The 57,671-nt window shown below is 68.4% G+C and carries 49 protein-coding genes (2 of these 49 only partly in view); 11 read left to right on the top strand and 38 right to left on the bottom strand.

The window, feature by feature from the left end; all coding sequences use genetic code 11:
• A protein-coding gene (locus tag ON22_RS09470; RefSeq protein WP_086007695.1) for a YbaB/EbfC family nucleoid-associated protein crosses the window boundary here: on the top strand, window position 1 shows a 1-nt sliver of it. The gene continues 509 nt to the left of window position 1, outside the view; a 1-nt sliver of its 510-nt coding sequence is all that appears in the window; its start codon lies off the left edge, out of view; the stop codon is cut by the window's left edge — 1 of its three bases falls inside, at window position 1.
• On the top strand, window positions 1–315 hold the 3' portion of the coding sequence (locus ON22_RS09465; protein WP_033245127.1) for a WXG100 family type VII secretion target. It extends 3 nt beyond the left edge of the window; only the last 315 of its 318 coding nucleotides appear in the window; its start codon lies beyond the left edge, outside the window; its stop codon occupies window positions 313–315. The genes ON22_RS09470 and ON22_RS09465 overlap by 4 nt, the downstream gene beginning before the upstream one ends.
• A gap of 172 nt (window positions 316–487) precedes the next feature.
• On the opposite strand, the gene dnaE is transcribed toward ON22_RS09465, so the two are convergent.
• Window positions 488–4,033, bottom strand: coding sequence for a DNA polymerase III subunit alpha (gene dnaE, locus ON22_RS09460; protein ID WP_033245126.1), 3,546 nt, complete (start codon window positions 4,031–4,033; stop codon window positions 488–490).
• Window positions 4,034–4,321: 288 nt separating this feature from the next.
• Here dnaE and ON22_RS09455 point away from each other — a divergent pair, with 288 nt between their 5' ends.
• Window positions 4,322–4,771: a hypothetical protein gene (locus tag ON22_RS09455; protein WP_033245125.1), complete on the top strand. Its 450-nt coding sequence runs from the start codon at window positions 4,322–4,324 to the stop codon at window positions 4,769–4,771.
• 246 nt (window positions 4,772–5,017) lie between these two features.
• On the top strand, window positions 5,018–6,196 hold the full coding sequence (locus ON22_RS09450; protein WP_033245124.1) for a sensor histidine kinase: 1,179 nt from the start codon (window positions 5,018–5,020) through the stop codon (window positions 6,194–6,196).
• A gap of 103 nt (window positions 6,197–6,299) precedes the next feature.
• On the opposite strand, the gene ON22_RS09445 is transcribed toward ON22_RS09450, so the two are convergent.
• The 7 genes from ON22_RS09445 to ON22_RS09415 all read right to left on the bottom strand — a co-directional run bounded on the left by ON22_RS09445 (window position 6,300) and on the right by ON22_RS09415 (window position 13,027).
• Complete coding sequence (locus tag ON22_RS09445) at window positions 6,300–7,931, bottom strand: monocarboxylic acid transporter (protein ID WP_033245123.1); 1,632 nt, start codon at window positions 7,929–7,931, stop codon at window positions 6,300–6,302.
• Window positions 7,928–8,281: a DUF485 domain-containing protein gene (locus ON22_RS09440; protein WP_033245122.1), complete on the bottom strand. Its 354-nt coding sequence runs from the start codon at window positions 8,279–8,281 to the stop codon at window positions 7,928–7,930. The genes ON22_RS09445 and ON22_RS09440 overlap by 4 nt, the downstream gene beginning before the upstream one ends.
• A gap of 247 nt (window positions 8,282–8,528) precedes the next feature.
• A complete protein-coding gene (locus ON22_RS09435; RefSeq protein ID WP_033245121.1) occupies window positions 8,529–10,280 on the bottom strand; it encodes a sodium/solute symporter in 1,752 nt (583 codons plus the stop codon).
• An 88-nt stretch (window positions 10,281–10,368) separates the two neighbouring features.
• Window positions 10,369–10,737 (bottom strand): hypothetical protein, encoded by a 369-nt coding sequence (locus ON22_RS09430; RefSeq protein WP_051157360.1) that lies wholly within the window; start codon window positions 10,735–10,737, stop codon window positions 10,369–10,371.
• Window positions 10,734–11,474 (bottom strand): LytR/AlgR family response regulator transcription factor, encoded by a 741-nt coding sequence (locus ON22_RS09425; protein WP_033245119.1) that lies wholly within the window; start codon window positions 11,472–11,474, stop codon window positions 10,734–10,736. The genes ON22_RS09430 and ON22_RS09425 overlap by 4 nt, the downstream gene beginning before the upstream one ends.
• 103 nt (window positions 11,475–11,577) lie before the next feature.
• Window positions 11,578–12,039: a VOC family protein gene (locus tag ON22_RS09420; protein WP_033245118.1), complete on the bottom strand. Its 462-nt coding sequence runs from the start codon at window positions 12,037–12,039 to the stop codon at window positions 11,578–11,580.
• Between the two features lie 94 nt (window positions 12,040–12,133).
• Window positions 12,134–13,027: a hypothetical protein gene (locus ON22_RS09415; protein WP_051157368.1), complete on the bottom strand. Its 894-nt coding sequence runs from the start codon at window positions 13,025–13,027 to the stop codon at window positions 12,134–12,136.
• A 187-nt stretch (window positions 13,028–13,214) separates the two neighbouring features.
• Here ON22_RS09415 and lspA point away from each other — a divergent pair, with 187 nt between their 5' ends.
• The 3 genes from lspA to ON22_RS09400 are packed head-to-tail and all read left to right on the top strand — an operon-like array spanning window position 13,215 to window position 15,463.
• Entirely contained in the window at window positions 13,215–13,823 is a 609-nt protein-coding gene (gene lspA, locus ON22_RS09410; RefSeq protein ID WP_051157367.1) for a signal peptidase II, read from the top strand.
• Complete coding sequence (locus ON22_RS09405) at window positions 13,820–14,746, top strand: RluA family pseudouridine synthase (protein ID WP_033245117.1); 927 nt, start codon at window positions 13,820–13,822, stop codon at window positions 14,744–14,746. Before lspA ends, ON22_RS09405 begins: the two co-directional genes overlap by 4 nt.
• A gap of 6 nt (window positions 14,747–14,752) precedes the next feature.
• Window positions 14,753–15,463, top strand: a complete 711-nt coding sequence (locus ON22_RS09400; RefSeq protein ID WP_231508641.1) for a hypothetical protein — start codon at window positions 14,753–14,755, stop codon at window positions 15,461–15,463.
• 1 nt (window position 15,464) lies between these two features.
• Here the strand turns inward: ON22_RS09400 and ON22_RS09395 are convergent, their stop codons facing one another.
• The 6 genes from ON22_RS09395 to ON22_RS34520 form a co-directional block, all read right to left on the bottom strand.
• Window positions 15,465–16,283, bottom strand: a complete 819-nt coding sequence (locus tag ON22_RS09395; RefSeq protein WP_033245116.1) for a PhzF family phenazine biosynthesis protein — start codon at window positions 16,281–16,283, stop codon at window positions 15,465–15,467.
• A gap of 302 nt (window positions 16,284–16,585) precedes the next feature.
• A complete protein-coding gene (locus ON22_RS09390) occupies window positions 16,586–17,206 on the bottom strand; it encodes a GNAT family N-acetyltransferase (RefSeq protein WP_033245115.1) in 621 nt (206 codons plus the stop codon).
• A 162-nt stretch (window positions 17,207–17,368) separates the two neighbouring features.
• Window positions 17,369–19,789 carry an HAD-IC family P-type ATPase gene (locus ON22_RS09385; protein ID WP_033245114.1) on the bottom strand — a complete coding sequence of 807 codons (2,421 nt, stop codon included), beginning with the start codon at window positions 19,787–19,789 and terminating at the stop codon, window positions 17,369–17,371.
• A 34-nt stretch (window positions 19,790–19,823) separates the two neighbouring features.
• Window positions 19,824–22,979 (bottom strand): arabinosyltransferase domain-containing protein, encoded by a 3,156-nt coding sequence (locus tag ON22_RS09380; protein ID WP_051157359.1) that lies wholly within the window; start codon window positions 22,977–22,979, stop codon window positions 19,824–19,826.
• Window positions 22,980–23,166: 187 nt separating this feature from the next.
• Window positions 23,167–23,673 (bottom strand): WKL family lipoprotein, encoded by a 507-nt coding sequence (locus ON22_RS09375; protein ID WP_033245112.1) that lies wholly within the window; start codon window positions 23,671–23,673, stop codon window positions 23,167–23,169.
• A 95-nt stretch (window positions 23,674–23,768) separates the two neighbouring features.
• On the bottom strand, window positions 23,769–25,361 hold the full coding sequence (locus ON22_RS34520) for a DNA polymerase IV (RefSeq protein WP_231508666.1): 1,593 nt from the start codon (window positions 25,359–25,361) through the stop codon (window positions 23,769–23,771).
• 792 nt (window positions 25,362–26,153) lie between these two features.
• On the opposite strand from ON22_RS34520, the gene ON22_RS09365 reads away from it, so the two are divergent.
• Window positions 26,154–27,029: a UTP--glucose-1-phosphate uridylyltransferase gene (locus ON22_RS09365; RefSeq protein ID WP_033245111.1), complete on the top strand. Its 876-nt coding sequence runs from the start codon at window positions 26,154–26,156 to the stop codon at window positions 27,027–27,029.
• A gap of 38 nt (window positions 27,030–27,067) precedes the next feature.
• Here the strand turns inward: ON22_RS09365 and ON22_RS37885 are convergent, their stop codons facing one another.
• The 7 genes from ON22_RS37885 to ON22_RS09330 all read right to left on the bottom strand — a co-directional run bounded on the left by ON22_RS37885 (window position 27,068) and on the right by ON22_RS09330 (window position 34,984).
• Window positions 27,068–27,583, bottom strand: coding sequence for a C40 family peptidase (locus tag ON22_RS37885; protein ID WP_051157358.1), 516 nt, complete (start codon window positions 27,581–27,583; stop codon window positions 27,068–27,070).
• 280 nt (window positions 27,584–27,863) lie between these two features.
• The gene (locus tag ON22_RS34515) at window positions 27,864–28,793 is read right to left on the bottom strand and encodes a lipase chaperone (protein WP_051157357.1); all 930 of its coding nucleotides are present in this window, start codon (window positions 28,791–28,793) and stop codon (window positions 27,864–27,866) included.
• Window positions 28,794–29,121: 328 nt separating this feature from the next.
• Complete coding sequence (gene ileS / locus ON22_RS09350; protein ID WP_033245110.1) at window positions 29,122–32,289, bottom strand: isoleucine--tRNA ligase; 3,168 nt, start codon at window positions 32,287–32,289, stop codon at window positions 29,122–29,124.
• A 360-nt stretch (window positions 32,290–32,649) separates the two neighbouring features.
• Complete coding sequence (locus ON22_RS09345; RefSeq protein ID WP_033245109.1) at window positions 32,650–32,847, bottom strand: hypothetical protein; 198 nt, start codon at window positions 32,845–32,847, stop codon at window positions 32,650–32,652.
• Between the two features lie 56 nt (window positions 32,848–32,903).
• Complete coding sequence (gene wag31, locus ON22_RS09340; RefSeq protein ID WP_033245108.1) at window positions 32,904–33,749, bottom strand: DivIVA-like cell division protein Wag31; 846 nt, start codon at window positions 33,747–33,749, stop codon at window positions 32,904–32,906.
• A gap of 63 nt (window positions 33,750–33,812) precedes the next feature.
• The gene (locus tag ON22_RS09335) at window positions 33,813–34,115 is read right to left on the bottom strand and encodes a YggT family protein (protein ID WP_033245431.1); all 303 of its coding nucleotides are present in this window, start codon (window positions 34,113–34,115) and stop codon (window positions 33,813–33,815) included.
• Between the two features lie 92 nt (window positions 34,116–34,207).
• Window positions 34,208–34,984 carry a cell division protein SepF gene (locus tag ON22_RS09330; protein WP_033245107.1) on the bottom strand — a complete coding sequence of 259 codons (777 nt, stop codon included), beginning with the start codon at window positions 34,982–34,984 and terminating at the stop codon, window positions 34,208–34,210.
• Between the two features lie 42 nt (window positions 34,985–35,026).
• Here ON22_RS09330 and ON22_RS36610 point away from each other — a divergent pair, with 42 nt between their 5' ends.
• Window positions 35,027–35,269: a hypothetical protein gene (locus ON22_RS36610; RefSeq protein ID WP_156052340.1), complete on the top strand. Its 243-nt coding sequence runs from the start codon at window positions 35,027–35,029 to the stop codon at window positions 35,267–35,269.
• 64 nt (window positions 35,270–35,333) lie between these two features.
• On the opposite strand, the gene ON22_RS09320 is transcribed toward ON22_RS36610, so the two are convergent.
• The 17 genes from ON22_RS09320 to ON22_RS09235 all read right to left on the bottom strand — a co-directional run bounded on the left by ON22_RS09320 (window position 35,334) and on the right by ON22_RS09235 (window position 56,207).
• Window positions 35,334–36,212, bottom strand: coding sequence for a YggS family pyridoxal phosphate-dependent enzyme (locus ON22_RS09320; RefSeq protein WP_081595444.1), 879 nt, complete (start codon window positions 36,210–36,212; stop codon window positions 35,334–35,336).
• Window positions 36,213–36,337: 125 nt separating this feature from the next.
• Entirely contained in the window at window positions 36,338–37,066 is a 729-nt protein-coding gene (gene pgeF / locus ON22_RS09315; RefSeq protein WP_033245105.1) for a peptidoglycan editing factor PgeF, read from the bottom strand.
• Between the two features lie 96 nt (window positions 37,067–37,162).
• On the bottom strand, window positions 37,163–38,455 hold the full coding sequence (ftsZ, locus tag ON22_RS09310) for a cell division protein FtsZ (RefSeq protein WP_033245104.1): 1,293 nt from the start codon (window positions 38,453–38,455) through the stop codon (window positions 37,163–37,165).
• 385 nt (window positions 38,456–38,840) lie between these two features.
• Complete coding sequence (locus ON22_RS09300; RefSeq protein WP_051157356.1) at window positions 38,841–39,506, bottom strand: cell division protein FtsQ/DivIB; 666 nt, start codon at window positions 39,504–39,506, stop codon at window positions 38,841–38,843.
• Between the two features lie 33 nt (window positions 39,507–39,539).
• Window positions 39,540–40,979, bottom strand: coding sequence for a UDP-N-acetylmuramate--L-alanine ligase (gene murC / locus ON22_RS09295; RefSeq protein WP_051157364.1), 1,440 nt, complete (start codon window positions 40,977–40,979; stop codon window positions 39,540–39,542).
• 68 nt (window positions 40,980–41,047) lie between these two features.
• Entirely contained in the window at window positions 41,048–42,142 is a 1,095-nt protein-coding gene (murG, locus tag ON22_RS09290) for an undecaprenyldiphospho-muramoylpentapeptide beta-N-acetylglucosaminyltransferase (RefSeq protein ID WP_033245427.1), read from the bottom strand.
• A gap of 77 nt (window positions 42,143–42,219) precedes the next feature.
• The gene (ftsW, locus tag ON22_RS09285) at window positions 42,220–43,653 is read right to left on the bottom strand and encodes a putative lipid II flippase FtsW (RefSeq protein ID WP_051157355.1); all 1,434 of its coding nucleotides are present in this window, start codon (window positions 43,651–43,653) and stop codon (window positions 42,220–42,222) included.
• The gene (murD, locus tag ON22_RS09280) at window positions 43,650–45,116 is read right to left on the bottom strand and encodes a UDP-N-acetylmuramoyl-L-alanine--D-glutamate ligase (RefSeq protein WP_033245425.1); all 1,467 of its coding nucleotides are present in this window, start codon (window positions 45,114–45,116) and stop codon (window positions 43,650–43,652) included. Before murD ends, ftsW begins: the two co-directional genes overlap by 4 nt.
• A 49-nt stretch (window positions 45,117–45,165) precedes the next feature.
• Window positions 45,166–46,242 (bottom strand): phospho-N-acetylmuramoyl-pentapeptide-transferase, encoded by a 1,077-nt coding sequence (gene mraY / locus ON22_RS09275; protein ID WP_033245102.1) that lies wholly within the window; start codon window positions 46,240–46,242, stop codon window positions 45,166–45,168.
• Window positions 46,239–47,813, bottom strand: a complete 1,575-nt coding sequence (locus ON22_RS09270; RefSeq protein WP_051157363.1) for a UDP-N-acetylmuramoyl-tripeptide--D-alanyl-D-alanine ligase — start codon at window positions 47,811–47,813, stop codon at window positions 46,239–46,241. Before ON22_RS09270 ends, mraY begins: the two co-directional genes overlap by 4 nt.
• Window positions 47,814–47,934: 121 nt before the next feature.
• Entirely contained in the window at window positions 47,935–49,530 is a 1,596-nt protein-coding gene (locus ON22_RS09265; protein WP_081595441.1) for a UDP-N-acetylmuramoyl-L-alanyl-D-glutamate--2,6-diaminopimelate ligase, read from the bottom strand.
• Between the two features lie 91 nt (window positions 49,531–49,621).
• The gene (locus ON22_RS09260; protein ID WP_033245422.1) at window positions 49,622–51,382 is read right to left on the bottom strand and encodes a peptidoglycan D,D-transpeptidase FtsI family protein; all 1,761 of its coding nucleotides are present in this window, start codon (window positions 51,380–51,382) and stop codon (window positions 49,622–49,624) included.
• A gap of 164 nt (window positions 51,383–51,546) precedes the next feature.
• The gene (ftsL, locus tag ON22_RS37390) at window positions 51,547–52,563 is read right to left on the bottom strand and encodes a cell division protein FtsL (RefSeq protein ID WP_063820561.1); all 1,017 of its coding nucleotides are present in this window, start codon (window positions 52,561–52,563) and stop codon (window positions 51,547–51,549) included.
• A 235-nt stretch (window positions 52,564–52,798) separates the two neighbouring features.
• Window positions 52,799–53,776: a 16S rRNA (cytosine(1402)-N(4))-methyltransferase RsmH gene (gene rsmH / locus ON22_RS09250; RefSeq protein WP_033245101.1), complete on the bottom strand. Its 978-nt coding sequence runs from the start codon at window positions 53,774–53,776 to the stop codon at window positions 52,799–52,801.
• Between the two features lie 264 nt (window positions 53,777–54,040).
• The gene (gene mraZ, locus ON22_RS09245; RefSeq protein ID WP_033245100.1) at window positions 54,041–54,472 is read right to left on the bottom strand and encodes a division/cell wall cluster transcriptional repressor MraZ; all 432 of its coding nucleotides are present in this window, start codon (window positions 54,470–54,472) and stop codon (window positions 54,041–54,043) included.
• Between the two features lie 474 nt (window positions 54,473–54,946).
• Window positions 54,947–55,381 (bottom strand): SCO2097 family morphological protein, encoded by a 435-nt coding sequence (locus ON22_RS09240; protein ID WP_033245099.1) that lies wholly within the window; start codon window positions 55,379–55,381, stop codon window positions 54,947–54,949.
• A gap of 391 nt (window positions 55,382–55,772) precedes the next feature.
• Window positions 55,773–56,207 (bottom strand): SAV_6107 family HEPN domain-containing protein, encoded by a 435-nt coding sequence (locus ON22_RS09235; RefSeq protein WP_231508640.1) that lies wholly within the window; start codon window positions 56,205–56,207, stop codon window positions 55,773–55,775.
• 197 nt (window positions 56,208–56,404) lie between these two features.
• Here ON22_RS09235 and ON22_RS09230 point away from each other — a divergent pair, with 197 nt between their 5' ends.
• Entirely contained in the window at window positions 56,405–57,025 is a 621-nt protein-coding gene (locus ON22_RS09230) for a GNAT family N-acetyltransferase (protein ID WP_033245097.1), read from the top strand.
• A partial coding sequence (locus ON22_RS09225; protein ID WP_043739959.1) for a phytoene desaturase family protein occupies window positions 57,022–57,671 on the top strand: 650 nt, incomplete at its 3' end. The genes ON22_RS09230 and ON22_RS09225, both read left to right, overlap by 4 nt.

The following is a 57,671-nucleotide window of genomic DNA, read 5'->3' as shown; positions in this document are numbered from 1 at the left end:
AGCGAGATCAAGGTCGACGAAGAAGCTCTGCAGGCGGCGCGGCCCGCCATCTCCAGGGTGGCCGACCAGGTGGCCGATGCGGTGAACGCGGCGCTCGGGGTGATCAACGGCGAGGGCGAATGCTGGGGCGGCGACGAAATCGGCCAGAAGTTCGCCGAAACGTACAAGCCCGGCGCCGAGGAAGGACTCACCGGGCTGAACCTGCTCAACCAGGCGGTGAACGGGGTCGGTGACGGCGTCGGGGCCGTCGCGACGAATTTCGGCAACCAGGACGAAACCAACGCCGCCGCACTCAACGCCACCGCCCCGCAGTAATCCCTTCCGGAATCACGTTCGGATCAGCGCTACCGGTCAGGGGCGCAGCCCCACATTGCCTGCGAGGGCTCTGCCACTGCAGAGCCTCGAGACAGTGCGCTCCCGGTTCAGGTGCTGGGGCCGGGGTACCGTTGGACACGCCCGCTGTGTCCAGCACGAAACCCCGGCGCGGTCAGGTCAGGCAGCCGGGACCCAGTAGAGCTTTCAGGTCGCCCATGAGGGCCGACGACGGTTCGACCCGGAGGCTGTCGTCGAGTTTGAGCAGCGTGGTCTTTTCCCGGGCGCCCACATGCCGCACGTGCACATCGGAGGTGCCGGGGTGCCGGGAGAGCACCCGCTTCAACTCGCTGATCTTGTCCCGGGTGCACATCCGGGTGGAGATGGTCACTGCCAGCGGTTTCGCCACCCCGATCGCGGACAGGTCCGGGACGGCGAGATCGTTGGCGATGAGCGAGATTCGGTCGTCGCGCATGGAGACCCGGGCCTTCACCAGCACCACCGCGTCCTCCACCACGTCCATTCCGTAGACGGAGTAGGCCTGCGGGAAGAACAGCACCTCGATACCACCGGTGAGATCCTCGAGCTGCGCCGAGGCCCAGGCCAGGCCGTTCTTGTTGATCCGGCGGTTCACCGAGGCCAAGATGCCGCCGACGGTCACCTGGGTGCCGTCCTTGATATCGCCCTCGAGAATTGCCGGGATCTGGGTATCGGCCGCGGCGGCGAGCACATGGTCGATTCCGTTGAGCGGATGACCGGACACGTAGAGGCCGAGCATCTCCCGTTCCAGTGCGAGGCGGTGTTTGCTGTCCCATTCCTCGTCGGGCACCTTCACATCGAAGACCGAGGACATGGATTCCTCGCCCTCTTCGCCCATCCCACCGAAAAGGTCGAACTGGCCGATGGCCTCGGCCTTCTTGGTGGACATCACCGCGTCGATCGCATCGGAATGCACGAGCATGAGCCCCTTGCGGGGATGCCCCAGATCGTCGAAGGCACCGGCCTTGATCAGTGATTCGGTGACCTTCTTGGTGCAGGCCACGGCATCGATCTTGTTCAGGTAGTCGGAGAAATCGGTGAATTTCGATTTCTCCGCACGCGCCGAGATGATCGACGACACCACGTTGGTACCGACATTGCGGACCGCCCCCATACCGAAGCGGATGTCCTTGCCGACCGAGGTGAAGTTGTGCTCGGATTCGTTGACATCCGGCGGCAGCACCGTGATCCCGAGGCGCCGGCAATCCGCCAGGTAGACCGCGGCCTTGTCCTTGTCGTCACCGACGCTGGTGAGCAGCGCGGCCATGTACTCCGCGGGATAATTGGCCTTGAAGTAGGCCGTCCAGTACGACACCAGGCCGTAGGCGGCGGCATGCGATTTGTTGAACGCGTATCCGGCGAACGGGAGGATGGTGTCCCACAGCGCCTTGATGGCGGCCTTGGAGAAACCGTTCTCCTGCATACCTTTCTCGAACCCCTCGAATTCCTGCGCGAGGACCTCGGCCTTCTTCTTACCCATCGCGCGGCGCAGGATATCGGCTCGTCCGAGCGAGTACCCGGCCACTTTCTGGGCGACGTGCATGATCTGCTCTTGGTAGACGATCAGACCGTAGGTTTCGCCGAGGATCTCACTCAGCGGTTCCTCGAGCTCCGGGTGGATCGGTTTGACCTCTTGGCGCTTGTTCTTGCGGTCGGCGTAGTCGTTGTGCGCGTTCATGCCCATCGGGCCGGGGCGGTACAGCGCGCCGACGGCCACGATGTCCTCGAAGGCGTTGGGTTGCATCCGGCGCAGCAGATCGCGCATCGGCCCGCCGTCGAGCTGGAACACGCCCAGGGTGTCACCGCGGGCGAGCAGTTCGAAGGTTTTCGGATCGTCCAGCGGCAGCGAGTCCAGGTCGACATCGACACCGCGGTTGGATTTGGCGTTGTGGATCGCGTCGCCGAGCACCGTGAGGTTGCGCAGGCCCAGGAAGTCCATCTTCAGCAGGCCGATGGCCTCACAGGACGGATAGTCCCAGCCGGTGATGATGGCGCCGTCCTGAGCTCGCTTCCACACCGGGATGGCGTCGGTCAGCGGCTCCGACGACATGATCACCGCACAGGCGTGCACGCCCGCGTTGCGGATCAGGCCCTCCAGGCCCTTCGCGGTGTCGTAGATCTTGGCGATATCCGGATTGGACTCGATGAGCGTGCGGACCTCGGCGGCCTCTTTGTAGCGCTCGTGTTCGGGATCGGTGATCCCGGCAACCGAGATATCCTTGGCCATGATCGGCGGCGGTAGCGCCTTGGTGATCTGGTCGGCGATCGCGAAACCCGGCTGCCCGAACAGTACCCGGGCGGAATCCTTGATGGCCGCCTTGGTCTTGATGGTGCCGAAGGTGATCACCTGGGCGACCCGGTCGCTCCCCCACTTCTCGGTGGCGTAGCGCACCATCTCGCCGCGGCGGCGATCGTCGAAGTCGATATCGATATCGGGCATCGATACGCGCTCGGGGTTGAGGAACCGCTCGAACAGCAGACCGTGCGGCAGCGGGTCGATATTGGTGATCTTGAGCGCGTAGGCGACCAGCGAACCGGCCGCCGAACCACGGCCGGGACCGACCCGGATACCGACCTCGCGGGCATGGTTGATCAGATCGCCGACGACCAGGAAGTAGGCCGGGAAGCCCATCTCCAGGATGACGCCGATCTCGTATTCGGCCTGGTCGAGGTACTTCTGCGGGACACCGTCCGGGAAACGGTATTCCAGCCCGCGCGCGACCTCCTTGCGCAGCCACGATGCCTCGGTCTCGCCCTCGGGGACCGGGAATTTGGGCATCCGGTCGCGGTGGGTCCAGATCTCCTCGTAGGACTCGACGCGTTCGCCGATCAGCACCGTGTTGTCGCAGGCCCCGGGCACTTCGGCATCCCAGAGTTTCCGCATCTCCGCGGCCGACTTCAGGAAGTAGCCGCTACCGCCGAATTTGAACCGATTGGGATCCGACAGCGTCTTACCGGTCTGGATGCACAGCAGCGCTTCGTGATTGGTCGAATCGGATTCGTGCACGTAATGGCAGTCGTTGGTGGCCAGCGGCGGGATACCCAGCTTCTTGCCGATTTCGATCAGGCCGGAGCGAACCCGCGTCTCGATGGACAGGCCGTGGTCCATCAGCTCGAGGAAGAAGTTGTCCTTGCCGAAGATCTCCTGCCACTTCGCGGCAGCCTCGAGCGCCTCCCGCTCGTGCCCGAGCCGCAACCGGGTCTGTACCTCGCCGGACGGGCAGCCGGTGGTGGCGATGATGCCCTCGGCATACGTGGCGATGAGCTCCTCGTCCATCCGCGCCCATTTACCGAGCTGGCCCTCGATACTGGCCAGCGACGACAGCTTGAACAGGTTGCGCAGGCCGGTCGCGTTCTCGGCGACCATGGTCATATGGGTGTAGGCACCCGAGCCCGAGACATCATCGCTCTTCTGGCTCGGATCGCCCCACTGGATACGTTTGGTGTCGAACCGGGAACCGGGCGCGATATAGGCCTCGATCCCGATGATGGGTTTGATCCCGGCCTTCGTCGCCGAGTTGTAGAACTCCGCGGCACCGTACATATTGCCGTGGTCGGTCATCCCGACCGCGGTCATACCGAGGCGATCGGCCTCGGAGAACAGCGGCGAGATCTTGGCGGCACCGTCGAGCATCGAGTACTCGGTGTGGTTGTGCAGATGAACGAATCCGGACGAGGCCAAGATCTGTCCTTCCTCCCAGTGGCTCGGCGGGGGTTGGTGTAGCGAGTTTATGCGTACGCACCGACAGCCTCGCCCCCGGATCGGCGTGCCAGGCGGGAACCGGCGTGTCGCTTCCCCGGCGACCTTGCGGCGCCGCCGAATCGGCCACCGGCCGCGCCGGACGCTGGTAGGGTCGGGCCGCGTCACGATCGGATCAACCGGAGGTTCGGAGGTCCACCTGCACCACCACGGCCCGGACCCCCGCGGATCGACCCCGCAAAGCCCACGAACGACCCAGCGAGGTGAACGATGACAGCACGTATGACGGCGTTCGCCCTCCCGGCGGCCGCGACGGCGCTGACGGTGGGGGCGCTCACGGCCACCGCGGCACCCGCGGCGGCGGACGGCGGCTCGTTCCAGCCCGTCTATTCGCTCGCCCAGGGCGCCTGCGTCGCCCAGCTCGACGCTTCCGTCACCGGCGACGCCTATCCCGAGCACGCGGCTTTCACCGTCTCGACCATCATGTTCGGCGTCGGCTCGTGCACCCTGCCGGTAACCCTGAACTGGCGCAATCTCGATACCGGTGCCACCGGATCGGTCACGCAGACGGCGAACGGGCCCGGGCACTGGATGAACGACGGGCGCTCCGCGCTGTTCCACCCCGGCGTGGGCCGGTTCACCGCGACCATCACAGTCGGCGCGGCGCACGTACCCGAACCCGGTTCGGTGGACTTCACCGTCACCGAGTACCGGGGGTGAGCGGCGGCCCCCGATAGCGCGAAGCGCGCTGGTCACGACCGGCCCGGTACAGCCCGGGGTATCTCCCGGCCGGCCCCGCTCTCCCACGCACCGATCCCCCCGTCTGCCGACTCGCCGGCCCGGGCCGGTTATCGCCTCCGGAGAAGGTTTCCCGCAGCAATGGCGGTTGCTGCGGGAAGCGTGAGACGATGACCGGCCCCGGCCGGCGAGCCGGCGGATGGTCCGGAGGAGAGAAGGGGTCGCCGAATGGCCGCGACCGTCGTCGCGATCTGTGCTTCCGCGGCGCTGCTCGCGGTGGCGCTGCTGGTCTGGGCCCGGCCGAGACGGATGGTCACCACGCCCGCGGAACGCGCGGTGCACGCGGCACTGCACACTGCTTCGCTGGCGGCCCGGTCATTGCGTCGCGGTCTCACTGCCACCTCGGCGCTCGATGCCGTCCCGCATCTGCGGGCGCTCGTCGGCGCCGAAGGGCTCGGAGTGGCCGATCCCGACGGGGAACTCCTGGCATGGGACGGCGCGCAGCACGTCTCAGCGGATGAGTTCACCGCGGCCGTCCGCGAGGCCATCGCGGGGCAGCGGCCGGTACTCGTTCATCTGCCCGATCCCGAGCATCCGGGCCGCACCCTGGTGGCCCAGCCGCTGCTCACCGACAGCGACGCCGTGGCGGGAGCGCTGGGTATGGTCACCTCGGCCCGGCCCGGACCCGGTACCCTCGGCGCGCTGGCCGAGGTCGCCCGCTATGCATGCGGTCAGCTGGAACTGGCCGAACTCGACGCCTCCCGGGCCCGGCTGGATCGTGCGGAGGTGCGGGCGCTGCGAGCGCAGATCAGTCCGCATTTCATCTACAACGCACTCAACACCATCGCCTCGTTCGTGCGCACCGATCCCGGGCGGGCTCGCGAGCTCATCCTGGATTTCGCCGATTTCACCCGCTATTCGTTCCGGGTCGCCGGTGAATACACCGTGCTGGCCGATGAACTCAGCAATATCGAACGGTATCTGGAATTGGAACGCGCCCGGTTCGGGCCGGCGCTGCAGGTGCGGTTGCGGATCGCGCCGGAAGTGCTCGGTGTGACGCTGCCGTTTCTCGCGTTGCAACCGCTGGTGGAGAACGCAGTCCGGCACGGGCTGGCCGGCCGGCCCGGGGGTGGCACGGTGACCATCGAAGCGCTCGACGCCGGTACCGACTGCCTGATCAGCGTGGAGGACGACGGTGCCGGAATGGACCCGGAGGTTTTACGGTCCGGGACGCTGGATGCCGCCGGCGACGTACGCGAGGCACCGCATATCGGGCTGGCCAATGTGGACGATCGGTTACGCGCGGCGTTCGGCAACGACTACGGGCTGGTGGTGGATACGGCGCCGGGGGCGGGCACGAAGGTGAGTATGCGGGTGCCGAAATTCCGGGCCGGAATCCGGCCCTGAGCACAGGAGGAGGCCGGGCCCCGTTCACCCTCACAGAACGGGGTCCGGCCCTCGCTGCCGGGAATCGCCCGGATGCCGCCGACACGGCATCCGGGTCCCGGTATCAGTGCGCGACGGCCTTTTCTGCGCCGACGCCGGTCAGTGCCCTGACCTCCATTTCCGCGGCCTTGGCCGGATCCTCGTCGTTACCGCCCAGATAGGTGCCCACCACGCCGAGCACGAAGGCCAGCGGGATGGAGACGATGCCCGGGTTCGACAGCGGGAACCAGTCGAAATCCATACTCGGGAGCATGGCGCTCGCCGAGCCGGAGACGGCCGGGGAGAACACGATGAGCACGATGGTGGAGATCAGCCCGCCGTACATGCTGAACAGTGCGCCCCGGGTGTTGAAACGGCGCCAGAACAGCGAGTACAGGATGGTCGGCAGATTGGCCGAGGCCGCGACCGCGAACGCCAGCGCCACCAGGAACGCGATGTTCTGCCCGTTGGCCAGGATGCCCAGCCCGATGGCGAGTACGCCGATCACCACGGCGGTGATCCGGGAGACCCGCACCTGGGCGTTGTCGTCCACCTTTCCGCGGCGGATCACATTGGCGTAGATATCGTGCGCGAACGAGGCCGAGGCGGTGATGGTGAGTCCGGCGACCACCGCGAGGATGGTCGCGAAGGCCACCGCCGAGATCACGCCGAGCAGGATCACCCCACCCAGTTCGAAGGCCAGCAGCGGAGCCGCCGCATTCTGCCCACCGGCCGCTGACAGAATGCGGTCGGGGCCGACCAGGGCCGCCGCACCGTAGCCCAGAACGAGGGTGAACAGGTAGAAGGCGCCGATCAGGCCGATCGCCCAGACCACCGAGCGGCGTGCCTCTTTCGCGGTCGGCACCGTGTAGAAACGCATCAGCACATGCGGCAGGCCCGCGGTACCGAGTACCAGAGCCAGACCCAGCGACAAGAAGTTCAGTTTCGACATTTCGCTGCCGCCGTATTGCGCGCCGGGCGCCAGGACATCACGCGCGGCGACCTTCGAGTCGGTGGATCCGGTGATCGCACTCTGGGCCCCGCTCAGGATGTCGGACGGGTTGAATCCGAATTTCGCCAGCACCATCACGGTCATCACGGCCGCGCCCGCGATCAGCAGGACCGCCTTGATGATCTGCACCCAGGTGGTGCCCTTCATCCCGCCGACCAGTACGTAGACGATCATCAGCACACCGACCACGGCGATCACCAAGGCCTGCCCGGCCTCGCTCGATACGTTCAGCAACAGCGCCACCAGACCGCCCGCACCGGCCATCTGCGCGAGCAGATAGAACAGCGATACCGCCAGCGTCGTGATCGCGGCCGCGGTGCGCACCGGGCGCTGCTGCAGCCGGAAGCTCAGCACATCGGCCATCGTGAATTTGCCGGTGTTGCGCAGCATTTCGGCCACCAGCAGCAGGGCCACCAGCCAGGCCACCAAGAAGCCGATCGAGTACAGGAATCCGTCGTACCCGTAGACGGCTATGGCGCCGGCAATCCCCAGGAAGCTTGCGGCGGACAGATAGTCGCCGGCGATGGCGACCCCGTTCTGCGGGCCGGTGAATCCGCGGCCGCCGGTGAAATAGTCGGTGGCGCCGGAGGTGTTGCGGCCGGCCCAGAACACCACGATCATCGTGACAACGACGAACAGGGCGAAGATGCCGATATTGGCCGCGGGGTTGCCGACCGCGCCGTCGGCGGCGTAGAGCGTGGTCACGACCCGCTTCCTTCCAGTTCGGCGCGCAGCGCAGCGGCGCGCGGGTCCAGTTCCCGATTGGCGAACCGGACGTAGAGACCGGTGATGAGGAAGGTCGAGACGAACTGTCCCAGGCCGAGCAGCAGCCCGATATTGACCTCACCGAAAACCTCGGTGCCCATGAAATCGTGCGCGTAGGCGCCGAGCAGCACATAGCCGAGGTACCAGAGCAGGAACAAGGCGGTCATGGGGAAAATGAAGCGGCGCAGCCGATTACGGAGTTCGGTGAACTCCGGGCTGGCTTGTACTGCGACGAAATCGGGGGGCGCCGTGGGCTGCCCGCCGCTGTCGTCGAGATCCGTATCGGTCATGCTGCATCTCTCTCTGCATGCCCGAGGGGCCCTACGTGGTTACGCAGGCTGCCGCCTCCGGGCCCTGACTCGGTCATGCATGGTCCTCGCAATGTGATGTGTGTTACCTGAACTGAAGCTAGCGAGCTCGGTCCGGCCGCAACAGATGTGATCGCGGTCACTCGGCGAAGGTAGGCGACTGTGCGGTGAATGGTCGCTGTGACGCGATGAGCGGTCGGGTCCGAAACCCGGATCGACCCGCGGCGGTTCAGCGATCCGAGCGCGTTCCCGGCTCACGGTCGGCGCCCATACCGAGCCGTTCCGGCGCGTGCATCCGGACGAAAACCCGGCCCAGCTCCGCGGGTTTCGCGGTGAACCGGCTGACCAGCACCATCGTCCCGAACGACAGCGGTACCGCGACCGCCGCGGGATACCCGAATATCGCGGCGGGCCAGCCGCCGGCCAGTTCCGGGGAAACACCGCCGAATACCGAGACCACCGTCGCACCGCCCGCCACGACACCTCCGACCACCAGCCCCGCCACCGCACCCGCCGCGGTGAGCCCACGCCACCAGATCCCCAGCACCAGCAGCGGGCACAGGGTGGAGGCCGCGAGCGAGAAGGCCAGCCCCACGGTGCGCGACAGGTCGAGTGAAACAACCGACAGCGATAACGCCAGCGGAACCGCCCCCGCAGCCAGCGCCGCCAGCCGGAAATCCCGGATCCGCCCGCGCAGCACATCCGTGCTCAGCACCCCCGCGATGCTCACCACCAGCCCCGAGGAGGTCGACAGGAACGCGGCCATCGCCCCCGCCGCGACCAGAGCGGCCAGCAACTGCCCCGGCAATCCGGCCAGCGCCGAGGACGGCAGCAGCAGAACCGCGGCGTCGGAGGTCCCGGTGATCAGCAACTGCGGTACGTAGAGGCGCGCGAACACCCCGAGCAGCACCGGAAACAGGTAGAACACCCCGACCATCGCGATCACCGTCAGCGCGGTGGCACGCGCGGCCCGGCCGTCACGATTGGTGTAGAAGCGGACCAGGACGTGCGGAAGACCCATGGTGCCCAGGAAGGTCGCGATCATCAGCGAGTACACCTGGTACTGCGGATGGGGTCCGGCGAAACCCCCACCCGGCCGCAACCAGTGCGCCCCATCGGCCGGCGCACCCGCCACCACCGGCACCGCCGATCCCGGTTCGAGGACGAGCCGGGTATCGCGCGCCAGCTCATGGGTGCCCGCGGTGAGCAGCACCGGCCCGTCCACCGGACGGGCATCGAGTTCCCCGTGTACCGAAACCCACTGCGGCGCCGGTAACTGCACCAGTACCGGGGTCGTCACCTCCACGGTGGTGCGTTCGGTCACCGTCGGCGGGGCCGCCGCGCCGATCTCGCGTTCCTCCGCACCGCTACCGAAGAAATGCCCCAGCAGAACGAGAGCGGGTAACGCGACCGCGGTCAGCTTCAGCCAGTACTGGAACGCCTGGACGAGGGTGATCGAACGCATTCCGCCGCCGACCACATTCGCCACCACGATCCCGGCGACCGCCACCGCCCCGACCCACCCCGGTACCCCGAGCAGAATGCGCAGGGTCAAACCGGCGCCCTGGAATTGCGGGATCACATAGACCGCGCACACCAGCACCACCACCAGGGCGGCGAACCGGCGGGCCCGGGGCGACCCCAGCCGGAACTCGGCGAAATCCGGGACGGTGTAGGCGCCGGACCGGCGCAGCGGCGCGGCCACGAACAGCAGTAATGCCAGATAGCCCGCCGTGAACCCCACCGGATACCACAGGGCATCGGCACCGAACTTGGCGATCAACCCCGCCACACCGAGAAAGGACGCGGCCGAAAGGTACTCGCCCGAGACCGCGGCGGCATTCCACCGGGGCCCGACACTGCGCGAGGCCACCAGGAAATCGGAGGTGGTGCGGGCCCAGCGGACCCCGTACACGCCGAGGGTCACCGTCGCGACCGCCGCCGCCAGCAACGCGGCCACAGTGAGCCCGGACGAGTTCACCGCTGCTCCCCCACGCGCAGGGTGCCGGGATATCCGGCGTGCCGGTGGATATCCCGGGCGCCACCAGCAGTCGTCGTTGCAGGCACCGTCAATCCCGGGTGAGTTCGAGGAAATCGTGCTCGTTGCGTTCGGCGAGCCGCACATAGATCCGGCCGGTCAGCCACAGCAGCGGATACGCCGCCCCGCCCAGCAGCAGCCACGGCAACCGGATCCCGAGTACCACCGTCTCGGCGATCGCGGTCACCCGGAACAGCAGTGGCAGTGCCGCAAGAAGCAGCGCCATCACCAGCGCACAACTCGAGGCCAGCCCGAGTTGCGCGCGGATCAGGCCGCCGATCAGCGCCGCCCCGATCTCGGTCTGCTCGGCGACCTCCACCCGCGTGCGCACCCGCCGCGCACCGCGGCGTTCGGCGAGTACCACCCGCTCGCGCGGGCCTCTGGGCGGCGGGCCGATCATCGCCGGTCCGGGTGCGGGCCCTGTACCAGCCGCTGTTTGAGTTCGCGGACCTGCCGCCGGCTCACCGGGAGCTCCACCTGCGCGGCGCCGCGCAGGCAGACCCGGGTCGCGGCGCCGACCGTGCGCAGGCCGGTGACCCGGTCCAGTGCCACCAGATACGAACGGTGCACACGCAGGAAGCCGTCCCGCCAGCGGTCCTGCAATGCCGATAGCGGGATCCGCACCAGATGCGAACCGGTATCGGTATGCAGCCGTGCGTAGTCGCCCTCGGCCTCCACCCAGCTCACCTGCGACCGGTGTACCAGTGTGGTCACGCCACCGAGTTCCACCGGGATCACCTCGTTGTTACCGGCCGGCGCGGGCTCCGGACCGGTACGGGCGCGCCGGTCGGCGACCCGCCGCAATGCCGCGCCGAGTCGAACCTGTCGCACCGGTTTGAGCAGGTAGTCCACCGCGCCGAGGTCGAAGGCCGCCACCGCGTGGTCTTCATGGGCGGTGACGAAGACAACGGCCGGCGGATCGGCGAATTCGGCGAGCACCCCCGCCAGTTCCATACCGTCCAGGCCCGGCATATTGATATCGAGGAACACCACATCGGCACCGTGCGCGCGCAGTATCCGCAACGCGCCGGTCGCATCGGCGGCGCCGTGGAGTTCGGTCACCGCGGGTTCGGCGCGGAGGAGATACAGCAGCTCGTCCAGCGCCGGCGGCTCGTCGTCCACGGCCAGAACCCGCATCCGCCCGACCTTTCCTGCGACATCGACCCGATCATGGTAATCATCGGTGCCGAGCGGCGGTGGCCGGTCCGGTTATCCCGGCGAGAACGGGGTGCAGCCGGGGTCAGGAACCGAGCTGGTCCATACGCCGCTGCATTTCTTCCGGCTCGATATCTTCCACATGAGTGGCGACCGTCCACTGATGTCCCCACGGGTCGACGAACGAACCGGTGCGGTCGCCGTAGAACTGGGTCTCCGGGGCGCTGATCTCGGTGGCCCCACCCGCCAGCGCGACAGCGTAGGCGGCATCCATATCCGCGACGTACACGTACAGGTTGACCGGCGTACCGCCGATCGAATGCGGATCGCGGAAGGCCATATCGGGCGCCGGATCGCCGAGCATCAGCACGGAGTTGCCGATGAGCAGCTCGCAGTGCATCACCGTGCCGTCCGGCCCGGGGATGCGCATCCGCTCGGTGGCGCCGAAGACACGTTTGTAGAATTCGACCGCATCGGCGGCGCCGGCGATCGCCAGCCCGGGCGAAATGGTCGGATAACCTTCGGGGATCGGGGAGACATCAGACATCACAAGACCTCCGGTCTCGGATCGAATTGTCGGATACTGCGAGCTTAGGCCCCCGCCGCACCGATCGCCGGTGTCCGACACAACCCGGCCAGGATCAGTCGCCCCAGCTCACGTTCGTCTCGATGACCTGCCGCAGTTCGGTCGCGTTCTGCGGGTTGCGGTAGAACTGGTGCCCGCCGATGGTGATCGATCCGGCGACCGGAAGCGGCAGCCCCAGATCGACGGTGATCTCGCCGCTGCCCTGCATCGTGTAGTCCTCGATATCGAGGGTGCCGGCCGCGTTCGGCAGATCCCAGGTACTCGATTGTGGTGTCTGGGTGACGTCGAGCCGGATGGACAGCCGGCCCCCGTCCCGGTCCACGAGCGTGGCCGTGGTGACCTGATCCAGATCGACCCCGCCGCCGACCGTCTGCCGTACCTGCCATACCGCGCCCACCCCGACCGGTTCGTCGGGGAATGTGATGGACCGGTACACCGCTTGGTAGAAGGCCTGTTCCAATGCGACCCGCGCCGAGTTCGACGTTTCCGGCGAGGGCGCCAGCCGCAGCGCGGTGATACCGCCGAGTTCGCTCATCTCCAGCCCGGCATGCGAGCCGTCGGCCGCGGTCAGCGCCTCCGACAGCGCCGGATCGGGGGTGGTGACCTCGCCGAGGGTCAGAGCCACCCCGTCGGAGTCCGCGGTGGCTGTCATCGGGATGGTGAGCGCGGGACTGGAGAAGTCGCGGACCTGCTGGGCGTCGATCTGCTGCTGGATATGGTGGTCGGTGCGCAGGGTGACCGCTTGGATCGTGCCGTCGTAATAGGAGGGGCGCAGTAGCGTCCGGGGCTCGCTACCGGGATCCACCATGTTCACCTGCGCCGCGGCGATCGGCACCGTGACCTCGTTACCGATACCGAGGGGTTCGGTACCGTCCGCCTCGGCTGCCGATTCTCTCGTATCGCTGCAACCGGCGCCGAAGGTGGTCAGTCCCAGCGCAAGAACCAGCATCAGCACTCTGGACCGCGTCTGGCGGACCGAAGGAAGCGAACACAACACCGTCACGCCCGACAGCCTACGAGGCGTTCCTGAGGAAGGGCTGGGACGTTCACAGCCACTGTTCCGGGAAACACCGGTGGATGGACCGTATGCACACGTCCGGGTGCCCACGTGCCGGGCCGTGCTGCCTCGAGAGATGATGGGCGGTGTGACTGAGGACCCGACGCGCGAGCAGGACCCCGACCGCCCGAGCGGGGACGGACAACAGCCCCGCCAGCGGCTGCCGCTCCTGCTGACCATAGCGGTGACCCTGTTCACGCTGGATCTCATCACGAAAGTCGTGGTCGTCGCGCAGATCCAGCCCGGCGAACGGATCCCGTTGATCGGGGATTTCGTCCAGCTCGTCCTGGTACGCAATCCGGGCGCCGCGTTCTCGATGGCCACCGGGATGACCTGGCTGCTGACGCTCATCGCGGCGGCAGTCGTGATCGGTGTCCTGCGGATCGGCCGCACCCTGCGTTCGCCGCTGTGGGCGATCGGCCTCGGCGGAGTACTGGGCGGCGCGTTCGGCAACCTGATGGACCGGTTGTTCCGGGCGCCGGGCCCGATGCAGGGGCATGTGGTCGACTTCTTCTCGGTCGGCTCCTTCCCGGTGTTCAATGTGGCCGATTCCTCGATCGTCTGCGGTGCCATCCTGCTGGTGGTGCTGACGGTGTTCGGTTTCGAACCCGACGGCACCCGCTACCACCGCAACGCCTCCGCCGCCGGCACCCCGGCCGCCCGCACCGGCGAGGACAATGCCGCATGAGGGAGACCAGGACCATGCCCGTCCCCGACGGGCTCGACGGAATGCGGGTGGACGCCGGACTGGCGCGTTTGCTGGGCCTGTCCCGGACGGCGGTGGCCGCCCTCGCCGAGGAAGGGTCGGTACAGCTCGACGGTGTGGCCGCCGGAAAATCCGATCGGCTCATCGCCGGCGCCTGGCTGGAAGTCGTGTTTCCCGAACCCCGCCGCGAGCTGACCATCGAGGCCGAGCCGGTGGAGGGCATGAAAATCCTCTACGCCGACGACGATATCGTCGCCGTCGACAAACCGGTCGGCGTGGCCGCCCACGCCGGCGTCGGCTGGACCGGGCCCACTGTGGTGGGTGGCCTGGCCGCGGCCGGGTACCGGATCTCCACCTCCGGCGCCCACGAACGGCAGGGCATCGTGCACCGGCTCGATGTCGGCACCTCGGGGGTGATGGTGGTCGCGCAGTCCGAGCACGCCTACACCGTGCTCAAACGCGCCTTCAAACAGCGCACCGTGGACAAGCGCTATCACGCACTGGTGCAGGGCCATCCCGATCCCAGCAGCGGCACCATCGACGCACCCATCGGCCGCGCCCGCGGCGGCGAATGGAAATTCGCGGTGACCTCCGACGGCCGGCCCAGCGTCACCCACTACGACACCGTGGAGGCGTTCCAGGCCGCCAGCCTGCTCGATATCCATCTGGAAACGGGCCGCACCCACCAGATCAGGGTGCATTTCTCGGCGATCCGGCATCCCTGCTGCGGCGATCTCACCTATGGCGCGGACCCCCGGCTGGCCGAACGGCTCGGGCTGCAACGGCAATGGCTGCATGCCCGGGCACTGGGCTTCCAGCATCCGGCCGACGGCCGCTACCTGGAGATCACCAGCGACTACCCCGACGACCTCGCCGGGGCATTGCGGACCCTGCGCGAGGCCTGACCCGCCGTGCCCGCCGACCTGGACCCCGCGGCACCGCAGCCCGCACGCGACCGCAGCCGGCTGCGGGCCCTGGGTTTCGGTGCGGCGGCCGCGGTATGCGCGGCGGTCGTCGTGGCGCTCGGTATCACGAACCCGCCCGCGCCGGACGGCATCTCCACCGACCGGCTCGGCCCCGATACCGGGGAAACGATCGCGGAATATCTCGACCGGGCCCGCGATTCGCTGTCCGGCACCGACGACGGTGACCGCTGGGCGCTGGTGTCGTTCGCCGACTACGGGCCCGCCGCCGCGCTCCCCGGCCTGTCGAGCGGTGTGCGGATGAGCCAGGCGCTGTATCAGGTGCCGCTCCCCCGGGTGGCGACCCCGCTGGTGGCGGTACAGGTTCCCGCGAACGCGACAGCGCTGACACGGTCCGGTACGGACGCGGCCTGGCAGCTGACCGACCGCCGCCCTTATACCGCCGACGGCACCCGCGGCGCCCAGGTCCTGGATGTATCCATCGCCCGGCTGCGTGCCGGCTGTGCCTGCTCACCCGGACTGGTTGTCCGGGCGCCGCTGTCCCGGTTACGCGAACTGGCGGGCCGGCCCGGGATCCGCGCGGTCCAGGCGCTCCCGGTGGATGCCGTCGCCGAACGGTTCGCGGTGGCACCCCTGCTCCCGGACAGCGCGGACCCGGTCGCCCCGCGGCCCGACGACGGACCCGTCCCGGCGGGCTGATTCAGAAATCCAGGCTCACCACACCGTCGAGATACCGGCGGCACCGGCCGCTCAGCAGTACCCGGTCACCGGCCAGTTCGACCCCTAGCGTGCCGCCCCGCCGGGACAGCTGCCGCGCGACCATCCGCCGCCGCCCGAATTCGGCGCTCCACAGCGGCGCGAGCTGCGCATGCGCAGAACCGGTCACCGGATCTTCCGGTACCCCTGCCCCAGGTGCGAAGAACCGCGATACGAAGTCCACCTCGTCACCGGGCGCTGTCACGGTCACACCGCGGGGCAGCGACGGGAAGGCGCTCAGCGCCGGCGCCAGATCCCGGACCTGCCGCTCGGACTCCACCACCAGCACCACATCCGTTCCCGTGAACGCGCGCACCGGTTCCACGCCGAGCGCGGCCACCAGCGCCGGATCGGGATCGGCCGGTGCGGACCCGACGACGGGCAGGTCCAGGATGTAGACATCATCGTCCGTGCGGTCGACTCGCAGCCAGCCGCTGTGGGTGAAAAAGCTGACCTGGTCCTCTCCCGGCGCGATATCGGTGAGGATCTGCGCGGCACTTGCCAGGGTCGCGTGCCCGCACATCGCCACTTCCACTGCCGGGGTGAACCAGCGCAGATGGTAGGCGGGTCCGTCGCCGGGCGGCGGTCCCGCCTCCGGAGGCAAGCGCGAGGTGTAGAAGGCGGTCTCGGCGAGGTTGTTCTCCTCGGCCAGCTGTTGCAGCACGCTATCGGGTAACCAATCCGGTAACGGCATGACCGCGGCCGGATTCCCGGAGAACGGTGCGTCGGCGAACGCGTCGATCTGGTGCAGCAGAACCTCCATGCCATGAAGGTACTCCAGCCGTGAATAAGCGCCCTGCACAAGCCATCTGGGCCACTATGGACGCGACTCCCGCCCCGGTCGGGCCACGGATCGCCCGGTCGGGCCGGGGTGTCGCGAGCAACCTCCGTGTCCCGCCACCACGGGTTCGGCGGCGACCCGCCCCCGGCGCGAAATACGGCGCGGACAGCGCCCGGCCCTCTCCCTGGCGGAACCATCGGAGTTCGCTGCCCGGACCTGAACATCGGCGAAGCTCCGGGCAGCGGGTTTCGGCGTAGGCCCACCGGCCGACGAGGTCCGGTTGCTCAGGCTCCGGTTCGCGGCGCGCGCCACATCGGCCACAGGTCCGGCCCGTCGGGGATGCTGATCGTGCCGGTCACCTCGAAGCCGAACCGTTCGTAGTAGCCGATATTCGCCTCTTTACTCGATTCGAGATAGGCCGGTACGCCCTCGCGGTCGCAATGTTCGAGCCGCCTGTTCATCAGGGCCCGCCCGTACCCGCCGCCGCGTTGCGCCGGGTCTGTGCCGATGGTCGCGAGATACCAGTGCGGTTCCTCCGGGTGCGCGGCGGTCATGAGGTCCACCAACTGCTTCCCGGCCCGCATCCGGCTGCCGAACGCCCGCACCATCTGCGGAAGCATCCGCACCTCGGTGAACGGCGGTGTTTTCCACCGGCCGGGTGGATCCCACAGCGCGGCACCGGCGACCTCGCCCGCCGAGTCCGCGGCGATATCCACACCGCCGGACGCGAAATGCTGATGTCTGGTCTGGGCGTCGAACAGCCGCTCCAGGCCCTTCTCCCGCCGCCGCGGATCCGGCAACATCCACTCCATCACCGGGTCGTCCCGGAAGGCAGCGGCCAGCGTCCGCGCCAACGCCGCGATTTCGTCGCGGCGCGCCGGACGTACCTCGAACTCGGTCGGCATTGCGGTGTCCTATCTCTCGTCGAAACTTCCCGGCCCGTCCCGGCTCGGCCCAGGGCGATATCGGCCGCAGCCGCGGAGATGCCGTGACAGTAACCCGGCCCGGTGACAAGTGCCGGAACGCAGCACACTCGCGCAAGCGGCGCGGTACCCACCGGCGGCGATTCAGGATTCGCCCGGCGCCGCGGGGACCAGTTTGTGCGATTCGCCGCGTAACGTCGCACTCACCCACCAGGCAACTTCCACCAGGACGATACCGACGGCGCCGCAGACGAAGGCGGCGGCGGTGAGGGCGATATTCGACGGGTCGAGTGCGAAGAACTCCCGGGTGAACGGCACCGTGAACAGCACCAGGTACGCGACCACCGAGACGACCAGCAGCACGATCTTCCACCAGTTGTACGGCCGGGCAACGATCGCCAGTACCCAGACCGCGATCATGATCAACGTGATGAGCGCGGTGGTACCCGCCTGCACCTTCTGCTCGTCGCCGGCTTCGGGTCCGGCGTAGGCGATGAGATAGGCGAGGAAGGTCATCGTGCCGATCACCACACCCGACGGGATCGCCAATCGCATCACCCGGCCGACGAAACCGGGCCGGGCGCGTTCGTTGTTCGGTGCCAGCGACAGGATGAAGGCGGGGATACCGATGGTGAACCAGGCCGCGATCGTCACATGCCGGGGCAGGAACGGGTAGCCGATCGGGTCGTATCCGAAGATCTGCGAGCCCACCCCTGCCGCGCCCACCAGGAAGGCCAGCAGGACCGAGTACACGGTTTTGGTGAGGAACAGATTGGAGACCCGTTCGATATTGCCGATCACCCGCCGGCCCTCACCCACCACATACGGCAGGGTCGCGAATTTATTGTCCAGCAAGACGATCTGGGCGACCGCCCGGGTCGCCGGACTGCCCGCGCCCATGGCGACACCGATATCGGCATCCTTCAGCGCCAGCACATCGTTGACCCCGTCACCGGTCATCGCCACGGTGTGCCCACGCGATTGCAGCGCGCCCACCATGGCGCGTTTCTGATCGGGCCGCACCCGGCCGAAGGTGCTCCGCTGCGCCAGTACCCCGGCCAGTTCGTCCCGGTCCTCGGGCAGGGTGCGGGCGTCGACGGCGTGGTCACCACCGGGCAGGTCGAGCGAGGAGGCGACGGCGCCGACCGAGACGGCGTTGTCACCGGAGATGACCTTGATGGAAACGTCCTGACTCGCGAAATAGTCCAGGGTGTCGCGGGCATCGGGCCGGACCTTCTGCTCCAGCACCACCAGTGCCACGGGAGTGATCGTCCCGGGCGCATCTGCTGCGTCCACCGGCCGGTCCCCGCGGGCGAGCAGCAGCACCCGCAGGCCGGTCGCGCCCAGTTCCTCGGCGGCACGAGCGTCGGCCGTCGCCGCGTCCAGCAGTACATCGGGAGCTCCGAGCAGCCAGTCGCCGTGCTCGCCGTAGGAGAAACCGCTCCATTTCTTCGCCGACGAGAACGGCGCCACCGCGGTGTATTTCCAGCCCGGAGTATCCGGCAGCGCCTCCGCGATCGCCTGCACGCTGGCATTCGGCCGCGGATCGTCGGCGGCCATGGCCGCCAGCGCCTGCCGGGCGGCGGCTTCCGCGCCCTCCTCGAGCATGCGGAGTTCGGCCAGGCGCATCCCGTTCTCGGTCAATGTGCCGGTCTTGTCCGCGCACACCACATCCACCCGCGCCAGCCCCTCGATCGCGGGCAACTCCTGCACCAGGCAATTACGCTGCCCCAGCCGCACCACCCCGACCGCGAACGCGATCGAGGTCATCAGCACCAGCCCCTCCGGCACCATCGGCACCAGCGCCGCCACCATCCCGGTGACCGCCGGCCGCCAGGATTCCCCACTGGATACCAGCTGGTTGTAGATACTGAGCGCGCCGGCCGGGATGAGCAGGTAGGTGATGACCTTCAGGATCGTGTTGATCCCGTTGCGCAGCTCCGAATTCACCAGGGTGAACTTGCTGGCCTCCTCGGCCAGTTTCGCGGCGTAGGCGTCCTTACCGACCTTGGTGGCCCGGTAGGCGCCCGAACCGGACACTACGTAGCTGCCCGAGAGCACCTGGGCGCCCGCCTCTTTGGCGACATCGTCGGATTCACCGGTGAGCAGTGATTCGTCGATCTCGAGCAGTTCGGCTTCGGCGACCACACCGTCGACCACGATCTGATCACCGGGACCGAGTTCGATCAGATCGTCGAGCACCACATCCTTGGGCGCGATCTGCTCGGCGCGGCCGTCGCGGCGCACAGTGGGCCGGGCCTGGCCCACGATCGCCAGCCGGTCCAGTGTCCGTTTCGCCCGGACCTCCTGGATGATGCCGACCGCGCTGTTGGCCACGATCAGCAGCCCGAACATACCGTCGATCACCGAACCGGTGGCCATGACCAGGACGAACAGCACACCCAGGATCGCGTTGATCCGGGTGAACACATTCGCCCGGACGATATCGCGGACCGAGCGGCTCGCCCGGTCCGGTACATCGTTGGTGAGCCCGTCCCGGCGCCGCCGGTCCACCTCCGCGGCGGTGAGCCCGGACGACCCGACAGCCTCCACAGTTGTCGACATGACGGTCAGCGTAACCAGCGCGGCGGCCGCCGGCTCACCAGGCGACGTTGATCGGACCCGGTGTCCAGGTGCCCGGGTGATCCTCCTGCGTGACCTGCGGACGGGCGGGTACCGTATCCGGATCCCGCGGCAGGAACTGCTGGAGCTGGCCCCAATCGCGATCCCAGTCGTGGTTCAGGTAGGTCGGCAGGGTGCGGGCGTGCAACAGCAGTTCGGTCCAGCCGAGCGGGCCACCGCCGTCGTGGTTCTGCCACAGGCTGGTGTCGTGGGCGCCGACCCGGTCCGGCAGGATGCGGTACTTCGGCACCTCGGCGATACCGATGCGGTGGTCGAACGGCCGCTGGCACGGGAACTGCAGCCCGACGGCCCAGTCGAGCAGCACCGGATCGGTGGAACCGACCACCGTGTTCAGGTCCTGGGTCTGCGGCATCCGGGGTGGGGTGAACGCCAGCCACTGCCGCGGATCGCGGTCCCGGTCGTGGGCGACGATACGTACGGTATCGGCATCGGCGTACGGCTCCAGCGGAACCCGCAGGTTACGCCAGGACGGCGCGGGACCGATATCGATCGGGTTCACCCGCCGCAGCGCAACCGGTTCGGTGGCCGAGGCGCCGGGGGCGGTGGTGGACCCGAATTCGAGTTCGAACGACTGTCCGTGGGTGACAACCCCGTCGGCGTCGCGGGACCAGATCCGGCCGGCGGCGCTCACGGCGAGGATATCGGCGCGATCGGCGACGGGCGGCAGCCGGAACCAGCCGCTGGTCAGTTCCGCCGGACCGTCGGCCTGGAAACTACCCAGTACCGGAGTTGCGGGGTCGAGACCGAACGGCAGGGCGGGACCGGCGGTTTCGGTGGCGACCCCGGTGCCGCCGCCGTCCCCCATCGAATCGGCAATGGCGGCATCGGCGCCCTGTTCGGTATCGGCACTCAGGTCCGCCGCCACACCGGCCGGCGTGAAACCGGTACTGCCGTTACCGGCCAGAGTGGTGGCCGGGTCGCCGGCCAGCGGGGCGAGCATGCCGCGGTTCGGATCGGTTTCCACCAGGACATGCGGGGCCAGCCCGCACGCGTTGCCGGTGAGCGCGCCGAAGTTCGAACTGGCCAGGGAGAACGCCGGATACTGGCTGACCGCGCCCTTGGCGAACGAGGCGACCTCGAAGAGCACCATGAACGCGGCCGCCACCGTGAGCGGCGGAATCTTCGCGAAGCGCCATCCCCACCGAGAGATCCGGTGATGTCCGGTATCGGGTGCCCGCACATGCCACCATGCGGCCAGTGCGAGCAGCAGTACAGCGCCCAGCAGGAAAACCTTGTTGAGGGCGATACCGGCGATCGAGGGCTGTTTGTCCCACCACGGAATACCGAAGGAGGAGACGTACCACCAGCCGTTGGGCCCGGAGAACACCAGCGCCATCAGGAATGCCACCCCGGCGGCGAACAACGCCCGGTTACGCGGCCCGCGCATGACCCGCGGCCCGACCGCGACCGCGGTGAGCACCGCGACCGCACCCGCCAGCCCGGCGAAAACCCCGAGGTGGTGGGTCCATTTGGTCGGCGTCGTCATCATGAGCACCATGGCGCCGATGGTGACCCCGAGGATCCGGCGCGACGGCCCCACCGCGGCGGTCGGGATACGGCCGCCCTTGTGCAGCAGGGTCAGCAGGCAGACCGCCAGCCCGGCGACCATCACGAAGATCCCGAACCGGCGGGCCAGCGAACCGTCCACCGTGCCCATGAACAGGTACTGGTAGCGGAGGTACTCGTCGAACCACAGCACATTCGGCCCGGCCAGTTTGTGTACCCGGCTCATTTCCTGCATGGCACTGAACGTCTGGTCCGCGAAGGCGACGACGAGCACCAGCACGCCCGCGGCACCGAGTGGGAGCAACTGCGCGAGCCAGCCGACCCGCCGCGCCCGAGCCGAAACGATCTTGAACAGCGGACGCAACCCCGCCAGCAGCGCAGCAAGACAGATGAGCCCGTGCGGACCCGCCGTACAGCTGAACGCCGCGATCAGAATGGCGACCGCGAACGGCAGCAGCCGCCGGGTCGCGATCCCGCGCTCCACCGAACACCAGGTCAGCAGCACGCCGAGCGCGACCAGCGGCTCCGGCCGCAGGCCGTTGTTGTACGGCAACCACACGGCGAGGAAGACCAGCGCACCCGTCCACGGCACGAACCGGTTGCGGTGCAGCGCCGCCCCGAATCGGGGCACCACTTCCCGGCTGATCACCAGCCAGGCGACGATTCCCGCCAGCAAGGTCGGCAGGCGCACCCACGGACTGGCGGTACTCACATCCGCCATCAGCCCGATGAGGTCGTAGTACGGGGTACCGATCGGGTTCTCGGGGACGCCGAAGTACCGGAAGTAGTTCGCCATATACCCCGCGACCTGCGAGGTGCGGCCCATCCCGAACTGATAGCCGTCATCGGAAGTGGTGGCGCCGATGAAATGCCAGAGCACCAGCGTGCCGAGCACCACGAAATCCACCGGCCGGAAGGTCCACCAGCGGGCGGGCAGGAAGCGGCGGGCCCGACGACCGTCGAGGTTGTCCAGGCGGTGCAGGGCCACCAGCGAGATCACGGTCGCCAGCACGGCCGCCCAGATGACGATCTGTTTCACCAGGGTCGGGGTGGAGCTGAACCGGCTGTCCACCTCCGCGGTGACGCTGGTACCGGCCGGGTCGGCGAGATCGCTGAACACACCCACCATCTGCGGCCGGTAGTCCCCGCCCAGCACCACCGGTTCGTGCCCGGTGAGCGTGGCCACGGTTTCGGTCATCCCCGCGCCCACGGTGAGCTCACATCCGGGCGCCAGTTCGGCCACCGGCACGCTGAACAGCGACTGGTTACGCAGCGTCACGTCGAGTACAGGTCCGGATTCGGGCGTGGGCGGCCGGACCTGGGCCAGGAACCCGTACCGCTGCAGATCGGGGGCGCTGTAGGGCGCGGTGGCGGAGAGCACCCCGCCGGCGGGCAACTGCTGGATCGCCGCGCAGGGCACGGTGGCTTCGAAGCTCAGCGGCGCATAGGCGACCAGCGGCGCCTCGATCGATGCGGCGGAATCGTCCTGCGGCCAGGACACCGTCGCGGCGTCCACCCGTACCGGCAGGAACGGAACCGCTACCGCGAGCAACGCGCCGATCAGTGCCGACACCAGGGCCACCGGCCGTGCCCAGCCGCCCCGCATTCGGGGTCGCGGACTTTCGGAGATCTCTGCCGGCTCGGACGCCGCCACCACCATCGTGTCAGCCACGGAGCGCAATCCTAACGGGCGCGATCACGGCGGCCACATCCACAGCGCAAAGAGGTCCGCCCGACACAGAATCGGCCGGTCCGCACGAATGCGGACCGGCCGATTCTGCATGACGCCCGGCTCAGGCCGCGCAGGCAGGCGACTGGATCTGCGCGTTGGCGAGCATGGTGCAGGTCCACTGCTGCTGGACCTTCCACACCCCGTCCTCGGCAACGAACGGCACATCCGCCACGCTGGTCTGGCCGTTCAGTGTGAGATTGGCCTTGGCCTGGATCTCGGTACCGAAATCCTGTACCTCGGTGACCTCGATCGTGGCGCCCGACTGGGCGTAGAACTGGCTCAGCTTCGACGGCAGCTCCGGATCCGCCTCGGCGCCCTGCACCATCTCCAGCTTTTCCTCGTTCGGGACGTTCGGGTCGAGCGCGCGCTGGAGCTGCATGTTCAGATCGGCCGCGGTCGGGACGGGCGGCGTCTCGGCCTCCGCCTCCGTGGTTTCGGCCGCGGCCGTGGTGCTCGTCGCCGCTGCGGTGTCCGAGTCGGAATCATCGCTACCACACGCCGTCAGGGTCAGCGCGGCCGCCGCGGCCAGGCCGGCGATCGCGATACGTCCGGTTTTGCGAAGCTTCAACTGCTCGTCCTTTGCGTTCGGGGTTCGGTGTCGTGCGCTGCGGCAGCCCCACCGGAACCGGCGACGCTGCCCGGCACCAACCTACCCGGCGGGATTCAGGACAGGCTGCCGAGCGGGTCCGCAGGGCGCAACTCGGTGTTGTCGGCAGCGAAAGTACGCGCGATCCCCGGCCCTGTCGAGCGGGACTCGAACCGCACGGTCACCCGCCCGTGGCCCGCTCCCTGCACCCAGCCGAAACCGAATTCCGGATGGCGAACATCCGATCCGGCCCGCCAGTCCACGACTCCACCAGCGGTTACTCCCGGATCCGCCGCCGCGCCGACGGTTTCGGCGGTAGCTGCGCGCGACTCCCCGTCCGCCCCGGCGGAGGCGCCGGAAGGGGGCTCGGCCACGGTAGATCTCACCGAATCCACAGAGCTCTCTTGCTCTGGTGCCACAAACTCGGATGCAGCCACCCGCTGACTCTCACCGGCCGGTCGCGGGTCGCTGTCCACCGGACCCGCAACCGCGGATGCCGCAGGGAACTCCTGCCCTGCCGGTCGACTCGTTTCGTCGTCCGGTGACCCGCTCGCGAGATCGCGCCCCGGCGCAACCGTTCCGCCGGGGCCGGCCGTATCCGCACCGGGATCCGTGGAATCCGCGCCCGACCGGTCCAATTCGGGAAACAACGATTCCTGCCGGATCGTCGACAAACCCGCGTACCCGACCCCCACCAGCCGCACCGGCCCCAGGTCCCGCGGGTCCAGCGCCGCCCGCTGGGCCGCGGAGGTGAGCGTAGCCAGATCCTCGGTCGCATAGGGCAGGGTGCTGGACCGCGTGGTGATGCTCATATCAGCACGTTTGAGTTTCAGCACCACGGTGCGCGCGGCCCGCCCGTCGCGCACCAGCCGCCGGTGCGCGGCCGCGGCCATCTCGGTGATCGCCGGGCGCAGCCCTTCCAGCGTGACGATATCGGTCTCGTAGGTGGTTTCGGCACTGATCTGTTTCGCCTCGGCACGCTCGGCGACGGGCCGATCATCGATACCGCGGGCCAGCCGGTGCAACGCGGCGCCGATACTTCCGCCCAGGATCGATACAGCCTCCACCTCGGGTAACGCCGCGAACGCCCCGACCGTTTCGATCCCCAGGGTCCGCAACCGGCTCTCCGCCACCGGCCCGATCCCCCAGAGTTTGCGCACCGGCAACCCCGCCAGCAACTCCTGCTGCTCACCGGGCGCGATCACTTTGATCCCGTCCGGTTTGGCCATCCCCGATGCGATCTTGGCGAGCTGCTTGCCCGTCCCCGCACCCACCGACGCCACCAGTCCGGTGCTGTCCCGAACCGCCGCCCGTAACTCCGCGCAGAAATCCAGCACTGCGGACACACTCGCGCCCGCCAGTTCCGCGGGTTCACCGAACGCCTCGTCGAACGACAGCGTTTCGAGTACCGGAATCCGCGCCCGCAAGGTATCGAACACTCGCCCGCTCAGCACGCCGTACAGCGCACCGCGCGGCGGCACCACCACGGCGGTCACCCCGACCAGCCGCCGCGCCTGATGCATCGGCATGGCCGACCGCGCCCCGAACACCCGCGCTTCGTAGCTGGCCCCCGCCACCACCCCGCGCGCCCCGGTCCCCCCGACGAGCACCGGCCGGCCCCGCAACGTCGGCCGGGTGAGCTGCTCACAGGAGGCGAAGAACGCATCCATATCGATGTGCAATACCCAGCGCCGCGCCGTTTCCCGCGCGAACGCGTGCCGAGGTGCTCCGGAACCCTGTTCGAAGCGGTCGCCGTTCACCACCGGACCTGGTTCCACATCACCCGCACCGCTGGTCACACCCCTGTTGGTACATACCGCGCAATCTACGCGCGAGCACCGACAGCCGGCCGGCGACCGCTGTGCGTCGCGCCGCGCCGACGCAGGATCGGATCGGCGCCGGGATCGCACCGGCCGGGCACCGGGCAACGGTTCGCCGTCGGCTCCGGACGCGACATGGCGGTCAGGCCCATTTCGCTTCGAGGGCACGGGGAGGGGCCGAAAACCGCGGGGATACCGTCGACGCCGACACCGCCGGATACCTTCCGAACCGGCGGGCCGTCGCAGGCTTTCGTCCGACTCCTTGCCGGTGGGCGCGGTCGGTCCGATATCGGCCCGCATGCCGGATACCCTGCACGCTCGATGGCACGCCGACACCGGAGCACTCGGAAATCGAGCCTGCGCCGTGCACCGCAGTTCCTTGCTCACGACCGACCGGGCCTGGGGCCGGGAGCTACCGAGCCCACCCGTACCGGGCACGGGCATAGTGGTGCTTCGCCGAATTCGGGCCGTGGAGGGCCATCGCGGGCCGTACCACTCTGTCCGCTCTGCCGTGCCGGCAAGTCTGCCCCGGCATCACCGCCGGCCGCGTTCGGCAAGGTCACGCGGGCGGTTCCCCAGCGGAAACGCGCAACCTTGGGGCCGCAACCCACGCGCGCCACGGGAGAGCCATAAACTCGGCCCATGATGATCCGCAAGGCTGTCATTCCCGCTGCCGGTATCGGCTCCCGGCTGCTGCCGCTGACGAAGGCGATCCCCAAGGAGATGCTGCCGGTCGGCGACAAGCCGGTGATCGAGCATACGGTGCGCGAGTTGGTGGCTTCCGGTATCACCGATATCACCATCGTGGTCAGTGGTGGAAAATCGCTGATCCAGGATCATTTCCGGCCCAATCCGGCGCTGGTCGCCCAGCTGCGTGCCGACGGTAAGACCGCCTACGCCGACGCGGTGGAAGAGGTCGGCGAACTGTCGCGGCTCGGGCATATCACCTACCTGGATCAGCACGGCCCGTACGGTAACGGCACCCCGGTGCTGAATGCGGCCCGCGCTGCCGGCGACGAGCCGATGCTGGTGCTGTGGCCCGACGATGTGTTCGTGGCCGAGGTCCCGCGCGCGCAGCAGCTCATTCGCGCCTACGAGGCCACGGGATGCCCGGTACTGGCGTTGATGCCGATGAACCCGAACGAATCCCAGCGCTACGGCGTCCCGGTGGTGCGTGAGGACCTGGACGACGGATTGTTGCGGATCTCCGGCCTGGTGGAGAAGCCGAAACCGGCCGACGCGCCGTCGGCCTATGCGGCAATCGGCGGCTATGTCGTCACGCCCGGCATCATCGACGAACTGCGTACGCAGACCGAGAACTGGTACACCCATCGCACCGGTGAGGTGTACCTGACCGATTCGATCAACGCCTACGCCGCCGACCACGCCGTGTACGGGCAGGTCATCCAGGGTCGCTGGTACGACACCGGCAACCCGGGCGACTACCTCGTCGCGCAGTTCGCCTCAGCGCTGGCCCATCCCGATTACGGCCCGCTGCTACGGCGCCAGGTGGAGTGAGCGGGTCCGGCCCGTGACCGCCGGACCACTCGGACGGCTCAGAAGCGCCGGATGCTGTGCACGTAGAAGTGTTCGAGTGGCGTGAGCCCGACCGGGACACCGGCACCGTAGGCATTGAGCACCTGGCCGGATCCGGCGTAGATACCGACATGGGAGGCATCGCGGTTGATGATCACCACGTCACCGGGGGCCAGCGCATAGGGCGGCACCGACGCGCCGACCTCCGCCTGCTCCCAGGTGGTGCGCGGTAGTGCCACCCCGACCTGGCGGAATGCCCACTGCACCAGTGCCGAACAGTCCCAGGTGTCCGGTCCCTCGGAGCCCCATTCGTACATCTTCCCGGTCTGCGTACCGGCGGCGGCGAGGGCGCCGAGGCCGGCGAGGGTCGATACCGGGAGCCCGGCCGATCCGCTGGCGCTGAGTGAACTGGAGCCGGAGGCCGATCCGCTCGCGCTGCCGGAGGGTTGTGCCCAACCCGGTGCGGCCGCGCCCGCGGTGACGGCCGTGGTGAGAAGTAAGCCGGCGATACCTCGCCGCAGTGCGATCCCGATCACGTGCCCACCCTTCTGCCGGTCGATGCACGAGACACCGTGGGGCGCCCCGGTTTACTCGCGGCATCCGCCGAGTAGCCGGCCACCGCGGACCACTGGAGCTATGCCGGAGCGAATTCACTCCGACACAACTCCACTCAGGTAGAACCGAGCGAAATGATCACCGTTCCCGCTGCTCCCGAGGGAACGGTCGCAGCGGTATCGCGATGATTGTGCCCGGCAGAAGGGCGTTCACCAAGCACCCTGGCAAACTTCTAGCATGTGATCTAAATCACAAAAATGTTTATTGCGTTTGCGTCAGGATGTCGTTCAGGGTCTTGAGCACCGCGTCCTTGGTGGCCGACGGCGACTCCACGAAGACCCCCACCTGCCAGACCGGTTCACCGCCGGGCTCGGCGGCGACATACCGGCTCAGATCGATCGTGTACTCGCCCTTGTCGTTGGTGGGCGTCTCCACATACGAGGTGTTCGGATCGAACTGCTCCGCCGCGCCTTCCTTGTCGAACCAGGCCGCGTCGAACTCGGCCCGGGTGGCCGCATCACAGGTGGACGGGCATTTACGCAATATCAGGTTCACTCGCTGACCGGCCGAGGAGTCCTGTTCGTCGACGCATCCCCATGCCTGCGCATCCGGGATGGTATCGATCGAACCCTTCATACAGCCCCAGGATCCCGGCGTCCGGAACGCGAACGGCCAATCCTTGAAGGCCATGGTGTAGGTGTCCTCACCGTCCTCGAAGGTCGGTCCGAACAGCACGACCGGCGACAGCCCCTCCTTCAGGACCGGTGCCCCCTCCACCGGCGGGGCCGCGCTCGTTGTGGTCGCGGAGGCCGTAGTCGTTGTCGCACCGGTCGTTTCCGTGGTGGTGCTCGCCGCCGCGGCAGTGTTCTCCTCCGATCCCCCCGACCGTAGGATCACCAGCCCGGCCACACCGGCCAGCACCAGAACCACCACCACGGCCAGCACCGCGATCAGGGTGGCATTGTTGTCCCGCGGCGGGCCTCCCTGCCCACCGGAGCCGAGCGGCGGCACTTCCCATGCGCCCGACTGCGGAACAGGTTGCGGGACCTGCCCCGCGGTCTGTCCCCATTGCACCCCCGGCTGACCGCCCTGGGATTGATAACCCTGTTGCCACTGCCCCGACGGGGCATCCTTCTTCTGTTGACCCTCGGGCGCATGTTGCCACCACTCGTCGGGATTGTCCGAAGCCATAGGTGCCTACCCTAGTGGGACACGCCGTCTCGGTCATGGCCATAACCTCTCGGGCACCTACCCCTCCGGATGACGTTCGCGCACAGGGCCGGAACACTGCCGACATCCGTACGACGAGGCCCGGCAACAGCCGATGCGGTGGTCGCCGAGGATCCGGCGACCACCGCAAGGTGCGTAGGACTTCGCGGCGACGGTGTTCGCGAAACACCGGCTCCATGCGTAAAGGCCGGTCACCGGCTCGCTTGGACCGGAGAAGCCAGGTGGATCGGTGGTATGCCCTCGCACACCACCGATCAATGGGGTAGGCCCGAACCCGGCGAGGGCCTCCCTACCGGCCGACCTTCGCGATCCGCGCCCGTGACCCGCCCGTCAGCTCGGCGCCCTCCGAGCCGACCGCGCCGAATTCCAGCTCCACAGCGAGGACCTCACCGGCGATGAGTTCCCGGTGGGTCCGCGCCCACTCCTGCCGGTCCGCCGGTACCTCGAGTGTCGCGGTGATCCGGTCGGAAACCTCCAGTCCCAGCGATTTCCGGGTCTCCTGCAGGTCCCGGATGATATCGCGGGCCCAGCCCTCGGCCTCGAGTTCCTCGGTGACCACCGAATCGAGCACCACCAGACCGGCGTTACCGGGCAGCGCCGCGGTGGATTCCGGTTCGGCGGCCACGAGCCGCTGCGTGTATTCCTCGGGCAGCAACTCGATTCCGGCCGCGGTGACCACACCGTCGGCGCTTTCCGTCCACTCGCCGGCCTTCACCGCCTTGATCACCTGCTGGACCTCGCGACCCAGCCGCGGCCCTGCCGCGCGGGCGTTGACGGCCAGTTCGAACCGGCCGTGCGCGGCGACGTCGGTGGTCAGATCGACCTTCTTGACGTTCACCTCGTCGGCGATGATATCGGCGTAGGGCGCCAGCCTTTCGGCGTCGGAGGCGGCGATTGTCACCTCCGCCAGCGGCAAGCGGACCCGCAACTGCTGTGCCTTGCGCAGGCTCAGCACGGTCGAGCACACCGTGCGCGCCTCGTCCATCGCCGCGACCAGTTCCGGGTCGGCGGGCAGCGTATCGGCAGCGGGCCAATCGGCCAGATGCACCGACCGTTCCCCGGTGAGACCGCGCCAGATCACCTCGGTCACCAGCGGCAGCAGCGGTGCCGCCAGCCGGGTCGCGACCTCCAGCACGGTGTGCAGGGTATCGACCGCGTCCCGGTCCTCGGCCCAGAAGCGCGAACGCGACCGGCGCACATACCAGTTGGTGAGTGCGTCGGCGAAGGTCCGCAGTTCCTCACAGGCTCCGGCGATATCGAACTCCGTCAGCGCCGCGGTCATCACGTCCCGGGTCTGCGCCAGCTTCGCCAGGATGTAGCGGTCCAGCACATTCGCCGAATCCGTGCGCCAGGTGCCGGTTTCGGGGGCGTACAGCTGCAGGAAGGTCCACGCGTTCCACAGCGGTCGCAGGGCATGGCTCGCCCCCTCCCGGATACCGCGTTCGGTGACGATGAGGTTCCCGCCGCGCAGGACCGGCGAGCTCATCAGGAACCAGCGCATGGCGTCGGAGCCGTCGCGCTCGAACACCTCGTTGACGTCCGGGTAGTTACCCTTGGACTTACTCATCTTCAGGCCGTCGTCGCCCAGCACGATGCCGTGCGCGACCACGTTCTCGAACGCGGGGCTGTCGAACAGCGCGGTCGCCAGCACATGCAGGGTGTAGAACCAGCCGCGGGTCTGCCCGTTGTACTCGACGATGAAATCGCCCGGGAAGTGGGAGTCGAACCAGTCCTTGTTCTCGAACGGGTAGTGCACCTGAGCGAAGGGCATGGATCCCGATTCGAACCAGCAGTCCAGTACTTCCGGTACCCGGCGCATGGTCGAGCGCCCCGTCGGATCGTCGGGGTTGGGCCGGGTCAGCTCGTCGATCATCGGCCGGTGCAGATCCGTGGGCCGCACCCCGAAATCGCGTTCCAGTTCGTCGAGCGAACCGTAGACATCGATCCGGGGATAGGTGGGATCGTCGGAGGTCCACACCGGGATCGGACTGCCCCAGTAGCGGTTACGGCTGATGTTCCAGTCCCGGGCGCCTTCGAGCCATTTGCCGAACTGGCCGTCCCGGATATGTTCGGGCACCCAGTTGACCCGCTTGTTCAACTCCACCATCCGGTCGCGGAACTCGGTCACCCCGACGAACCAGGACGGCACCGCCATATAGATCAGCGGCTGCCCCGACCGCCAGCTGTGCGGATAGGAGTGCTCGATGGTCTCGTGCCGCAACAGTTTCCCGGCGGCCTTGAGGTCCTTGATGATCACCGGGTTGGCATCGAAGACCATCAGCCCCTCGTACGGGGGCACCATCGAGGTGAACTTGCCGCCCGGATCGAGCGGCTGCACCAGTTCGATCCCGTTGGCGCTGCACACGTCCATATCCTCTTCACCGAACGCGGGCGCGAGATGCACCAGGCCGGTACCGGAGTCGGTGGCGACATAGTCGGCCGACAGCACCCGGTGTGCCCGGGGATGGCCGGCGAAGAAATCGAACGGCGGCCGGTACTCGAGGCCCACCAGCGCGGCGCCGTCGTACTCGCCGAGTACCGCCGGTTCCTCCCCGAGTTCGCGGGCGTAGTGGCCGAGCCGTTCGGCGGCCAGCAGGTATCGCTTACCGTCGACACCACGGACCTGCACGTAGCGCACATCCGGGTGCACCGCGATCGCCAGGTTCGAGGGCAGGGTCCAGGGGGTGGTGGTCCAGACCAGCGCCGCCGCGCCGTCGAGTCCGGCCAGCGGATGCTCGGCCGGTACCTGGAGCACCATATCCACGGTGACCGCCGGATCCTGGCGCATCTTGTACGCGTCGTCGAGCCGGGTCTCCTGGTTCGACAGCGGCGTCTGCTCGTACCAGCTGTAGGGCAGTACCCGGAAACCCTGGTAGATGAGGCCCTTCTCGTACAGCGATTTGAATGCCCACATCACCGACTCCATGAAGTCGAGATCGAGGGTCTTGTAATCGTTGTCGAAGTCCACCCAGCGCGCCTGGCGGGTCACATAGTCGCGCCATTCCCCGGTATAGCGGAGTACCGAATTCTTGCACGCCGCATTGAATTCCGCGAGACCCATCGAGTCGATCTGTGATTTGTCCGTGATACCGAGCTGCTTCTCCGCTTCTATTTCCGCGGGCAGTCCGTGGCAGTCCCAGCCGAATCGCCGATCGACCCGTTTCCCGAGCATGGTCTGAAAACGTGGGATGACATCTTTGACGTATCCGGTGAGCAAATGACCGTAGTGCGGCAGACCGTTGGCAAACGGCGGGCCGTCGTAGAACACGAACTCACCGGCGCCGGCCGGTCCCGCCGCATCCGGCGCGGGGGCGCGGTTGTCGATGCTGGCGCGGAAGGTTCCGTCGGCGGCCCATGCGTCCAGGACGGCCCGTTCCATCTCGGGGAAGGTCACGCCCGATCCGCCGCCGAGATCGACGCGCGGGTATGCGCTGCTGCTGGAATTCTCGTCCGCCATCGCGGATTCACATCTCCTCGTGCCCGGCGCCGCAGCGCTCTCGTATCCGGCACGGGGACGACGACCGGCGCAATCGGTGCTCCGGTACCGCGGTACCACCCCGCTTGTCCACCCTGCCCGGCAGGGCGGGCGGACCACTCGTTTCCAGCTGTGACGGGCTGACCCCGTTCGGTTCTACTGAGCGTGTAGTGCAGCGCACGAGAGCCGCTGCACGGCGCCGTTCTTCCGAAAGCTCCCCGGTGATGGCCGGATCGTCGCCTGACAGGTTTGATTCTAACCGTGACGGTCAACTACTTATAAGGCCCGCCCCCGCCGCGCACCACGGAAGGACAGTTCGGTTCTCGTTCGCAGTAGTCCTCGTCAGTGTTTCGCGTGCTGATCCCGCGGCGGCAACTCCTCCTCGGGTGCACGCATCGACAGCGCGCTCACCAGCAACACCACAGCACCGAGCCCGCACACCACGATGCAGCCCCAGGCCCAGATCACCGACCCGGTGGTCAGCGACAGGATCAGCAGGACCAGGCCGATCGCGGCGAGCGCCAGTGTCAAGACAAGCATGATGACCCCCAGGACAGCAGGCCGGGTGCCCGTTCGCGCCCAGCGGTATCGAGCGCTTACTCGCCCTGGCCGAACGATGCGGGAGCCAGCTGGTTGGCCCCGGTATCGAAGGTGTCACCCTCGTCCACCGGTACGGCCGACCCACGGTTCTCCAGCTCTTCGAGCTGCGATTCCAGATACGATTTCAAGCGCACCCGATACTCGCGTTCGAAGGTTTTGAGGGTCTGGATCCGGCTCTCGAGGACATTGCGCTGCTGGGTGATGGTGCCCATGATCTCGGTGTGCTTGCGCTCGGCATCGGCCTGCAGCGCGTCGGCCTTCTCCTTGGCCTGCCGCAGCTGGCTGTCGGACCGGGTCTGCGCATCGGAGAGCATGGCATCGGATTTGTGCCGGGCGTCGGCGACCATCTCTTCCGAGCGGGCCCGCGCATCGTTGACCAGCCGCTCGGAATTGGCGCGGGCATTGGCCAGCAAATTCTCGGCTTCGGTTTTCGCGTCGCTGGTGAGCCGGTCGGCCATCTCCTGCGCCAGGCTCAGTACCTTCGCGGCCTGCATATTCGCGTCGGCGCCCGCATCCGCTACGGCGGGCGCGGCCGGAACCGCCGGGATGGGGACCGAAGGCGGCGCCTGGACCGGCGGTTTCACCGGTTCCGGCGGCGGCGCCTGCTGCACCGGTTTACCGTGCCCGGCACCGGCCGGACCGCGGCTGCTCTTGGCATCGGCCAGCTCCGCATCGAGCTCGGCAACCCGCTGGCGAAGATCCGCATTCTCTTCGATCAGCCGGGAAAGTTCCTGCTCGACCAGATCCAGGAAGGCATCGACTTCGTCCTCGTTGTAGCCGCGTTTCCCGATAGGCGGTTTGCTGAACGCGACGTTGTGCACATCGGCTGGGGTCAGCGGCATGGAAGGATCCCTTCGCGCGTTGTCAGATCTAGCGGCTCTGGCAAGTCTTCTCGGACCATTCTGTCACACCGGAGCTACCGACCCGCCGAGGCCGCTGACGACGGACATCAGGATGAACACCAGGAACAGCAGGACCATAATCGACAAATCCAGTCGAATTCCGCCCAGCGAGACCGGTGGTATCAACCGTCGCAGCAGCTTCACGGGAGGATCGGTGATCGTGAAGATCACCTCGAGGATCACGACGACCACCCCGGTGGGACGCCAGTCGCGGGCGAAACTACGGATGAACTCGACGATCACCCGGCTGATCAGCAACAGCCAGAAGATGAACAGTACGAAGTACAGCACCGCGAACAAGGCCACGGTCTCACTCTGCCGCAAAATCGGCGCGGTGCAAAATGCCCGCGCCGACTTCGGTCCCGGCAACGTCGCGCCCCCCACGGGCGCGACGGCCGCTATTTCTGGTTGTAGAAACCGGTTTCGGCGATACGGCGACGCTCCTCGGCCGATACGTCGACATCGGCCGGAGAGAGCAGGAACACCTTGGTAGCCACCTTGTCGAACGAGCCGCGCAGGGCGAACGCCAGCCCGGCAGCGAAGTCGACCAGGCGTTTGGCGTCGGCATTGCTCAGGTCGACCAGGTCCATGATCACCGGGTTGCCCTCCCGGAACCGTTCGCCGATGATCGCCGCTTCGCTGTAGTCACGCGGGCGCAGCGTGGTGATCTTGGACAAGGGACCTCCGTCCTCGAAGATCGCGGGACGGCGGGCGGCGGCCGGTTCGGGACGGACCCGTTCGGCCAGCCGTCGCTCCTCGGCATCGGGATCGACTGCCAGCGCTCCCCTGGTCGCGCCGCGCAGGGAGGCACCGCCGCCCGGACGATACCGGCCGGAAGCGGCGGCGTCGATCCGGGTGGGGCGGCGCGGGCCCTCGTAATCGTCGGCGTAGGTGTCGCCCGGGTAGTCGTCCCGCCGGGGCGGCGGGTAGCTGGGCTGGTACGAGGACTTGTACGGCGCCTCACGGTAGTCGGGACCGTCGTAACGGTCCTCGGCGTACCGGTCGTAGTCGGGACGGTCGTCGTAGTCGCGGGGAGCGCGGTCGGAGTAGTCACGCGGCCGGCGCCCGCCACGATCCTCGACCCCACGGGGCGTGCGATCGTCGACGTAGTCGTCTTCGTAATCCTCGAGCGGAACCATGCCGAAGTACGCCTTGAACTTGTGCAGTGTGCTCATGACTGCGCCTCGCTGACGCTCGGCTCCGTCACGACCACACTCGTGGCTGCGCCCATAAGTCGCTCGCTGCGCTCACTCCGCGACCGCACCTCGCTGACGCTCGGCCCGTTCACGACCACACTCGTGGCTGCGCCCATAAGTCGCTCGCTGCGCTCACTCCGCGACCGCACCTCGCTGACGCTCGGCCCGTTCACGACCACGCTCGTGGCTGCGCCCACTACTCGCTCGCTGCGCTCGCTCATTCTGGTCGACCTTCCTTCGGCCCCGGTGGCGGCCGGGTGTTGAAGTCTTGCTCAGCCCTCGTCGTGTCCCAGCATATGTGTCGAATGTGACTGATGAGGTTTGTTTGCTACGCCGAGGTTATCGGTCGCTCGCCCATGAGGGCGGTACCGACACGCACACACGTCGATCCATGGGCAATAGCTCTTTCAAGATCATTGGACATCCCCGCGGACAGTTCTGTGGCAGTGGGATGCGCGGCGCGTAACCGGCTGTGGACCTCGGCCAGCCGCGCGAATTCCGCATCTGGATCGGCGACCAGCGGCGGAATAGCCATAATCCCCGCCAACCGGAGTTCCGCGGAGCTCGCGATCCGGTCCGCCAGCGCCGCGACACCGGCGGGTTCCACCCCGCCACGGGCCGGGTCGGCGTCCAGGCTCACCTGGATCAGTACCTCCAGCGGCTGCTGCCGTTCACCGGCGTCCAATGCCGCGGCGACCGCCGTTTCCAGGGCGGTCGCCAGACGTTCGCTGTCCACCGATTGGACGGCATGCGCCCAGCGCGCCACCTGCCGCGCCTTGTTCCGCTGCAACCGGCCGATCAGATGCCAGCGCAGGGGCCGTAAATCGTGCAGTTCACCCGCTTTGGCACCGGCCTCCTGAGGCCGGTTCTCGCCGAAGTCGTGGCGGCCCAGACGATGAAGCAGGGCGATATCCGAGGCCGGAAAATATTTTGTCACCGGCAACAGCCGTACCTCGCCGGAATCGCGGCCTGCGGCCGTGCACGCTGCCTCGATGCGGGCGAGCAGGCCGGTGAGTCGGCGGGCCAGCACATCGGCGCGGGCCGCACTTCCCGGCTCCGGTGGTCCACTGTCCGGGACAGCGGGTCCCGCGACTCGGGGAACCGCGCCGGCTGCGTTCTGCGGACCACCGCCGGGCGTGGGTCCGGCCGAACCCCCCGGACCCCCGGTGCGTTCGCCCCGAGCGTCGCGCCCGATCCCGCCGCTCATCGTCGGCCGCCCAACCGGTTTCCGCGTATCGCTGTGATCATGAATCTCCTCCTCCGCGCTCGGAAACCGGATCCGCGGCCCAGCGCAGTACCGGGCCGCGGCTGCCCCCGACGATGCCGGAGTACCTAGGTGGCGGGCTCCATCCAGATAACGCTGCCCAGCCGGCCGGTCGGCGCACCGCGGCGATGGCTGAACAGGGTGGTGTCCTCGATGGTGCAGCGCGGATCCTCGGCGACGGCGCCGACCCCGGCCGCGGTGAGCTGACGCCGGATTCCGGCGCGCAGATCCAATCCCGGTGTACCCCGCGCTGTTGTCGTGGCACTGCCGGGCAGATGCGCCTCGACATCGGCACGCATCTCGGCGGGCACCTCGTACTGCCGCCCGCTGGCCGCCGGCCCCAGCAGCGCACCGATCCGCTCGGGCCGCGCCCCGGCAGCGACCATCGCCTCCAGCACGCGAGGCACGATCCCGATCCGCGCCCCCACCCGGCCCGCGTGGACCGCCGCGATCACACCGGCTTCGTCGTCGGAGAGCAGGATCGGCACACAGTCGGCAGTCAGCACCACCAGCGCCAGCCCGGGCCGCGCGGTGACCAGCGCATCGGTGCCCGGCACCGGTTCGTCACGCGGACCGTCGACCGTCACGACGGTCCGCCCGTGGATCTGATCCATCCAGATCAGATGATCGGCGGGGAGGTCCAGCGAGGCGGCGAGGCGGGCGCGGTTGCGCCGCACCGCATCCGGATCGTCACCGACATGGTCGCCCAGGTTGAACGAATCGTAGGGTGGCGCGGAGAAACCCCCCGCGCGCGTGGTCACTACCCGTCGAACGGTGAGTACCGGTGGCGCAGTCATGATGTCGAGCCTAATGGGCACAGCGTGGTAGCCCACTCACCGGCCGTTCCGGCGCGGCCTGTCGGCCGCGCCGGATATCGAGCAAGCCGTGGTGCGTCAGCGGCGCATGAAATCCGGGACGTCGACGTCGTCGTCATCGTCGGGCAGCTCCGGCGACGGCTGGATATGCGACCGGCTGTTGTGCGTGAGGGTCGGATCCACCTGCGGGCGGCTGCGTTCGGTATCGCGGTAGCTCGGCGCCGGGCCCCGGGCCACCGACGAACCCGTTTCCGACGACCGCAGGGACGCGGGCTCTTCGGAATGACCGCGTGCGGCACCGAGTTCGGCGGTACGGGAGTGGCCGAGTTCGGCGCTGCGCGCGGACTGGGCGGAGATCTCCGCCGTTCGCCCGGAACCGAGCGAACCCCGGCTGCTCGCCGTATCGAAGGTGCGTCTGGTCGGACCGCCGCCGTCGAACCCGGCGGCGATAACGGTGACCCGCACCTCGTCGCCGAGCGAATCGTCGATCACCGTACCGAAGATGATGTTTGCCTCGATATGGGCGGCTTCCTGCACCAATGACGCAGCCTCGTTGATCTCGAACAGGCCGAGATCCGAACCGCCGGCGATCGAGAGCAGGACACCGTGCGCACCGTCCATCGAGGCCTCCAGCAGCGGCGAGTTGATCGCCGCTTCGGCCGCTTTCACCGATCTGCCCTCCCCCCGGGAGGAACCGATACCCATCAACGCGCTCCCCGCACCGGACATCACGCTCTTGACGTCGGCGAAGTCGACGTTGATCAGGCCCGGGGTGGTGATCAGATCGGTGATGCCCTGCACACCGTTGAGGAGTACTTCGTCGGCGGAGCGGAAGGCATCCATCAGGCTCACCGCCGCATCGCCGAGCTGCAGCAGCCGGTCGTTGGGGATCACGATCAGGGTGTCGCAGGATTCGCGCAGCATATTGATGCCGACCTCGGCCTGGTTACCGCGGCGTTTGCCCTCGAACGAGAACGGCCGGGTGACCACACCGATGGTCAGCGCGCCCAGTTTGCGCGCGATACTCGCGACCACGGGCGCACCGCCGGTACCGGTACCGCCGCCCTCACCCGCGGTCACGAAGACCATATCGGCGCCCTTGAGCACCTCTTCGATCTCGTCCTTGTGATCCTCGGCGGCCTTACGGCCTACCTCCGGGTCGGCGCCGGCGCCGAGTCCCCGGGTGAGCTCACGCCCGACATCGAGCTTCACGTCGGCATCGCTCATCAGCAGTGCCTGGGCGTCGGTGTTCACCGCGATGAACTCGACACCCTTCAGGCCTTGCTCGATCATTCGGTTGACGGCGTTCACGCCGCCGCCGCCGATACCGACGACCTTGATCACGGCAAGGTAGTTGTGCGGGGGCGTCATGAGCTCTCGCCTTCCTTCGATCCAAAGTCTGTCGTTTCCGGATACCCCGTACCGGTCCGTCTGATCGCAATCCGCGAACCGTGATCCGGGCGAACCCTGAACCTCAACCATAGGGTTGGAGTTATGTCAAGTATCCGACTGGTGCCGAACGCTATTCGCCGCCGTCTCGATCCGCTCGCAGGCGCGCCGAGACGATCAGCAGTTTCTTCGGCGAACTCGCCGCCGGCGGGACGGTGCCCGTCGTATCGTGAACGGTTACCGTACGGCCCGCGCCCACATCGTGGTACGCCCCCGGCACCCGCGGCGGGTAATCGCCGCGCGATCGCCCGGGTACGCCGCGGCGCGGCGAACCGGACAGGGTCGAACCGAACAAGATTGCTGGAACTCATTTTACCGTGACCAGACTGGGACTCGAGACGTCGAACACGGTTCCCGGACGCGTCAGTAGCGGTAGCACCACCGCCGATTTGCGTTCGCCGTCCTCGCTGCTGCCCCACAGTACAGTGCGACCGTCGCGCAGTGTCAGCGAAATATCCGAGACGGTTTCGGCGTGCACACTGTCCACCTGCACCGTCAATTCCGGTGGCAGCACTCTCACCACGGCAATCGCCGCCCGGGTGAGTGCATCCGCACTGCCCGGTTTCTCGGTCTCCAGCTTCGGAACTCCGATCGGCGCGGGCTCGATCGCGTACTCGATTCCGTCTGCGTCGAGCAGATGTGCCCCCTCGGCGGTGTCGTAGTACAACACCGGGGTGCGCGGCTCGATCCGCACCCGCACCGTCGACGGCAGCACCCGCTGCACGCGCGCACTGCGCACCTTCGGAATACTCGCCACCCGCTGGGCCATTGCGGCGGTATCGATCCGCAGAATCGATCCCTGGTCCGGAATCTGCAGCAACTCCCGAATCCGATCCTCGGGTATCGCACCCGCTCCCTCGATCTGCACCTCGCGAACCGACAGCATCGGCGAGAACCACGCCAGCGCGGCGAAGGTGAGCACCAGCGCTACCGCGGGTACCGCCCACAACCGGAAACGCCGTGACCCGAACATCCCGAATCGCCGCGCCCCGGACCGCACTCCGCGTCACCGCCCGTACTGCGGACGCGCGCGTAGTCCGTCCAGGATCTGGCTGCCCAGCATGGTGACATCTCCGGCGCCCATCGTGATCACCACATCGCCGGGCTGGGCCAGACCGGCCACCTGCCGGCCCACCCGCGACATATCCGGCTGGTAGTGCACGGGTTTGCCGACCGACTGGGCGACGAGGGCACCGTTGACCCCGGGTAAGGGTTCCTCCCGGGCGCCGAACACATCGAGCACCACCACCTCGTCGGCCAGATCGAGTGCGGCCCCGAATTCGGCGGCGAAAGTCGCGGTGCGGCTGTACAGGTGCGGCTGGAAGACCACGATCACCCGGCCGCGGCGCGACCGCGCACCGTCGCGCGCCTCCTGATCGACCAGTTCCGCGGCGGCGCCGAGCACGGCGCGGACCTCGGTGGGATGGTGGGCGTAATCGTCGAAAACGCGGACGCCGTTCTCCCGGCCCACGAACTGGAACCGGCGATGGACGCCACCGAAACCCTCCAGCCCCTGGATGATCTCGTCGATATCGGCGCCCGCGGCACGCGCGGCCAGCAGTGCGGCCAAGGCGTTGAGCGCCATATGCCGGCCCGGTACCGAGAGCCGCAGGGTACGCGGCGCGGGTTCGCCGCTGAGCTGGAACTGGGCGATACCGCCCACATCCCGCGGTTCCCAGCTGTGCAGCCGGACACCGACCGGAACCGGTGCATCGGGCAGGTCCCCGGAGCCGTAACCGAGGACCCCGACCCCGCGCTCGGCCAGCCGCGGTCCGACCCGCTCGGCGAGGGCCCGCGCGCCCGGATCGTCCAGGCACACCACCAGCAGTCCGCCGGCGGCGAGCCGGTCGGTGAAATCGTCGAAAACCTGTACGTAGGCATCGTCGGAGCCGAAGAAGTCGAGATGATCGGATTCGATATTGGTGACCACGGCGACATCCGGGTCGTACTGCAGTAGCGATCCGTCGCTCTCGTCGGCCTCGGCGACGAAGGTGTCACCGCTGCCGTGATGGGCATTGGTACCCGCCTCGTTGAGCTCGCCCCCCACCGCGAACGACGGGTCCAGCCCGCAGTGCTGCAGCGCGACGATGAGCATGGAGGTGGTGGAGGTCTTACCGTGTGTCCCCGAGACCAGCAGGGTGCGATGGCCGCTCATCAAGGCGGCGAGGACCGCCGGCCGCAGCACCACCGGAATATCGCGGCGCCGGGCCTCGACCAGTTCGGGGTTGGTTTTGGGAATGGCGGCGTAGGTCGTGACCACCACCGTGGGGCCGCCGGGCAGCAGGTCCAGTGCGCCGGCGTCGTGGCCGATGCGCACCTGCGCCCCGCGCGCCCGCAGGGCCAGCACACCGCGGCTCTCCTTGGCATCGGAACCGGACACCGCACCCCCGCGCGACAACAGGATCCGGGCGATCCCCGACATTCCGGCGCCACCGATTCCGACCATATGTACCCGGAGCAGCTCCGGCGGGAGCGTGCCCGGTCCGGCGGGAACCGCCGTCACCTGCTCCTCGCTCACCGGCCCGCCGCCCGCAGCACGATCCGCGCGACCTCGTCGGCGGCGTCGCGGTGACCGGCACCGGCGGCGGCGCGGCCCATCTCGGCTATGCGTGCAGAATCCGTGAGCAGCGGTATCACCTCTTCGATCACATACTTCGCGGACAGTTGCGGGTCACCGACGATTCTGCCACCACCGGCAGCGACAACGGGCCGGGCATTGAGTTCCTGTTCGCCGTTTCCGTGTGGTAGCGGCACATACACCGCCGGCAGGCCCACCGCCGATACTTCGGCGACGGTCATCGCGCCGCTCCGGCAGACCACTGCGTCGGCGGCCGCGTAGGCCAGGTCCATCCGCGAAAGATAGGGCACGGCGACGTAAGGTGCGCGAGGATCCGGGGACGGCACCTCGAGGGTGTTCTTCGGGCCGTGCGCGTGCAGCACCGAGATACCGGCCGCGGCCAGTTGCGGGGCGGCGCCGGAGATCGCGTCGTTGATCGACCGTGCGCCCTGCGATCCGCCGAACACCAGCAGCACCGGCCCCTCGGCGGGTAGCCCGAAATGGTCGCGGGCCTGCGCCCGCAGTCCGGCCCGGTCCAGCGAGGTGATCGCCGAACGCACCGGGATCCCGACCACATCGGCGTGGAGTCCCGAATCCGGGACCGCCGCCAGTACCCGCGCGGCACGGCGGGCGCCGACCTTGTTCGCGATTCCGGCTTTGGCATTGGCCTCGTGCACCACGATCGGCACGGCACGCCGGCGGCGCAGCACACCGGACCCGGCGGCCAGATAGGCCGGCAGCGCGACATAGCCGCCGAATCCGACGATCACATCGGCATCGACCGTGTCGATGATCTCCCGGGTACGCGCCACCGAGGCCCGTACCCGGCCCGGCAACCGCAGCAGATCCATACTCGGTTTCCGCGGCAGCGGCACCGGCGGGATCAGCTCGAGCGGGTAGCCGCGCTCGGGAACCAGCGTCGTTTCCAGCCCGCGCCGGGTGCCCAGCGCGGTCACCCGGGTGCCCGGGGCCAGCCGGCGCAGCGCATCGGCCACGGCCAGGGCCGGTTCGATATGCCCCGCGGTGCCGCCGCCGGCAACGATCACCGATATCGCGTCCGCACGCGGCGCCGGATCCGCCCGGCCCGCTTCCGGCCGGGTCGAATCCTCGTGGGCGGACTGAGCTGCGCTCACCTGTACTTTCCCCGTTCTCGTCCGTGTGTCACCGAATAGCTGGGTTCCCAGGCCCGCGTCGCCCGCAGCGTATCGGTACCGCGGCTGTTGGCCCGGGTGCGGGTACGCGGCCGGTCGCCGTCGCGCGGGGTCGCGCGGGCGGGTGCTTTCGCGCCGGCGGCCGGTGCCCCCGAACGCGACCGGGGCGGGTGGTAGATCTCCGGTTTGGGCAGGCGCAGCAGCCGGCTGACCCGGCCGTCCTGCCCGGCGTGCAGCGCCGCCACCGCCTCGGGTTCGTGCCGGGCGGCGTTGGCGATGATGCCGAACATCAGCAGGGTCAGCGCGAGCGACGAACCACCGGCCGACACCAGCGGCAGCTGCAGGCCGGTCACCGGCAGCAGGCCGACCACGTACCCGATGTTGATGAGCGCCTGAGCGGTGATCCAGGTGGTGGCGGTGGCGGTGAGCAACCGCAGGAAGGGGTCCACCGAACGCGCCGCGATCCGCAGACCGGTGTAGACGAACAGCGCGAACAGACCCAGCACCAGGGCACACCCCAGGAAGCCCAGTTCTTCACCGATGATGGCGAAGATGAAATCGTTGTGCGAGTTGGGCAGGTAGCTCCATTTGGCCCGGCTCTGTCCCAGCCCGCGACCCCACAGCCCGCCGTCGGCGAGCGAGTACGTCGCCTGGCGGGCCTGGTAGTTGATGCCCTGCGGATCGTCGCCGGGGTTGAAGAACGCCCGCATCCGGTCCGAGCGGTACCCCGCCGACAGCGCCAGTACCAGGGCGGCGATGGCGCCGGAGGCGAGGATCGCCAGGAACAGCCGCATCGGCAGGCCGCCGAACCACAGCAGCGCCAGCAGGACGATACCCATGGCAATGGTGGTGGACAGGTTCGGCTGCAGCACGATCAGCAGGCAGACCAGCAGCCCGGCGGGCACCAGCGGCACCAGCAGGTTCTTGAGTCCACCGGGATCGTTGGCGGCCCGGGCCGCTGCGCGGCGCGAAACCAGCAGGTGGGCGCCCCAGATCACGAAGGTCACCTTCACGACCTCGGACGGCTGGATCGAGAACAAGCCCAGGTCGATCCAGCGGCGTGCGCCGTTGACAGTACTGCCCACCCCGGGGATCAGTACCAGCGCCAATAGCAGTACCGACGCCGCGAACAGCGGAAACGACACCTGCCGCAGCCAGCGCAGCGGGATCCGCAGCGCCAGATAGAACAGCACCGCGCCGATCACCGCGTACATGGCCTGCTGGATGAACAGCGCATAGGCCGATCCGCCGTCGGCGTAGGATTCCACGCTCGACGCGGACAGCACCATCACCAGGCCCAGCACGGTGAGCAGGGTGGCGATGGTGACCACCAGGTGGAACGAGGCGAGCGGTCGCGCCAGCCAGGCGCCGAATCGGCCGACCTGCACCTGTCGCGTACCGCGCGGGCTCATAACCGCCGCCCGAGGTCCTCGTCCTTCAGCTCTTCGACCGCGCCGGCAAAACTGCGGCCCCGGTGGGTGTAATCGGTGAACATATCGAACGAAGCCGCCGCCGGTGCCAGCAGCACCGTATCGCCCGGCCCGGCGAAGGCCGCCGCCTCCCGTACCGCGCGGGCCATGACCGCGTCGCCGACAGCGTAATCCGGCGTGCCGGTGATCGCTTCGTTCATGAGGGCCTGACCCATGCCGGAATCGTCTCGCGTATCCAGCTCCAGGACGGGGACTTCCGGTGCGTGTCGCGCCAGCGCGGCCGCGATCACGGGGGCGTCCATACCGAACAACACCACGGCGACCAGCCGCTCGGCCACCTCCTCCACCAGGTCCTCGACACCGGCACCCTTCAGCTGGCCACCCGCCAGCCAGATCACATGCTGGTGACCGAGGATCGACGAGCGCGCGGCATGCGGGTTGGTGGCCTTGGAATCGTCGACGAACTCCACCCCGCCCAGTTCCCGCACCAGCGCCGACCGATGCGGGCCGACCTTGTGCGCCACCAGCCCCTCGCGGACGAACTGCGGCGCCACATCGATCGCCCGGGTGAGCGCGGCCGCGGCCAGCGCATCGGCGATACCGGCCGGGCCGGGTGGACTGATCTCCTTGGACTCGGCCAGGATCGCCGCCTTGGTGAATGCGCGGTCGAGGAGTTTGCCGTCGACCACGCCGAGTTCACCGTCGGCGGGCACACCGATACGGAACCCGATGGTGCGGCGTGCCTTGGACCGGCGGGCCAGGCCTGCCGCGATCGGATCGTCGAGCCCGACGACCCCGATGCGGCCCAGCAGGGCCCGCGCCTTGGCTGCGGCATAGGCGTCGAGTCCGCCGTGCCAGTCCAGATGGTCCTCGGCCACGTTCAGCACCACACCGGCCTCCGGGCGTACCGAGGGCGCCCAGTGCAGCTGGAACGAGGACAGTTCCACTGCCAGCACCTGCGGCCCCGGGCTGCGGCGTAATGCGTCCAGGATGGGCAGGCCGATATTCCCGCAGGCCACGCTGGGGATGCCTGCGGCCCGCAGAATGGAGTGGGTCATCGCGGTGGTGGTGGTTTTACCGTTGGTTCCGGTGATCACCAGCCATTTCCGTACCGGGCCGTAGAGCCGGGCCTGATCGACCCACCAGGCGAACTCCACATCGCCCCAGACCGGGATCCCCTCCGCCACCGCCGAGGCCAGCACGGGCGAATCCGGCCGCCAGCCCGGGCTGGTGATCACCAGCGCGAACCGCGACCAATCGGTGTTCTCCAATTCGGGTGTCGGGGCGATATCGAGCCCCAGTTCGGCCGCCTCGGCCAGTGCGCGGGCTCCGTTGTCGGTGACGACCGGCTTGGCTCCGATATCGCGCAGCGGCGCGATCAGCGAACGACCCGACACTCCCCAGCCGGCGACCAGTACTTCCCGGCCGCGCAAGAATTCCAGCATCGGCCCCGGTGACCGCAGGGCCCGTGGTGCATGATCCTCCATCGTCAGTTCACCCGACCGCCGAGAGATATTCGCTGTAGAACAAGGCGAGTCCGGCCGCCGAGGCCATCGCGGCCAGCAACCAGAATCTGATGATCACCGTCGTCTCCGCCCATTTGCTCAGTTCGAAATGATGATGGAACGGCGCCATCTTGAACAACCGGTTGCGGGTGGTACGGAAGACCGCGACCTGCAGCGCGACCGACGCCGCTTCGGCGACGAACAGCGCGCCGATGACGACCATCAGCAGTTCGGTGCGGGTGGTGACGGAAATACCGGCGAGCAGACCACCCAGCGCCAGCGAACCGGTATCGCCCATGAAGATCTTGGCGGGTGCCGCGTTCCACCACAGGAATCCGATACACGCCGCGGTGCCGGCAGCGCAGACCAGCGCGAGATCCAGCGGGTCACGCACGTTGTAGCAGCCGGTCTCGGGTTTGGTCTCGCACGAGTGGTAGTACTGCCAGAACGTGATGACCACGTAGCCGCCGAGCACCAAGCTCATCGACCCGGCGGCGAGGCCGTCCAGGCCGTCGGTGAGGTTCACCGCATTCGACCAGGCCACGACGATGAAACAGATGAACGCCAGGAACACCACCACGCTCATGGTGACGGTGTTGATATCGCGTACATACGACAGTTGCCGGCCGGCCGGGGTGAGCCCGTTACCGCCCGGGAACTGCAGGGCCAGCACACCGAACACGACCGCGGCGGTGACCTGTCCCAGATACTTACCGGCCGCCGTGAGCCCGAGGTTGCGGCCCTTGCGGAGCTTGATGAAATCGTCGATGAATCCGACCACGCCCAGCGCCGTGGCCAGGCCCAGCACCAGCAGCGCGGAAGCGGTGGGCCCCTCGGCGTCGTAGCCGATACCGATGAGATGCGAACCCAGGTACCCGGCCCACATACCGATGATGATCGCGACGCCACCCATCGTGGGAGTGCCCCGCTTGGACTGGTGGCTGGCCGGTCCGTCGACCCGGATCTCCTGCCCGAAACCGCGCCGGGCGAATATCCGGATCAGCAGCGGGGTCAACAGGATCGACACCGTCAGTGCGATCGCCGCCGCGAACAAGATCTGTCTCAACGCACTGCCTCCGTGCCTGCCCCATCGGCGGTCGAGCCGCCCGGCGCCGGAGTACCGGCACCCGTGTTCTTGCTTCCCGCGGCCAGCAGTTTCTCGGCCACCGCCCAGAGTCCGACCGACTGCGATGCTTTCACCAGCACCACATCACCCGCTTCGACTTCGTCGTCGAGCAACTGTACGGCCGCTTCGATATCCGGGACGAGCACCGACTCCTCACCCCATGAGCCTTCCATGACCGCTCCCTGGTGCATGCCCCGGGAGGGCCGTCCGGTACCGACCACGATCAGCCGGTCCACATCCAGGCGGACCGCCAGGCGGCCGATACCGTCGTGTTCGACCACCGATTCCGGCCCGAGTTCGGCCATCTCCCCGAGCACCGCCCAGCTGCGATGCTCCGTATCACCCGACCGGGCCATGGTGACCAGTGCTTTGAGCGCGGCCCGCATGGAATCGGGGTTGGCGTTGTAGGAATCGTTGATCACCGTGACTCCGGCGGCGCTGGTGCGTACATCCATCCGGCGTGCCGAGACCGCGCGGGCCCCGGCGAGCGCGGCCGCGAGCGTATCGAGATCGGCGCCGCATTCCAGCGCCACCGCGGCCGCCGACAGTGCGTTGCCCACCTGGTGTTCGCCGTGGACGGCCAGGGTGATGTCGCGGTCGCCCTGCGGGGTGCGCAACGTGAACGAGGCGCGGGCCTGCTCGTCGAGCGCGACTCCCTCCGCCCGGATCTGCGCCCCGGCGCTCTGCCCGACCATCAGCACACGCGCCGAAGTCCGCGCGGCCATCGCACTGACCTGTGAATCGTCGGTGTTGAGGACGGCCAGGCCGGTATCGGGCAGCGCCTCCACGAGCTCACCCTTGGTCTCGGCGATCGCCTCCCGGCTGCCGAACTCACCGAGATGGGCGGTACCGACGTTGAGCACTACACCGATACTCGGGGGCGCCACCCGGGCGAGCGCGGCGATATGGCCGGGCCCGCGGGCCGACATCTCCAGTACCAGGAACCGGGTGTCCGGGCCGGCGCGCAGCGCGGTCCACGGATGTCCGAGTTCGTTGTTGAACGACCCCGGCGGCGCCACCACCGGACCGAGTGGCGCCAGTACCGACGCCAGCAGATCCTTGGTCGAGGTTTTCCCCGAGGAACCGGTGACACCGATAACGGTCAGCCCGCCCGCAGCGACCAATCGCCGCACGTGGGCCGAGGCCAGCGCCGCCAGCGCGGCCAGGACCGCGGCGCCGGAACCGTCGGAATCGTGTTCGAGGGCAAGCGCATTGGTCGAGGAGGCGGATACCGGCGGGACGACAACGGCCGGAACACCGACCGGCCGGGCGGCCAGCACCGCCAGGGCCCCCGCCGCGAGCGCGGTAGCCGCGAAATCGTGGCCGTCGACCCGTTCCCCGGGCAACGCGACGAAAAGACCGCCCGGACCGATACGGCGCGAATCGAATTCGACCGATCCGGTGACTACCGCCTCGGGATCGTCGACATCGTGGAGTTCGCCGCCCACGATCTCGGCGACCTCCCGCAGTGTGAATCCCGCCCGGAGCGGCCGGGACGGGCTGCCCGGCACATGGGCGTCCGGTGTCTCGGTGGGTTCCTGGTTCACCGGCCACCGCCGGGAAGGTTTTCGGAGCTACGCGGTCTCCACCGGTAACCGGCTCCGCGTATGCCACGCCTCGAGGTGATGTCGATCATGGAATCGTCAAGTCCTCCGCATTCGCACCCTGCGGACGGCCCGGCCGGGTCGACGTGATCGCCGCGGTGAGCGCCTCCCGGTCGTCGAACGGATATTTCACGCCCTGGATCTCCTGTCCAACTTCGTGTCCCTTACCAGCCACCAGCACCACATCGCCGGCGTGCGCCCAGGCGACGGCGGCCTCGATCGCCGCCGTCCGGTCGCCGATATCACGTACTTCGCCGCGCTGTTCTGCGGGCACACTGTTCGCCCCTGCCACCAGCGCCGCGCGGATCGCGGCCGGATCCTCACTGCGCGGATTATCGTCGGTGACGATCAGCAGATCCGCGCCGCGCGCCGCGGCCGCACCCATCAGTCCACGTTTGCCGGTATCGCGATCGCCACCGGCACCCACCACCACCGCCAGCCGGCCCGCATCGCCCGCAGCGGCCAGATGGGCGCGGAGGGTCGCGATCACCGATTCCACGGCCGCGGGTTTATGCGCGTAATCCACCAGGGCCAGGAAATCCTGTCCCCGATCCACTCGCTGCATCCGGCCCGGTACGTCCACGGTGGCCAGCGCGGGCGCGGCAGTGGCCGGATCGACCCCCGCCGCCGCGCATACCGCGAGCGCGAGCAATCCGTTGGCGACGTTGTAGTCACCCGGCAGCCGCAACCGCACCGCCGTCTCCCCTGCGGGACCGGCCGCGGTGAAATTTTGCTCACCACCGTGCGTGCGCGCAGGCCCGGCCAGCGACCAGTCCGCGGGGCCGGTCGTACAGACCCGCACCGGCGCGGCCAGCCCGTCGGCGAGCCGGCGCCCCCATGCATCGTCGATATTCACCACCGCGATACGCGCCGCCACCGGCGAATCCGGCTCGAACAACCGGCGTTTGGCGGCGAAATAGTCTTCGAAATCGGCGTGGAAATCCAGATGGTCCTGCGTCAGGTTGGTGAACGCGCCCACCGCGAATCGCACACCGTCCACCCGGCCCAGCGCCAGCGCGTGACTGGACACCTCCATCACCACCGCATCCACACCCTGTTCCACCATCAGCGCGAACATGGCGTGCAACTGCGGTGCCTCGGGAGTGGTGAGCGCACTGGGTACGCGACGACCGCCGATCCGGGTCTCGATGGTGCCGATCAGCGCCGTGGAACGGCCCGCGGCGGCCAGCCCGGCCTCCACCAGGTAGGAGGTGGTGGTCTTACCGGAGGTCCCGGTGATCCCGACGATCGCCAGCCGCTCCGACGGATGGCCGTAGATCGCCGCCGACAGCTCCCCCAGGACAGCGCGCGGATTCTCGCGTACCACCACCGGCACCGGCAGCTCACCCGCCACCTCGGCGCCCGCGGGATCGGTCAGCACCGCGACCGCGCCACGCGCCACCGCGTCCGCGGCGAACCGGGCGCCGTGCGCGCGGGAACCGGGTAGCGCGGCGAACAGATCACCGGGTAACACGGCGTCGGAGCGCTGCTCGATACCGGTGATCCGCAGATCGGCGGGCACCGCCGGCCGCGGGTCGGCGGCGATAGTTTCCAGCAGATCGGACAGCGGGGTCGACGGCGGCCGGGCGGGCCGCAGCACGTGCTGGCTGGACTGCGCGGGCACGGGGTTCCTCTCTGCATGATGTAGCGCGCGGATACGACGACGAGTCAGGTTACCGACGCCGCGTCCGGGCCGGGTAAGCCGGTTCGCCGAATCACGACGCCTGCAGGACGAACTGTTGCTCCGGTTGCCGCGACGGCGGTATCCGGTCGCGCTGCAGCGCCCAGGAGGCGATATCGTGGAACAGCGGCGCCACCGACTGTCCACCGCCGCCGTCGGAGCTGCGTTGCGGTGCGTCCAGCATCAATCCGATCACATACCGGGGGTCGTCCGCGGGCGCGATACCAGCGAAGGTGATCCAGTAGGAATCGCTGGAATAGCAGCCACAGTCCGGGTCCACCTTCTGCGCGGTTCCGGTCTTCCCGGCGATCCGGTACCCCTCGACGGCCGCGGCGGCCCCGGTACCGGTCTGGACGCCGGTCGGATCGTCCTGGACCACCGACTGGAACATCGTCCGCACGGTGCGGGCGGTTTCCGGGCTCACCACCCGCACTCCCTCGGGTGCCGGTTCCTCGCTGCGCGAACCGTCCGGTGCGACCGTCGCGCGCAGGATCCGCGGCGGCACCCGCACCCCGTCGTTCGCAATGGCCTGGTACATACTCGTCATCTGCAGTGTCGTCATCGAAAGCCCCTGCCCGATCGGCAGGTTCGCGAAGGTCCCTCCGGACCACTGATCGCGGGCGGGCAGCAGACCCGAACTCTCCGCGGGCAAGCCGACCCCGGTCCGCCGGCCCAGGCCGAATCGGTCGAGCATATCGGCGAACCGGTCCTCCCCGATGCGCTGCGCCAGCATCAGGGTGCCGACATTGGAGGATTTCCCGAAAATTCCGGTGGTGGTGTAGGGCTCGACGCCGTGCTCCCAGGCATCGCCGACGGTCACCCCCGACATCTGGATCTTGCCGGGAACCTGGTGCACTTCCTGCGGATCGGTGAGGCCGTGTTCGATGGCGGCCGCGGCGGTCACCACCTTGTTCACCGACCCCGGTTCGAACGGCTGGGTCACCGAGGGGTTGTCCAGTCCGGCGGGATCCCAGTGTTCCGGTCCCAGGGCAGGGTTGAACGTATTGTCGTTGGCCATCGCCAGGACCTGGCCGGTTTTGGCATCCAGCACCACCGCGGACCCGGATTTCGCGCCCGATCGGTCCTTGGCCTGCTGGATCTGCTGCTGCACGTAGTACTGCAGATACGAGTCGATGGTGAGTTCGACATCGTTACCGTCCACCGCGGGCTGGCGGTCGCGCCAGCTACCCGGGATGACCGCGCCGTCGGACCCGCGATCGTAGGTATAGGAACCGTCGGTACCGGCGAGTGCCGAATCCAGCGCCCCCTCCAGACCGACCCGGCCGTGCCCGTCCCATCCGGTGGCGCCGACGATATTCGCCGCGAGCGAGCCGCCCGGATATTCACGCAGGTCCTGCCGTTCCGACCCGACCTCGGGGAACTTCGCGGTAATGGTGTCGGCCTTACGGGGATCGACATTGCGGGCCAGATACACGAAAGGTTCGTCGCTGCGCAGTTTGTCCAGCAGTTCGTCCTCTTCGGGCCCGTCGGGGCCGAGCACTTCATGTACGGTGCGCGCGATCTCCTGCAGGCGCTCATCGGGTTCGGGCGCGGTATCGTCCGCGGCCCGGGCGTCGGCGAGATCTTTGCGCACCCGCACCGGCTGGAAGCTCAACGCCTGCGCGATCACCGTGAGTGCCAGCGATTTACCGTGCCGGTCGGTGACAGTTCCGCGGGTGGCGGGCAGGTCCTGGTAGGTGGTCCGCTGTCCGGCCGCCTGCGCGGAAAGTGCGGGCGCGGAAATGGTCTGGATCCACAGCAGCTGCACCGCCACCACGGTCAGCGCGACGAGCATGATCACCCGGCCCACGCCCAGCCGCAGCCGCACGGGCCCGTCCTTTTTCGCACCGGCCCGCGAACGTTTGGGCCGGCCGGGGGCCGGACGGCCCTTCGCGGAACCCCGGTTCCCCGCGGTACGGGACTTCGGCACGCCGCGCCCGCGTCCCGACCCGCGCGGATTCACCGCATCTCCTCCCCGGCAACCGCTCCCGGGGCCCCCGCGGGCACCCCGGCCGGAGCCGGTGGCGGTACAGCCGCGCCGCCGTCACCGGCGGCCGGACCTTCCCCGGCGACCGGCGCGCCGGCAGGCGGCGGTACGGCCGGGGCCGAGCTTTCGTTCGAACCCACCGGAGCCGGTGGCGGCACGGCGGCCGCGCCCGGTGCGGCCGGATCCGGCACCGCGGCACCATCCACCGGAGCGGGAGCACCCGCAGCAGGCGCGCCGAGACCCGGAACAGCGGGAGGTGCCGCCTCGTTCCCCGGGACCGGAGCAGCCGGCGCGCCGGCATTGTCCGGCGCGGGGCCGGTATCCGCGGGCGGCTGACCCGGTACCGGTGCGCCGCCGGGTGCCGGCACCGGCTGCGGCTGTGCGGGGTCGGCGCCCGGGGCGGCCAGCACATTGCCCGGATCGGCACTCCCGGCGGGCACCGGCGGCGTAGCGGGCACCGGAACGACCCGCTCCCCGGGATCTGCGCCGTTGGGCGAGGCCGTCCGCGGCGGCGCGTTCAGCGGCGGTGCGGGCGGGCCCTGCGCCGGCGCGGGCTCACCGACCACAGTGATCGTTCCGTCCGGCGCCACCACCAGGCGAGCGGGGTCGTCGGCGGGAATCATGCCGAGTTCCCGGGCGCGGGCGGCGAGTACGGGAGCGGAATCGGCCGCGGCCACTTCCCGCTGCAACGCCGCACGTTCGTCGGAGAGCACCCGGTTGGCCTCGCGAGCATCGCTGAGCTGGTAGCTGTCCTCGGCGGCGCGCGTCGTCAGGACCAGCGTCAGCGCCAGGCCACAGCCGAACATGGCCAGGATCGCGGCGACGAACGGCGCCCGCCCGGTCAGTTCCGAACCGGCCGGCGCGGCGGGTGTCGTCACCCGCTGCCGGCGGCGCTCGTAGGCCCGCTGTGCCGCACCGGATTTCACCCGCTCGGCGCTGTGTGCGCGCCGGGCCGGCCGCCCGATTTCGGTACGTGTTCCCACACTCATACCAGACACCCCCGTATCGGTGTGATGGCCCGCGACGTCCTGGCGCGTGCCCTTGTGCTGTATCCGTCCGCTGTGTCCGACCGCTTCTCCTCCGGTGCCGCCGGACACCTGCTCACGGTGCGGTACACGGGTACCGCATACACCTTGTAGTACTCGATATTTGGTTCGGGGACAATCGAATTCGATATACCCACAGGATCGGATAAGGTACGCACGGACGGGCGGGGGTGCCGCTTCATACCGCCTCCTGCACGATCTTCTCCGCGGCCCGCATCCGGACCGGCGCCGCGCGCGGGTTGTCCTCGATCTCCGCGGCGCTCGCCTGTTCGGCGCCGCGGGTCAGGATCCGGAACAGCGGGCCCATACCGGGCAGTTCGACCGGAAGGTCCACCGGCGTCCGCGATTTCGCCCGGTCCGCCAGTTCGTGTTTGACCACCCGGTCTTCGAGCGACTGATACGACATGACGACGATCCGCCCACCGGGGCACAACGCGTCCAGCGCGGCGGGCAGCGCGGCCCGTAGCGACTCCAGTTCGGCATTCACCTCCACCCGCAGGGCCTGGAAGGTGCGTTTGGCCGGATGTCCGCCCGTTCGCCGGGCGGCCGCGGGGATGGCGTCGTAGAGCAGGCTCACCAATTCGGCACTGGTCCGGAACGGCTGCTTGGCCCGGCGGCGTATGACCTCCGACGCGATCTTGCCCGCGAATCGTTCCTCGCCATAGGTTTTCAGCACCCGGGCGAGTTCACCGTGACTGTAGGTGTTGAGCACATCGGCGGCCGTAGGACCGGTGGTCGGATCCATCCGCATATCCAGCGGCGCGTCCACCGAATAGGCGAAACCGCGTTCGGCTTCGTCCAATTGCATGGACGAGACACCGAGGTCCATCAACAGGCCGTGCACCGACCCCGTCGCGGGCAACCCCGCCTCGGCGAGCGCATCGGCTATCCCGTCGTAGCGGGTGTGCACCAGAGTGATCCGGTCCCGGAAAGGCCGTAACCGTTCGGCGGCATGGGACAGTGCGTCGGTATCCCGGTCCAGCCCTACCAGGCGCAGACCGGGATGGGTCCGCAGGAAGTATTCGGCATGGCCACCCAGCCCGAGGGTGGCGTCGAGGTACACCGCATCCGGCCGGTCGAGTGCCGGGTCGAGCAATTCCGCCGCGCGAGTGAGCAGAACAGGGACGTGTCGCGTGCCGTGCTGCTCACGGTTCACCTGACCTCCCGGAATTGTGCCTTGCGACCGGCTGCGGGTCGTATCGGACCGCGGCGCCGGCGTGGATGCCGTCGCCGAAGCGGTGCGGAAATATGCGTGAGATGCGGCGCCGCCACCGCGACGGGGACGGCCACAGAATGTGCGACAAAAGGAAATCGGTGACCGGACGAATGCCGCGGGGTCTCTGACCGAAGCGGCACCTGGCGTCGGGGAAGTACGTCAGGGTCCGCATCCGGGCAGAGGCCGCGTGGCACTCGCCGCGGGCTAGAAGATTCCGCCCAGTGCCTCGTCTCTCGCTTGCGCGTAGTCCTCCTCGTGTTCGGCGAGGTAGGTCTCCCACGCCTGCTTGTCCCAAATCTCCAGGAAGTCCACCGAACCGATGACCGTGCAGTCGCGGGTGAGGTTGGCGTACCGGCGATGTTCGGCCGACAATACGATCCGGCCCTGCGTATCCAGCCGCTGTTCGTCGGTTCCCGCCGCCAGCGCCCGGATGAATGCCCGCGCCTGCGGATTGCTCCGGGATGCCGAAGCAGCTCGCCGGGCGAGCGCACTGAACTCTTCCTTCGGATAGACGGCCAGGCTGTGGTCCTGTCCTTTGGTGACCATCAACCCTCCCGCCAGATCGTCTCGAAACTTCGCGGGCAACGTGAGTCGCCCCTTGTCGTCCAACCGAGGTGTGTAAGTACCGAGAAACAACCCCGATACCTCCTACCGGACCACCTCGAATGGTGTTGGCCGGCTGGGCCGGCCGAGCGCCTTACGGCCTCTCCTGTAGTGCGCGCTCCACATTACCCCACTTTCCCCCACTTTCAATCGAAACACGGGGTGATGTGGCTCCCCGGTTCACGGATTTCGCAGGTCACCCCAGCTATCACGGGCCGAGCGAACTTTTCGCGCGCTCTGCCTCCCTGCGCGCGTCCGCACGCGGAGAACCGAACGGTCCCCGTCAACTTCCAGCAAACCTCCTGTTCACGCACCGTCACCGCGTGCAGTGGGGCGTCGTGGAGGGCTCCGGTGGGGGGAAGTGGGAAGAGGTGTCCGGGCGTTCGCCGGGCCCGGCCAGAGGGCCGGGCCGCACGGCACCGGACAAGCGCCGACAGCGATGCCGCACCGGATTCCGGTGCGGCATCGCTGTCGGCGCAATATGTGGGAGGTTCGCCCGGCGGGCTACTACTCCTGTTCGAACCTTCTACGGAACCGGTCTTCCATCCGCTCGGTGAATCCACCGGAGCGGCGTTGCCGACCGCGACCACCGCCGCGCGGCGACGATCCCGACGCGGCCGGCGGATCGTTCGGGGACGTATCGCCCCCATCCGCCGGTCCGCCCTTCGTTCCGCCGAGCAGGACCAGAACTCCCGCACCGAACATCACGATGAATCCGATCAAACTGATGATCGGGAAACCACCGGGCCGCACCGGAAGGGCGATACCGGCGATCAGCAGGACGAGGCCTATCAAGAACAGGGCCGCAGCCTGGAGTCTGCGGCGACTCGACGGCGTACGGAAGCGTCCGCCGCGGACGGACGACGCAAACTTCGGATCCTCAGCATAGAGAGCGCTCTCGATCTGTTCGAGCATGCGCTGCTCGTGCTCGGAGAGTGGCACGGTACCTCCCCCGGCACTAGGACGTGGCTGTCGCCTCCGGGTAGGCGACAGATAACCCCTTGGCGGCTATCTGTCACCAATGATACGAGTTCCCTCAGAGCCGTACCACCATATGGGTACAGCCGAGCGAACTTCGTGATCGCAGCGAGCCCGGCAAGTACCGAAAGCCGTGGTAGACGACCCGTGCCGGCGCAAGCGCAAGCGCGCCGCGCCCGACGCCGGGGGTGCGTCGTCGGCCGCGGGCGGCCCCACCGGTCGGCAGCACCTACTCATCCGGGATCTTCCGGCCCGGCCCCGCTCTGCTGTTCGTTGACATACCGAGCCGATGCCTCTTCCCGTCGGCGCCGCGCGCGGACCGCTCACGGCGCCGTGGCACGGGCTGCCTATGTCCTCACGGCGTATCGTTCCCGTCCCCCGCGGCACGCAACCGCGCCGCCGGTGCGATCAGATCCTCCACATCGTGAAGGAATGCGCCCACCCGTGCGTAGAACTCATCGGCGCGGGTCTCGCCGATTTCGCGCGGCAGACCGGCCTCCAGCGCCGCACGGGTCGCGGAATGGCCGCTGAAATAGTCCGCCCACATCACGAATTCGGGCGCGGCGCGCTGCAGCATCACCCAGGCGTTACGCGAGCGGGCCCGCGGCGCGGAATCGGCGCCGGTGAGTGCCAGTACCGCCCCCGCCCCACGCAACGCGGCCAGATATGCGACCCGGAATCGCTCCCGGGGGTCGTGCTCCCCCGCCGCTTCCATCAACAGTCCGTCGGCGCGTTGCAGCAGCATCCCCGCGCGCCCCGATTGACCCGGGTGAACGTTTCGTTCCGCCATGGCCGTCCCTCCGTATCTCCCCCGCCGACCCCCGTGGCGGTCCGCCGGTATGGCAGGCTGAGCGTGCACCGTGGGGGCCGAACAGGTATTCGAACGTTTGGCTCGAGCTTGAATATAGAGACGACCACCGACATGTTCGCCCGCCGGAAAGTCCCAGCTCCGCCCCGCCGACCGCGAAAGAGCCCACCGATACCGCAATGACCGCCGTCAAACCCAACCATCTCCCCGCCCCGGTCGTCGTCGACCTCTCGGTCACCGCCCTGCGCGCCCGGCTGCACGACGCACTGTCGGTGTATGTCGCGGCCATGGACTATCCGCGCGGCACCGAGCACCATCGCGCGCCGATGTGGACCGAGCACACCCAGCGCGCCGGCTGGCAGGCCGTCGCCGCAGTCGTCCCCGAGGACCACGGCGGCTTCGATATCCGCACCTCGCCCCTCGTCGCCATCGCCTACGGCTATCGTGGCGGACCACACCAGTGGTGGCAGCAGCAGGTGCACGCGGGTATGCGGCGGTCCGGCTGGTCGGAAGTGGCGACCCAGGGGCTGCTCGGCAACTACTTCGAACTCACCGAACTGCACGTCCATCCGAGCGCGCAGGGTCGCGGTATCGGCGCGATCCTGCTCCGCCAACTCCTGCGCGACCGGCCCGAAGGCGCGGTGCTGCTGTCCACACCCGAAGTATCGGCCGAGGACAACCGCGCCTGGCGGCTGTACCGGCGGATGGGTTTCCGGGACGTACTGCGCGATTTCGTCTTCGCCGGCGACAGCCGCCGCTTCGGCATTCTCGGCCGGCCGTTACCACTTCCGCTGCCATGACGACGGTGATCGTCGGCTCCGGGCACAACGCGCTGGTCGCCGCGTGTTATCTGGCCCGGGCGGGCCACCGGGTGCGCGTACTGGAACGCGACAGCGTCCTGGGCGGTGCGGTGTCGACCGTGGAGCGCTTCCCCGGGCATCGCGTGGATCGCGGATCGTCGGCACATCTGATGATCCGGCATACCGGCATCATCGAGGAGTTGGCGCTGGACCGGTTCGGCCTGCGCTATCTCGACTGCGACCCGTGGGCCTTCGTACCCGCCTGCCCCGATACCGGCGCGGCCCCGATCGTCTTCCACCGCGATCTCGACCGCACCTGCGCGTCCGTGGCGACCGCCTGCGGCGACCGTGACGCGGCGGCCTACCGGCGTTTCGTTGCCGTCTGGAAACCGCGCGCAAGCCGGGTGATGCGCTCGTTCGGGGGCGCCCCGGCCCCGGGCCATCTCCTGCGTTCGTTCTGGGGCCTGGATGCCCGTGCGGGTGGTAGCGCCCTGTCGCGGGAATTCCTGCAGACCGGTGACGCGCTGCTGGACAGCTGGTTCGACGATGAACGGCTCAAGGCCGCGCTGGCCTGGTTCGGGGCGCAATCGGGCCCGCCGATGTCGGAACCGGGGACGGCACCGATGGTGGGGTTCGCGGCGCTCAT

This window comes from Nocardia carnea NBRC 14403, from assembly GCF_000308515.1.
GTDB lineage: Bacteria > Actinomycetota > Actinomycetes > Mycobacteriales > Mycobacteriaceae > Nocardia > Nocardia carnea.
The sequence above is the reverse complement of the archived record's forward strand: the minus strand, read 5'-3'. Positions and strand labels throughout refer to the sequence as shown.

Excerpts from the sequence above, each read along its gene's own strand:
- ON22_RS09415 (WP_051157368.1), bottom strand. The coding sequence starts at position 13,027 with ATGCTGGTTCTTGCGCTGGGACTGACCACCTTCGGCGCCGGTTGCAGC.
- ON22_RS09440 (WP_033245122.1), bottom strand. The coding sequence starts at position 8,281 with ATGACCGATACGGATCTCGACGACAGCGGCGGGCAGCCCACGGCGCCC.
- ftsW (WP_051157355.1), bottom strand. The coding sequence starts at position 43,653 with ATGAGCCCGCGCGGTACGCGACAGGTGCAGGTCGGCCGATTCGGCGCC.
- ON22_RS09385 (WP_033245114.1), bottom strand. The coding sequence starts at position 19,789 with ATGTCGACAACTGTGGAGGCTGTCGGGTCGTCCGGGCTCACCGCCGCG.
- pgeF (WP_033245105.1), bottom strand. The coding sequence starts at position 37,066 with ATGACTGCGCCACCGGTACTCACCGTTCGACGGGTAGTGACCACGCGC.
- ON22_RS09420 (WP_033245118.1), bottom strand. The coding sequence starts at position 12,039 with ATGTCTGATGTCTCCCCGATCCCCGAAGGTTATCCGACCATTTCGCCC.
- ON22_RS09430 (WP_051157360.1), bottom strand. The coding sequence starts at position 10,737 with ATGATCGGCCCGCCGCCCAGAGGCCCGCGCGAGCGGGTGGTACTCGCC.
- ON22_RS09380 (WP_051157359.1), bottom strand. The coding sequence starts at position 22,979 with ATGCGGGGCGGCTGGGCACGGCCGGTGGCCCTGGTGTCGGCACTGATC.
- ileS (WP_033245110.1), bottom strand. The coding sequence starts at position 32,289 with ATGGCGGACGAGAATTCCAGCAGCAGCGCATACCCGCGCGTCGATCTC.
- ON22_RS09330 (WP_033245107.1), bottom strand. The coding sequence starts at position 34,984 with ATGAGCACACTGCACAAGTTCAAGGCGTACTTCGGCATGGTTCCGCTC.
- ON22_RS09395 (WP_033245116.1), bottom strand. The coding sequence starts at position 16,283 with ATGGAGGTTCTGCTGCACCAGATCGACGCGTTCGCCGACGCACCGTTC.
- ON22_RS34515 (WP_051157357.1), bottom strand. The coding sequence starts at position 28,793 with ATGGCTTCGGACAATCCCGACGAGTGGTGGCAACATGCGCCCGAGGGT.
- ON22_RS09345 (WP_033245109.1), bottom strand. The coding sequence starts at position 32,847 with ATGCTTGTCTTGACACTGGCGCTCGCCGCGATCGGCCTGGTCCTGCTG.
- ftsZ (WP_033245104.1), bottom strand. The coding sequence starts at position 38,455 with ATGACGCCCCCGCACAACTACCTTGCCGTGATCAAGGTCGTCGGTATC.
- ON22_RS09235 (WP_231508640.1), bottom strand. The coding sequence starts at position 56,207 with ATGGCGGAACGAAACGTTCACCCGGGTCAATCGGGGCGCGCGGGGATG.
- ON22_RS09300 (WP_051157356.1), bottom strand. The coding sequence starts at position 39,506 with ATGTTCGGGTCACGGCGTTTCCGGTTGTGGGCGGTACCCGCGGTAGCG.
- ON22_RS09230 (WP_033245097.1), top strand. The coding sequence starts at position 56,405 with ATGACCGCCGTCAAACCCAACCATCTCCCCGCCCCGGTCGTCGTCGAC.
- ftsL (WP_063820561.1), bottom strand. The coding sequence starts at position 52,563 with ATGAGTGTGGGAACACGTACCGAAATCGGGCGGCCGGCCCGGCGCGCA.
- ON22_RS09365 (WP_033245111.1), top strand. The coding sequence starts at position 26,154 with ATGATGATCCGCAAGGCTGTCATTCCCGCTGCCGGTATCGGCTCCCGG.
- ON22_RS09405 (WP_033245117.1), top strand. The coding sequence starts at position 13,820 with ATGAGGGAGACCAGGACCATGCCCGTCCCCGACGGGCTCGACGGAATG.
- ON22_RS09390 (WP_033245115.1), bottom strand. The coding sequence starts at position 17,206 with ATGCCGACCGAGTTCGAGGTACGTCCGGCGCGCCGCGACGAAATCGCG.
- ON22_RS09425 (WP_033245119.1), bottom strand. The coding sequence starts at position 11,474 with ATGCGGGTTCTGGCCGTGGACGACGAGCCGCCGGCGCTGGACGAGCTG.
- ON22_RS09450 (WP_033245124.1), top strand. The coding sequence starts at position 5,018 with ATGGCCGCGACCGTCGTCGCGATCTGTGCTTCCGCGGCGCTGCTCGCG.
- ON22_RS09320 (WP_081595444.1), bottom strand. The coding sequence starts at position 36,212 with ATGAGCGGCGGGATCGGGCGCGACGCTCGGGGCGAACGCACCGGGGGT.
- murD (WP_033245425.1), bottom strand. The coding sequence starts at position 45,116 with ATGCTGGAATTCTTGCGCGGCCGGGAAGTACTGGTCGCCGGCTGGGGA.
- lspA (WP_051157367.1), top strand. The coding sequence starts at position 13,215 with ATGGGCGGTGTGACTGAGGACCCGACGCGCGAGCAGGACCCCGACCGC.
- wag31 (WP_033245108.1), bottom strand. The coding sequence starts at position 33,749 with ATGCCGCTGACCCCAGCCGATGTGCACAACGTCGCGTTCAGCAAACCG.
- murC (WP_051157364.1), bottom strand. The coding sequence starts at position 40,979 with ATGGTCGGAATCGGTGGCGCCGGAATGTCGGGGATCGCCCGGATCCTG.
- ON22_RS34520 (WP_231508666.1), bottom strand. The coding sequence starts at position 25,361 with ATGGATGCGTTCTTCGCCTCCTGTGAGCAGCTCACCCGGCCGACGTTG.
- ON22_RS09260 (WP_033245422.1), bottom strand. The coding sequence starts at position 51,382 with ATGCTCGTCGCGCTGACCGTGGTGGCGGTGCAGCTGCTGTGGATCCAG.
- ON22_RS09455 (WP_033245125.1), top strand. The coding sequence starts at position 4,322 with ATGACAGCACGTATGACGGCGTTCGCCCTCCCGGCGGCCGCGACGGCG.